53 protein-coding genes, 1 tRNA gene and 1 pseudogene (2 of these 55 only partly in view) are annotated in these 57671 nt (G+C 38.2%); 27 read left to right on the forward strand and 28 right to left on the reverse strand.

What is annotated here, in order from left to right; genetic code table 11:
- Together lysC and AC979_RS00935 are read right to left on the reverse strand one after the other, a co-directional pair.
- Positions 1-412 carry the 5' end (the start) of a lysine-sensitive aspartokinase 3 gene (gene lysC / locus AC979_RS00930; RefSeq protein ID WP_049372490.1) on the reverse strand. Its footprint begins 941 nt before the window's first position, so 412 of the gene's 1353 nt are visible here — the first part of the coding sequence; it begins with the start codon at positions 410-412; its stop codon lies off the left edge, out of view.
- Positions 413-577: 165 nt separating this feature from the next.
- Positions 578-1276 (reverse strand): SanA/YdcF family protein, encoded by a 699-nt coding sequence (locus AC979_RS00935; protein ID WP_049372491.1) that lies wholly within the window; start codon positions 1274-1276, stop codon positions 578-580.
- A gap of 156 nt (positions 1277-1432) precedes the next feature.
- On the opposite strand from AC979_RS00935, the gene metX reads away from it, so the two are divergent.
- Positions 1433-2518: a homoserine O-acetyltransferase MetX gene (gene metX / locus AC979_RS00940; protein WP_049372492.1), complete on the forward strand. Its 1086-nt coding sequence runs from the start codon at positions 1433-1435 to the stop codon at positions 2516-2518.
- Between the two features lie 45 nt (positions 2519-2563).
- Here the strand turns inward: metX and AC979_RS00945 are convergent, their stop codons facing one another.
- Complete coding sequence (locus AC979_RS00945; protein WP_049372493.1) at positions 2564-3118, reverse strand: nitroreductase family protein; 555 nt, start codon at positions 3116-3118, stop codon at positions 2564-2566.
- Between the two features lie 111 nt (positions 3119-3229).
- Here AC979_RS00945 and sppA point away from each other — a divergent pair, with 111 nt between their 5' ends.
- Entirely contained in the window at positions 3230-5092 is a 1863-nt protein-coding gene (gene sppA / locus AC979_RS00950; RefSeq protein ID WP_049372494.1) for a signal peptide peptidase SppA, read from the forward strand.
- 61 nt (positions 5093-5153) lie between these two features.
- On the opposite strand, the gene AC979_RS00955 is transcribed toward sppA, so the two are convergent.
- From AC979_RS00955 to AC979_RS00980, 6 genes are all read right to left on the reverse strand, one after another.
- Positions 5154-6086, reverse strand: a complete 933-nt coding sequence (locus AC979_RS00955) for a bile acid:sodium symporter family protein (protein ID WP_049365906.1) — start codon at positions 6084-6086, stop codon at positions 5154-5156.
- A 96-nt stretch (positions 6087-6182) separates the two neighbouring features.
- Entirely contained in the window at positions 6183-6986 is an 804-nt protein-coding gene (locus AC979_RS00960) for an ATP-binding cassette domain-containing protein (RefSeq protein ID WP_049372495.1), read from the reverse strand.
- Entirely contained in the window at positions 6986-8041 is a 1056-nt protein-coding gene (locus tag AC979_RS00965) for an oligopeptide/dipeptide ABC transporter ATP-binding protein (protein WP_049372496.1), read from the reverse strand. Before AC979_RS00965 ends, AC979_RS00960 begins: the two co-directional genes overlap by 1 nt.
- 3 nt (positions 8042-8044) lie before the next feature.
- On the reverse strand, positions 8045-8932 hold the full coding sequence (locus AC979_RS00970; protein ID WP_049372497.1) for an ABC transporter permease subunit: 888 nt from the start codon (positions 8930-8932) through the stop codon (positions 8045-8047).
- Positions 8922-9887 (reverse strand): ABC transporter permease, encoded by a 966-nt coding sequence (locus AC979_RS00975; RefSeq protein WP_049372498.1) that lies wholly within the window; start codon positions 9885-9887, stop codon positions 8922-8924. Before AC979_RS00975 ends, AC979_RS00970 begins: the two co-directional genes overlap by 11 nt.
- On the reverse strand, positions 9887-11587 hold the full coding sequence (locus tag AC979_RS00980; protein ID WP_049372499.1) for an ABC transporter substrate-binding protein: 1701 nt from the start codon (positions 11585-11587) through the stop codon (positions 9887-9889). Before AC979_RS00980 ends, AC979_RS00975 begins: the two co-directional genes overlap by 1 nt.
- An 88-nt stretch (positions 11588-11675) precedes the next feature.
- Here AC979_RS00980 and AC979_RS00985 point away from each other — a divergent pair, with 88 nt between their 5' ends.
- From AC979_RS00985 to AC979_RS00995, 3 genes are all read left to right on the forward strand, one after another.
- On the forward strand, positions 11676-13085 hold the full coding sequence (locus tag AC979_RS00985) for a YcjX family protein (RefSeq protein WP_049372500.1): 1410 nt from the start codon (positions 11676-11678) through the stop codon (positions 13083-13085).
- Between the two features lie 109 nt (positions 13086-13194).
- Positions 13195-13755, forward strand: a complete 561-nt coding sequence (sodC, locus tag AC979_RS00990; RefSeq protein WP_005695896.1) for a superoxide dismutase family protein — start codon at positions 13195-13197, stop codon at positions 13753-13755.
- 93 nt (positions 13756-13848) lie between these two features.
- A complete protein-coding gene (locus tag AC979_RS00995; protein ID WP_049372501.1) occupies positions 13849-14661 on the forward strand; it encodes a DUF5677 domain-containing protein in 813 nt (270 codons plus the stop codon).
- A gap of 51 nt (positions 14662-14712) precedes the next feature.
- Here AC979_RS00995 and AC979_RS01000 read toward each other — a convergent pair whose 3' ends face one another.
- The 3 genes from AC979_RS01000 to AC979_RS01010 are packed head-to-tail and all read right to left on the reverse strand — an operon-like array spanning position 14713 to position 16444.
- Positions 14713-14991, reverse strand: a complete 279-nt coding sequence (locus AC979_RS01000) for a heavy-metal-associated domain-containing protein (protein ID WP_049372502.1) — start codon at positions 14989-14991, stop codon at positions 14713-14715.
- Between the two features lie 9 nt (positions 14992-15000).
- The gene (locus tag AC979_RS01005; protein ID WP_049372503.1) at positions 15001-15363 is read right to left on the reverse strand and encodes a mercuric transporter MerT family protein; all 363 of its coding nucleotides are present in this window, start codon (positions 15361-15363) and stop codon (positions 15001-15003) included.
- Positions 15338-16444, reverse strand: a complete 1107-nt coding sequence (locus AC979_RS01010; protein WP_049372504.1) for a transglutaminase-like domain-containing protein — start codon at positions 16442-16444, stop codon at positions 15338-15340. Before AC979_RS01010 ends, AC979_RS01005 begins: the two co-directional genes overlap by 26 nt.
- Positions 16445-16624: 180 nt before the next feature.
- Here AC979_RS01010 and AC979_RS01015 point away from each other — a divergent pair, with 180 nt between their 5' ends.
- Positions 16625-17692 (forward strand): TIGR01620 family protein, encoded by a 1068-nt coding sequence (locus AC979_RS01015; protein ID WP_049372505.1) that lies wholly within the window; start codon positions 16625-16627, stop codon positions 17690-17692.
- Positions 17693-17742: 50 nt separating this feature from the next.
- On the opposite strand, the gene prfB is transcribed toward AC979_RS01015, so the two are convergent.
- Positions 17743-18841, reverse strand: a protein-coding gene (gene prfB / locus AC979_RS10205; protein WP_111406587.1) for a peptide chain release factor 2 whose coding sequence is annotated in 2 segments (ribosomal slippage) — positions 17743-18765 and positions 18767-18841 — 1098 coding nt in all. Because the reading frame shifts where the segments join, the coding sequence is not laid out codon by codon here.
- 126 nt (positions 18842-18967) lie between these two features.
- Here prfB and dsbC point away from each other — a divergent pair.
- The 14 genes from dsbC to yciH all read left to right on the forward strand — a co-directional run bounded on the left by dsbC (position 18968) and on the right by yciH (position 32662).
- Positions 18968-19654: a bifunctional protein-disulfide isomerase/oxidoreductase DsbC gene (dsbC, locus tag AC979_RS01025; protein WP_049369018.1), complete on the forward strand. Its 687-nt coding sequence runs from the start codon at positions 18968-18970 to the stop codon at positions 19652-19654.
- Positions 19655-19756: 102 nt separating this feature from the next.
- The gene (recJ, locus tag AC979_RS01030; RefSeq protein WP_049372507.1) at positions 19757-21481 is read left to right on the forward strand and encodes a single-stranded-DNA-specific exonuclease RecJ; all 1725 of its coding nucleotides are present in this window, start codon (positions 19757-19759) and stop codon (positions 21479-21481) included.
- A 48-nt stretch (positions 21482-21529) separates the two neighbouring features.
- Positions 21530-22201, forward strand: coding sequence for a thiol:disulfide interchange protein DsbA/DsbL (locus tag AC979_RS01035; RefSeq protein WP_049372573.1), 672 nt, complete (start codon positions 21530-21532; stop codon positions 22199-22201).
- Entirely contained in the window at positions 22201-22890 is a 690-nt protein-coding gene (locus AC979_RS01040) for a 5'-methylthioadenosine/adenosylhomocysteine nucleosidase (RefSeq protein ID WP_049372508.1), read from the forward strand. Before AC979_RS01035 ends, AC979_RS01040 begins: the two co-directional genes overlap by 1 nt.
- A 125-nt stretch (positions 22891-23015) precedes the next feature.
- Positions 23016-25391 (forward strand): ABC transporter permease subunit, encoded by a 2376-nt coding sequence (locus AC979_RS10210; RefSeq protein WP_080971278.1) that lies wholly within the window; start codon positions 23016-23018, stop codon positions 25389-25391.
- A 10-nt stretch (positions 25392-25401) separates the two neighbouring features.
- The gene (locus AC979_RS01050) at positions 25402-25908 is read left to right on the forward strand and encodes an L-2-amino-thiazoline-4-carboxylic acid hydrolase (protein ID WP_049369021.1); all 507 of its coding nucleotides are present in this window, start codon (positions 25402-25404) and stop codon (positions 25906-25908) included.
- 1 nt (position 25909) lies between these two features.
- Complete coding sequence (locus AC979_RS01055; RefSeq protein ID WP_049372509.1) at positions 25910-27139, forward strand: M20 family metallo-hydrolase; 1230 nt, start codon at positions 25910-25912, stop codon at positions 27137-27139.
- A gap of 62 nt (positions 27140-27201) precedes the next feature.
- A complete protein-coding gene (cmk, locus tag AC979_RS01060) occupies positions 27202-27879 on the forward strand; it encodes a (d)CMP kinase (protein WP_049372510.1) in 678 nt (225 codons plus the stop codon).
- A 96-nt stretch (positions 27880-27975) separates the two neighbouring features.
- Positions 27976-29625 carry a 30S ribosomal protein S1 gene (gene rpsA, locus AC979_RS01065; protein ID WP_049372511.1) on the forward strand — a complete coding sequence of 550 codons (1650 nt, stop codon included), beginning with the start codon at positions 27976-27978 and terminating at the stop codon, positions 29623-29625.
- Positions 29626-29776: 151 nt separating this feature from the next.
- On the forward strand, positions 29777-30061 hold the full coding sequence (locus tag AC979_RS01070; protein WP_005695916.1) for an integration host factor subunit beta: 285 nt from the start codon (positions 29777-29779) through the stop codon (positions 30059-30061).
- Between the two features lie 93 nt (positions 30062-30154).
- A complete protein-coding gene (locus AC979_RS01075; RefSeq protein WP_005699471.1) occupies positions 30155-30448 on the forward strand; it encodes a LapA family protein in 294 nt (97 codons plus the stop codon).
- Positions 30448-31626, forward strand: a complete 1179-nt coding sequence (lapB, locus tag AC979_RS01080) for a lipopolysaccharide assembly protein LapB (RefSeq protein WP_049372512.1) — start codon at positions 30448-30450, stop codon at positions 31624-31626. The genes AC979_RS01075 and lapB overlap by 1 nt, the downstream gene beginning before the upstream one ends.
- A gap of 21 nt (positions 31627-31647) precedes the next feature.
- On the forward strand, positions 31648-32340 hold the full coding sequence (pyrF, locus tag AC979_RS01085) for an orotidine-5'-phosphate decarboxylase (protein WP_049372513.1): 693 nt from the start codon (positions 31648-31650) through the stop codon (positions 32338-32340).
- 1 nt (position 32341) lies between these two features.
- Positions 32342-32662, forward strand: a complete 321-nt coding sequence (gene yciH / locus AC979_RS01090; protein ID WP_049372514.1) for a stress response translation initiation inhibitor YciH — start codon at positions 32342-32344, stop codon at positions 32660-32662.
- A gap of 47 nt (positions 32663-32709) precedes the next feature.
- On the opposite strand, the gene AC979_RS01095 is transcribed toward yciH, so the two are convergent.
- On the reverse strand, positions 32710-33066 hold the full coding sequence (locus AC979_RS01095; RefSeq protein ID WP_049372515.1) for a SirB2 family protein: 357 nt from the start codon (positions 33064-33066) through the stop codon (positions 32710-32712).
- Between the two features lie 55 nt (positions 33067-33121).
- Positions 33122-34792: an energy-dependent translational throttle protein EttA gene (ettA, locus tag AC979_RS01100; protein WP_049372516.1), complete on the reverse strand. Its 1671-nt coding sequence runs from the start codon at positions 34790-34792 to the stop codon at positions 33122-33124.
- Between the two features lie 348 nt (positions 34793-35140).
- Here ettA and zevA point away from each other — a divergent pair, with 348 nt between their 5' ends.
- Both zevA and zevB read left to right on the forward strand, forming a co-directional pair.
- On the forward strand, positions 35141-35773 hold the full coding sequence (gene zevA, locus AC979_RS01105; RefSeq protein ID WP_049372517.1) for a zinc transporter binding subunit ZevA: 633 nt from the start codon (positions 35141-35143) through the stop codon (positions 35771-35773).
- Position 35774: 1 nt separating this feature from the next.
- Positions 35775-36752 (forward strand): zinc transporter permease subunit ZevB, encoded by a 978-nt coding sequence (gene zevB / locus AC979_RS01110; RefSeq protein WP_049372518.1) that lies wholly within the window; start codon positions 35775-35777, stop codon positions 36750-36752.
- 41 nt (positions 36753-36793) lie between these two features.
- On the opposite strand, the gene AC979_RS01115 is transcribed toward zevB, so the two are convergent.
- The 7 genes from AC979_RS01115 to AC979_RS01145 all read right to left on the reverse strand — a co-directional run bounded on the left by AC979_RS01115 (position 36794) and on the right by AC979_RS01145 (position 45180).
- The gene (locus AC979_RS01115) at positions 36794-37456 is read right to left on the reverse strand and encodes an NAD(P)H-dependent oxidoreductase (RefSeq protein ID WP_049372519.1); all 663 of its coding nucleotides are present in this window, start codon (positions 37454-37456) and stop codon (positions 36794-36796) included.
- Positions 37457-37504: 48 nt separating this feature from the next.
- Entirely contained in the window at positions 37505-38248 is a 744-nt protein-coding gene (locus tag AC979_RS01120; protein ID WP_005698519.1) for a YdcF family protein, read from the reverse strand.
- On the reverse strand, positions 38248-39204 hold the full coding sequence (locus tag AC979_RS01125) for a polysaccharide pyruvyl transferase family protein (protein WP_049372520.1): 957 nt from the start codon (positions 39202-39204) through the stop codon (positions 38248-38250). Before AC979_RS01125 ends, AC979_RS01120 begins: the two co-directional genes overlap by 1 nt.
- Entirely contained in the window at positions 39201-40724 is a 1524-nt protein-coding gene (locus tag AC979_RS01130) for a lipopolysaccharide biosynthesis protein (RefSeq protein WP_049372521.1), read from the reverse strand. Before AC979_RS01130 ends, AC979_RS01125 begins: the two co-directional genes overlap by 4 nt.
- A gap of 139 nt (positions 40725-40863) precedes the next feature.
- Complete coding sequence (locus AC979_RS01135) at positions 40864-42624, reverse strand: ABC transporter ATP-binding protein/permease (protein WP_049372522.1); 1761 nt, start codon at positions 42622-42624, stop codon at positions 40864-40866.
- A 64-nt stretch (positions 42625-42688) separates the two neighbouring features.
- Complete coding sequence (locus tag AC979_RS01140) at positions 42689-44932, reverse strand: TonB-dependent siderophore receptor (protein ID WP_049372523.1); 2244 nt, start codon at positions 44930-44932, stop codon at positions 42689-42691.
- A gap of 171 nt (positions 44933-45103) precedes the next feature.
- Positions 45104-45180 (reverse strand) — tRNA-Val (locus AC979_RS01145).
- A gap of 227 nt (positions 45181-45407) precedes the next feature.
- On the opposite strand from AC979_RS01145, the gene pyk reads away from it, so the two are divergent.
- From pyk to pgi, 4 genes are all read left to right on the forward strand, one after another.
- On the forward strand, positions 45408-46844 hold the full coding sequence (gene pyk, locus AC979_RS01150; RefSeq protein ID WP_049362958.1) for a pyruvate kinase: 1437 nt from the start codon (positions 45408-45410) through the stop codon (positions 46842-46844).
- Between the two features lie 149 nt (positions 46845-46993).
- Positions 46994-48400, forward strand: a complete 1407-nt coding sequence (locus AC979_RS01155; RefSeq protein WP_049372524.1) for a replicative DNA helicase — start codon at positions 46994-46996, stop codon at positions 48398-48400.
- Positions 48401-48423: 23 nt separating this feature from the next.
- Positions 48424-49506: an alanine racemase gene (alr, locus tag AC979_RS01160; RefSeq protein ID WP_049372525.1), complete on the forward strand. Its 1083-nt coding sequence runs from the start codon at positions 48424-48426 to the stop codon at positions 49504-49506.
- 56 nt (positions 49507-49562) lie between these two features.
- The gene (pgi, locus tag AC979_RS01165) at positions 49563-51212 is read left to right on the forward strand and encodes a glucose-6-phosphate isomerase (protein WP_049372526.1); all 1650 of its coding nucleotides are present in this window, start codon (positions 49563-49565) and stop codon (positions 51210-51212) included.
- Positions 51213-51264: 52 nt separating this feature from the next.
- On the opposite strand, the gene AC979_RS01170 is transcribed toward pgi, so the two are convergent.
- The 6 genes and pseudogenes from AC979_RS01170 to AC979_RS01195 form a co-directional block, all read right to left on the reverse strand.
- Positions 51265-52443, reverse strand: a complete 1179-nt coding sequence (locus AC979_RS01170) for an MFS transporter (RefSeq protein WP_342633099.1) — start codon at positions 52441-52443, stop codon at positions 51265-51267.
- A 63-nt stretch (positions 52444-52506) separates the two neighbouring features.
- Positions 52507-53964, reverse strand: coding sequence for a glycoside hydrolase family 32 protein (locus AC979_RS01175; protein WP_049372528.1), 1458 nt, complete (start codon positions 53962-53964; stop codon positions 52507-52509).
- Between the two features lie 63 nt (positions 53965-54027).
- Entirely contained in the window at positions 54028-54954 is a 927-nt protein-coding gene (locus tag AC979_RS01180) for an aminoimidazole riboside kinase (protein ID WP_049372529.1), read from the reverse strand.
- Between the two features lie 75 nt (positions 54955-55029).
- Complete coding sequence (gene tyrS, locus AC979_RS01185; protein ID WP_049372530.1) at positions 55030-56217, reverse strand: tyrosine--tRNA ligase; 1188 nt, start codon at positions 56215-56217, stop codon at positions 55030-55032.
- 208 nt (positions 56218-56425) lie between these two features.
- Complete coding sequence (gene sfsA, locus AC979_RS01190) at positions 56426-57142, reverse strand: DNA/RNA nuclease SfsA (RefSeq protein ID WP_049372531.1); 717 nt, start codon at positions 57140-57142, stop codon at positions 56426-56428.
- Positions 57143-57232: 90 nt separating this feature from the next.
- Positions 57233-57451 (reverse strand): annotated as a pseudogene (locus tag AC979_RS01195) (IS3 family transposase); the annotation flags it as partial.
- A gap of 217 nt (positions 57452-57668) precedes the next feature.
- Between AC979_RS01195 and msrAB the strand changes: the two are divergent.
- Positions 57669-57671, forward strand: partial view of a bifunctional peptide-methionine (S)-S-oxide reductase MsrA/peptide-methionine (R)-S-oxide reductase MsrB gene (msrAB, locus tag AC979_RS01200; RefSeq protein ID WP_049372532.1) — the 5' end (the start) only. 1056 nt of this gene lie beyond the right edge of the window; the window shows 3 of its 1059 coding nt (coding positions 1-3); its start codon is at positions 57669-57671; its stop codon lies off the right edge, out of view.

Raw genomic sequence — 57671 nt, forward strand, 5'->3', positions numbered from 1 at the left:
TTGCAGAAGTTTGTAATTCTCTTAATACTTCAATGAAAATTTGAGTTGACATCATTTCACCATGACTAATGAGTTCATCAGTTAAAGCAAGTGATGTCGCAAGGCTAGCCGCTTCAGAAAGTGCGGTAATATTTTCTAAGTATTTTTCAATGATAGGACGAATGCGACTGTCATCTTTTAATTCATTTAAAATGTTTTCTTGAATTTGACGGACTTCACCAATTAATTTTGTACGTTCTTCAGCTTCTACGCCATTGGCTAAGGCAACTAATAAGTTTGTTATACCAGCTGATGCAGAAAGTACCACTACGCGAGTATTAGGATCTGCAATGACGATTTTGGCACAAGCTTGCATAGCGGAATAGTTTGCGACAGATGTGCCACCAAATTTTGCTACCGATAAATGAGACATAAGATAATCCTCTAAAATGAAAAGTAAGATGTTGTGTTTTATGATGGCTATTAGAAATAGCGATTTAAGTAAAAATTGTCAAATAAATATGATAAAAAATCGTATAAAAATCTTTTTATTTAGATTTTTTTTGATTAAACAAGGTAAAAATTAAAAAATCATTAACTATTCGGCAGGTATTGGCAGAGGTTCTGGTGCACCGAGAAAATAAGGTTTTACACCGATAATTAAGTCTAATACGGCTTTTACGCGAGCAAACATTTCGCGGACACGTGTTCCAAAATAAACTTCTGGCTGTTTTGCGGTGAAACAAATTGCGTCAATATCGTAATGTTTAGCAATAAGCAGAGCACGTTCACAATGGAATTTTTGACTGATAATAGTAAAAGAGGGCACTTGGAAAACTTTATTTGCTCGCACAACAGAGTCTAAGGTGCGGAAGCCTGCAAAATCTTTAAACATGACGCTTTCAGACACGCCCATTTTACGTAGATCCAAAAACATGGTACGCGGCTCGTTGTATTGAAGCGTGCGGTTATCGCCACTTAGTAGTAGATAATCAACTTTATTTTGATCGATTAAGTATTTTGATGCTTCTAAGCGATAGTCATAATATTTATTGGTTTTTCCCTTAGCGACATATTTGGATGTACCTAGTACTAGTGCGTAGTGACGATGCGGGAGCGTTTCAATGTCTTCATACACGCGATCTTGTACATAGAAACTAATAGCACGATCAATGGTGAAGCAGCCAATCAAGACGAGTAAACCTAACCCCAAGGCGTAGCCGAGGAGTTTTTTCAGCGGAAGGCGAGAGAGCCATGAAAGTGCGGTCATTTTTAACCGCATTTTGGATAGTTGCATATGGCTAACATACTGAAAAATCAAAATAATTTCAAGTGCAATTTGTTTACCAAATTGATAGGGAAATATTTAGACGTCTAAACGTCTAAAATTTCTTGACAAAAAACATGAGCTGTTGATAATTGTTAAATCATCAACGTAAAAGGTTATCATTTAATGGCTGTGCAAAATGTCGTGCTTTTTCAAGACAATCCCCTCCAATTAACATTGGGTGGTCAGCTTTCGCCTATCAATGTCGCATATCAAACTTACGGGACTTTAAATGCAGATAAAAGCAATGCTGTATTAATTTGTCATGCCTTAACGGGAGATGCAGAACCTTATTTTGATGAACCGAATAAAGATGGTTGGTGGCAAAATTTTATGGGCGAAGGTCTAGCTTTTGATACATCTAAATACTTTTTTATTTGTTCAAATGTATTAGGTGGTTGTAAAGGGACGACGGGACCAAGCTCAATGAATCCCACTACGGGAAAACCTTACGGTAGCCAGTTCCCCAATATTATTGTTCAAGATATTATTAAAGTGCAAAAGGCTTTACTTGATTATCTTGGCATAGCGCATTTAAAAGCAATAGTGGGCGGATCCTTTGGCGGTATGCAAGCTACACAATGGGCAATTGATTATCCGGATTTTATGGATAACATTGTGAATCTTTGTTCTTCCATCTTCTTTAGTGCGGAAGCCATTGGATTTAATCATGTGATGCGTCAGGCTGTCATTAATGATCCAAATTTTAATAATGGCGATTATTATGAGGGGACACCGCCTAATCAAGGGCTTTCCATTGCTCGCATGTTGGGAATGTTGACCTATCGGACAGATGTACAGTTAGCCAAGGCATTTGGGCGAGCAACTAAATCTGAAGGACAATTTTGGGGTGATCACTTTCAAGTGGAATCCTATTTGAGCTATCAAGGTAAAAAATTCTTAGAGCGTTTTGATGCTAACACCTATTTGCATTTATTGCGAGCTCTCGATCTGTATGATCCTAGTGTAGGGTATGCAGATGTGAAAGAAGCCCTATCTCGAATTAAAGCTTGCTATACATTAGTTTCGGTGACGACAGATCAACTATTTAAATCCATTGATTTACATAAAAGTAAACAGCTTTTAGAACAAGCAGGCGTGGATTTAAAATTTTATGAATTCCCATCGGATTATGGTCATGATGCTTTTTTAGTGGATTATACGGCGTTTGAAAATAAAATTAGAAGTGGGTTAGAAGGCGAGTCTGAATAAGAACAATAAAAAAGGCGGAAATTTCCGCCTTTTTTGATTTTTTCTTTATAGATGACTCACGAAACGTGACAAATCTTTGGGTTTACAGTCTCTTTCTAATTTTTCAGCTGCTGTACCAATTTGTAATAAGGCAACAATCTTATCATTTTTACCACAACCAAATGCTTCACGTAATTCACGCCCCTCAACGAGAGGACCTGTTGCCCAAAAACTTTCAAAACCCAGTGCATTGCCTGCAAGTTGAATCGCATAAGTTGCCGCACCCGCAGTAAGCATTTGTTCCCAACCCGGTACTTTTTTCACTTCATGATTAATTTTAGCAATCACCGCAATGATCATTGGCGCACGGCGTGCAAAATTCTCTGCTTTTTTTAATCTTTCTTCACCTAAATCAAATTCAGTCACCGCTGCTTTGAGCAAGCTTTCCAATTTACTTAAACCTGTACCTTGGATAACTACGAAATGATAAGGTTCAAGTTTACCATGATCAGGGGCATGTAAAGCCGCTTGAAACATTTGTTCTAGTTGCACTTGGCTGGGGGCTGGTGCTGTTAATTTTTTATTCGATTTACGTTGTGTTAAAAGGGTTAATGCATCCATAGTATTTTCCTTCTTCTAGTTAAGTGCAGTTGATTATAGCATAGTTTTTCACAGGACTTTATGATAGGCTACGCACAATTTTTATTTCTGTTTTTAAAGGTTTAATTTCACATGAATGCCATATTAAACGTATTGAAATTTTGTTGTAAAGCACTCAATTTTATCCGAAATCTTGTGATGAATTTTGTGTTCTTACTATTTGTTTTAGCGTTAATTGTCCTTATTAGCCTTTTTAGTGATGGCAAGAAAAGCCAAGTCTTATCAGGCGATCAAGGTGCATTATATTTAAATTTAACAGGTTATCTTGCTGATAACACGGAAGATATGCTGAGTTGGCAAGAGGAATTCCAACGTTTAAATAATGAAAAAGTTTCTTACAAATATTCAACCTTTGATGTGGTGCAAAGTATTTTATCTGCAAAAGATGATGAACGCATTCGTGGTTTAGTATTGAATCTAAATGACTTTGAAGGGGGAGATCTTCCATCATTAGAGTATGTAGGAAAAGCGATTCAAAGTTTTAAAGAGTCAGAAAAGCCAGTTATTGCTTATGCTGACAATTACACACAATCACAATATTTCCTTGCGAGTTTTGCGGATGAAATTTATCTCAATCCAATTGGGCAAGTTGGTATTCAAGGTTTACGTCAGGAAAATCTTTACTTTAAATCCATGCTCGAAAAACTTGAAATTACACCACATATTTTCCGTGTGGGGACATATAAGTCCGCGGTAGAACCTTTCTTGCGTGATGATATGTCGCCAGAAGCAAAAGTGAATATGCAAAAATGGCTTGGAGGCATGTGGCAAAACTATATGCAAACACTAATGGTTAATCGCCATATTACCGCCAATGATGTATTACCGAATGCACAAAAATATATTAGTGATTTAAAAGCGTTAAAAGGTGATGAAACGGCTTATGTGAAAAAACGTCAGTTAGTGACACAGTTTGCGACAAGATTGGATTTAGATAAAAAATTGACCGCACTTTTCGGTCAAGGTGAAGAAGGCAAAGCCAAATTAGTGGAGTTTGAAGATTATTTATCTGATTTAGGCGATCGTTTCTCAGTGGATCCAAATGAAAAAAATATTGTTGCGGTAGTGAATGTAGAAGGGACGATTATTGATGGTGAAAGCGATGAAGAATCAGCTGGCGGCGATACCATCGCGAAGTTATTAAGACAGGCCTACGATAATGAGAAAGTGAAGGCGGTTGTTCTCCGAGTTAACTCGCCGGGTGGCAGTGCATTTGCATCAGAAATTATTCGCCAGGAAACTGAAAATCTTCAAAAAGCAGGCAAGCCTGTTGTGGTATCCATGGGGGGCATGGCAGCATCTGGTGGTTATTGGATTTCTTCAACTGCCGACTATATCGTGGCAGATAAAAATACGATTACAGGTTCAATCGGGATTTTTGCATTATTCCCAACCTTTGAAAATACAATCAAAAAAATGGGAATGAGTACCGATGGCGTAGCGACAACAGATCTCGCGGAAACCTCAGCGTTAAGCCCATTAGGTAAGAATACACAGGATATTTATCAACTTAGTATTGAAAATGGTTATGATCGTTTCTTAGATGTGGTAAGCCGTGGGCGTCAATTATCAAAAGACAAAGTGGATAAAATTGCTCAGGGCCAAGTTTGGTTAGGACAAGATGCACAGAAAAACGGCTTAGTTGACGAATTAGGTGATATTGATATAGCCATTGATAAAGTGGTCGCGCTAGTCAATCAACATCCGGATAAATATATGGATAATTTTAGTGTGCAATGGTTGGTTAATGAAGATAATAACTTCTTAGCTAAATTAGATCGTAAGCTTAAACAAAAAGGCCAAGCGCTACTGACAAATTGGTTAGGATTACCACAGGAAGTGCATCAAGTGAAAAAACAACTGAATGTGTTAACCAAATTTAATGATCCAAAAGGGCAGTATTTATATTGTTTAAATTGTGGTTCAGTTAAGTAAAACAGTAAAATGTAAAAAGGGCGGAATGTAATTTCCGCCCTTATTTTTTTACCCAAATCGCTTATTTTTCATTTTTGATATTAGAGAAAATATTCGCCAAAATTGGACCCGATACATTGTGCCAGAAACTAAATAAGGCACTTGGTACCGCTGCAATTGGGTTGAAATGAGCAGCAGCTAATGCAGCACCTAAACCTGAGTTTTGCATACCTACTTCAATTGCTACAGCTTTACTATCCGCCGTATTAAGTTTAAATAATTTTGCTGCAAAGTAGCCAATTAAATAGCCTAAGCAGTTATGTAAAACCACTACGCTAAAAATTAATAGACCAGATTCGACGATTTTATCTTTACTTACTGCTACTACCGCTGCCAAGATTAAGACGATAGAGATAACAGAGACTAATGGCATAGTTTGGCTTGCTTGTTCCACCTGTTTTTTGAAGAGCGCACGAACGACTAACCCTAAGAAAATTGGGAACAACACCATTTTTAATACAGACATAAACATTGCGCCTGCATCAATATCTAACCATTGACTTGCTAATACATAGAAAATAGCAGGGGTTAATACTGGTGAAAGTAAGGTTGAGATAGTGGTACAAGCAACAGAAAGCGCGGTGTTACCTTTCGCTAAATAAGTCATTACGTTTGATGACGTACCACCTGGGCAAGAACCCACAAGAATCACACCAACTGCTAAATCAGCCGGTAAATCAAAGGCTTTTGCTAATCCAAATGCAATAGCAGGCATGATAATGAATTGACCCGCTACACCAATGAATACAGATTTAGGGTGTTTAGCCACTTCACTGAAATCAGCGAAAGTTAAGGTAATCCCCATGCCAAACATCACCAAACCTAAAAGGTAAGGAATGTAGGGGGCAAAAATTTTGAATTGCTCAGGGAAGAGAAAGGCGAGAAGAGCAAAAACAATCGCCCATAGTGCGAAAGTTTTGCTCACAAAGTTAGTGAGTTTTAATAATGCTTGCATAGTTGCTTTCCTATTTTGTTAAAAAGAATGAAAAGAGCGGTCAATTTTAAAGACGTTTTTTTGAGATGTCTATGACTAACTTGTATTTGAAGATGCTTAGGAAGTGGTTGTTTGCCAAGCATTTTCATCAAGCAATTGACCAAAATGGCTTTCTACAAGAAGACGAGTAATATTGTTTTGAGGATTGGTGAAGATCTCTCTTGGTGTACCTGATTCGATAATTTCACCTTCATCCATAACTAGCACTTGATCCGCAATATGTTTGATAATCCCTAAATTTTGTCCAACATAAATATAGGAAATGCCTAAGTGTTCTTGTAAATCTAAAATTAGATTAAGCAATTGAACACGAACGGAAGCATCTAATGTACCAAGTGCGTCATCGATAATAATCACTTCAGGCTGAAGAATGAGTGCGCGAGCCAAAGCGATCCGCTGTTTTTGACTGACAGAGAGGTGTTTAATTTTAAGATTAGTATAATCTGGATAAAGCCCTACTAATGAAAGGGTTTCAAAGATCTTTTGATTGCGAGTTTCTTCATCCCAATCGGTAATTAATCGCAGCGGGGCATCTAAGGCTTGGCCAATATTTAAGCGAGGGTTAAACGCTGAATTTGCATCTTGGAAAACCATTCGGATATGTTGTGCACGATAGTGAAAATCTTCAAATTGGAGCGGTAAATCATTAAATAAGATTTTTCCAGATGTAGGAGGGGTAATTCCTGCAATCATTTTCACTAAGGTGGATTTTCCTGAGCCATTTTTACCAATAATCGCAAGTGTTTCTTTCCGACTAAGCGAAAAACTGACATCCTTTACCGCATAAAATTGCTCAGAGCCAAAAAGTTTGGCTGGACCATCAAAGGTTTTACTAAGATTTTCCACTTTTAATAATGGCATTATTCGTTTCCTTTTGATTCTGTGTTGAGCGTAAGCGGTGAAGCGGTCACTTTATCTTTAAACTGCCGTTCTCGAAGATTTATCGGATGATGGCAGGAGAACTCATGCTGTTTAATGCGATAGCGGCTTGGTTTTTGAATGCATTCACGTTGAGCGAAAGGACAACGTGGTCCTAAACGACAACCAATCGGCATTTGTTCCAAAATTGGTACTGTGCCTTCTAGTGTCCCTAATTTGCTTTTAAAACTTAAAGGACGACTAAAATCTGGAACAGAGTAAAGCAATGCCTGCGTATAAGGATGGTGAGGCATTTCTAATATTTGGTCGGTTGGCCCAGACTCTGTATTTTGCCCACAATAAAGGACGGAAATACTATCACACCATTCGCTGATACTTTTAAGATCGTTACTAGCTAATAAAATTGTCGTACCTTGGTTTTGGTTCATACTTGAAAGCAAGCGGAAAATTTGCAATGCCGTAATGGATTCCAAAGAATTAGTGGGTTCATCCGCAATTAGTAATCGAGGTTGATTCGCCACTGCTATAGCTATCATCACCTTTTGACCTTCACCTTCAGTGAGCTCATCAGGATAACTCGCCATAATGTCCTTGTGGTTTTTAATCCCTACACGGTGCAGTAATTCAATCACACGACGTTTTTTCCAACCAAACCACTGCCACCAGCGGCCTTTAAAGGTCCAGTTTGGAATACTTTGGATAAGCTGTTTACCAATTTTTCGGCTTGGATCAAGGCAACTTAATGGGTTTTGGAAGATCATTGAAATTTCTTTTCCAACGATTTTTCGACGTTGATTCGGTGTCAGTTTAAGCAATTCAATATCATTAAAACGAAAACGGTCAGCGGTGACAATCCAGTTATCTTTAATAGAATTACTGATTACTTTAGCGATTAAACTTTTACCTGAACCTGACTCACCGACAAGTCCTAGAATTTCACCTTCATTAAGCGAAAGATTGACGCCGTCCACAATTTTTATGCGGCCGTTTGGTGTTTGAATTTCAATATTAAGATTGCGAATATCTAACAGCGCCATGGGTTACTCGTAATATTTATTGATTGCTTGACACAATCCGTTAGTAAAAATAATGCTTAATAAAATGGTAAAAATAATAGCAAAACCTGGTAATAAAACCGTCCAAGGCGCAAGATAAATTAACTCCAGTGAGTCTTTTATCATCGCACCCCATTCTGGCATTGGTCGTTGAGCACCAAGAGAAATGAAGCTGAGCGCTGTAATATCTAAAATAGCGACCACAAATGCACGAGAAATTTCTTGCGTATAGACGATACTAATATTCGGCAAAATTGTGCTTTTTAATAGCTCCCAGTTTGAAATCCCATCTAATTTGAGTAAGAGAACATAGTCTTTTTTCAGCTCTTGCTGAATCGCTTGATAAATGGCATGCACAAAATACGGCAAAATAGCCAATAGGGTAGCAAACATCGCATTCATTAAGCTTGGTTCCATTAACGTGGAAATGATAATGGCAATCAGCAAAATAGGAATCGATAAAAAAGCATCAAAAAAATGACCTAAAAAACGCGCTTTAATCCCGTCAGACATACCCGCAAGAATACCTAGTGCGCCCCCAATAATTGCCACAGCGATAACCACCAAAAGGGATGAACCAAGCGTATATTGTGTCCCCATTATTAATCGACTGAGTACATCTCGGCCAAGATCGTCCGTGCCAAAGAAAAAGGCGATACGACCTTTTTCTACCCAAGATGGCGGCATCAATTCTTCTCCCACAAACTCCATGCTTTCGCTATAAGGCATGATGAGTTTCGGGAAAATAGCGACCAAAATCAGGATAACAAATAAATAGAAACTAAATAATGCCACACGATTTTGGCGGAAAAGCAACCAAATTTGAAAGAAGGAGGTGCTTTCGCGAAATTCATCAGGTTCTCTATCTTGCATACCAACCCTTCTTATTAAATGGATCTAACATAAACATCAGCGACTTGGCTAAGGTATCAATAATGATGATGCAAACACCGATCACTACGACACCAGCCGAAATACTGTTGTAATCTTGTTGGGTTACGGCATCAATGAGCCAACGCCCGATTCCCGGCCAACCTAAAACGTTTTCTACCAACATACACTGTGTTAATACTAAGGTAAATACACGAGTAAGCTGTGGAATCAATAATGGAAATGTATTACGAAAAACGTAACGTTTTAAAATCGTCCATTTCGACCATCCACGTGTTACTGCTGCTTTTGCATATTCTTGTTGAAGTAAATAATCAGCTCGTTGCTGAATGATTCGGATAAATTCCATTGTCGGCAGAATACAAAGCACTAATGTTGGTAAGGCTAAATGCTGTAAAACGTTTTGTACAATTTTGGTTCGGTAAGGGACATCAACAAACCACATGTCAATAGTAGGGAAGCCTGTGATAGGTTTGATTTCATACAGCAAATTATACTGCCCGATGGCTGCAATCTCCCAGCTTTGAATCGCTGCTACATAGAGTAAAATCGGGGCAAACCAGAAAATAGGAATAGATAAACCAACATTAGAGATACTTTGCAATGCGCGTGCACAAGGACGCTGATTATAGACCGCACTTAATACGCCGAGAGGAATACCTAAGATGCAAGCCAATAAAAGTGCGGTAAAACAAAGTTCTAATGTGGGTGGTAATACCGTAAAAATTAAATCTTTTAACGATTCTCCGCCGTTATAGGTAATTCCTAAATCGCCCTGTAACAATGATGTAAGGTAATGATAATAAGCACTATAAATGTTGTTTGTGACAAGATCAGCATTGAGCGGATCTCGCATTAAAATCACAAAACTTAATACAGATAAAACCAATAATAAAATGCTTACCCAAATGACATAACGAATTGCTGAAAAGAGCATTATTTTTTCTCCTTATTTTTCATGAAATACAAGGTAGAAAAATTGATGCTACCAAATGGGGTCATTTCAATTCCTTTTACATTACCACGTGCGACTAAAAGTCGTTTTACGTTTGCAATTGGCACAATAGGTAATTCGTTTAAAATGAGCTCTTGCGCATTGTTATACGCTTTAGAGCGTTCATACAAATGATTGGTGGATAGTGCACGATCCATCATCTTATCGAATTCAGGGTTACACCAATTGGATAGATTAGTGATTTCCTTTTGTGTATCACAACTTAAAATCGGGCGCATAAAACCGTCAGGATCAAGGTTTCCAGCAAGCCAACCCGTTAAGATTAAATCGTAATCTTCCGTGCCTTTGCGTAATTGTTCGATTAAATATGTACGTGTGACTGACCGCACTTTAACATCCACTCCCGCTTTGGCTAAATCCCATTTAATGAGCTCCGCCATTTTTATTGGGGCTGGGTTATACACTTGCTCTTCATTCATCACCCACATCTTTAACGTGAGTTTTTTATCGCGTAATGCTTTCTCTGCTTCAGCTGGCTGGTAATCATAAGGAAAATCAGGCGTATTAATTGCAGAAGCCCAAGAAATCTCAGGAATAATGTTATTCGCCACCGTTGCTGTGTTGTGGTAAATATTTCGCACAATTCTAAAACGGTTTAAGCTTTGTGAAATGGCTTGGCGAATGGTTTTATCCTGCATTAATGGCTTTTGGAAATTGAAAGCCAAATAGGCTAAGTTCATTCCATCCGTAGATTGCAGATAATAACGATCATCTTTTTCGCTTAATAAACCGAGTTGGCTAACTTCAGGGTAAGAAGCAATTTGGCATTCATTATTAAAGAATTTTATTAAACGTCCCGTACGATCCGTAGAAAGATCCACGATGATATTTTTAATTTTAGCTTCTTTTTTCCAATAGTCCTCATTGCGTACCAGGCGAACATATTGGTTATAAACGTAATCTTTCACTTGATAAGGGCCCGTGCCAACAGGATGTGTATCCAATTGGGTGAGATTATCATCCGCACTTAATTGATACGCATATTCTTGCGAGAAAATAATAGAGTATTGGCTAGCAAGATGGGACAGAATTGACGCATCGGGTTCAAACAGGTCAATTTTGACCTGATAAGGATTCGTTGCCGTGATACTTTTAATTTTTTGATTCAGCTTAATACTTTCAAAATACGGAAAGTGTACCTTCTTGGCCTGTTCGTGAAAGATTTTATATTGCGGATTTTTGTAGGTGACTACATCATCTGAGAGTGTTGGCAAGTAAGTATCGTGACCTAAAACGCGATTAATCGAAAAGACCACATCTTCTGCATTAAAGTCACGCGTAGGCGTAAACCAAGGAGTACGATGGAATTTCACCCCTTTACGAAGATTAATGAGAATTTGTTTACCATCAGATGAAAGAGAATAGGATTGTGCTAACACAGGAACGAGTGCGGCACTGTGATCTTTAATATCAAACAATTTGTTATAAATTTGCTCCGTCACCACATTCATACTAGTGCCGGCGTCTGCAGTTTGCGGATTAAAGGAAAAACCCGATGCATTCGTGCAGTATGTTAAGCCGTTTTCTGTCAGCATTTTGGGTATGCTTGGCGCGGCTTGTGCCAGATTAATTTGGCTCAACCCACACAATAAAAAACAAAAAGTAACATTTCGACGTAACATAGCTTTATTATTAAAGACCGTTTTGTGGTAAATTGAGTGAATTGTAAAATATCTTGGCAAAAATGGCTAGTTATTGGATTTTTAGGATATGTTTAAATCAATTAATCGGGAAATTAATCAAATAATCAATCGTGGATTTGACCGCACTTTACGTTTAGCTGTGACAGGGCTAAGTCGAAGCGGTAAAACAGCCTTTATTACGAGTTTGATTAATCAATTGTTACATATTAATCAAGAGGGAAATGCACATCTTCCTTTATTTGAGGCTGCCCGAAATCAATCTATTTTAGCGGTAAAACGTGTTCCTCAGCAGGATTTAACTATTCCACGTTTTGATTATGAAGCGAATCTCAATGATTTAATGAATAATCCACCACAGTGGTGCCAATCTACTCGAGGCGTAAGTGAAACACGCCTTGCTATTCGTTTTGAACGCCAATCAGGCTTACTTCGCCATTTTAAAGAACGTGGCACATTATATTTGGATATTTTTGATTACCCTGGTGAATGGCTATTGGATTTACCTTTGCTGAATTTAGATTTTCAACAATGGTCACTTGAACAAGCCAAAATTACATCAGGTATTCGCCAGCAGTTTGCACAAAATTGGTTGGATAAACTGAAAAAACTCGACCTAAGTGAGGTCGTCAATGAAGATGTTTTAGCGCAGATTGCAAAATCTTATACCGATTATTTGCTTGCCTGCAAAGCAGAAGGAATGCAATTTATTCAACCAGGCCGATTCGTCTTGCCTGGAGAATTAGAAGGTGCACCTGTATTACAATTTTTCCCATTATTGCACTTGTCGGAAGAACAATGGTTAAAACTGAAAAAAGAGGCGAAATCCAATAGCTATTTTGCCGTGTTAAATAAGCGGTATGATTATTATCGTAATAAGGTGGTGAAAGGCTTTTATGAAAATCATTTTTCTACTTTTGATCGCCAAGTGATTTTAGCGGATTGCTTAACGCCACTGAATCATAGCCAACAGGCTTTTATTGATATGCAAACAGGGCTTAATCAGCTTTTCAAAAATTTCCATTATGGGAAACGCAATTTACTTAATCGTTTATTTTCCCCGAATATTGATAAGTTAATGTTTGTGGCAACAAAAGCCGATCATATCACAACAGATCAAATTCAAAACTTAATTAGTCTGATGCGCCAATTGGTACAAGAGGGCGGTCGTCATGTTGAATTTGAAGGGATTGATACAGAATACACGGCAATTGCTGCGATTCGTGCGACAAAACAAGTTTTAGTTAATCAAAACGGTAAACAAATCAAAGCTATTCAAGGAGTACGTTCTGTAGATAAGCAACTGATTACGCTTTATCCGGGTTCTGTACCAAGTAAATTACCTAATGCAGAGTTCTGGTCAAAACAATCTTTTGATTTTGATTCCTTTGAACCTCAAGTTTTACAACAAGGTGAAAGCATTCCGCATTTAAGAATGGATGCAGTTTTACAGTTTTTATTGGCGGATAGGTTTGATTGATAGAAAAGTCAAATCAATTTAATTGTCAAATATTTAATATAAACCACTATTTTTTTATTGGTATTTAGGTAGAATTAATTTGAGTCTTTCTAAAGTAAAGGAGCTTATGATGAAAATGAAAACTCTCTTAGCATTAGCAATCAGCGGAATTTGTGCTGCTGGCGTGGCAAATGCACATGACCATATGGCAAAACCAGCAGGTCCTTCAATCGAAGTAAAAGTACAACAATTAGATCCTGCAAATGGTAACAAAGATGTAGGGACTGTAACGATTACCGAATCAAATTATGGTTTAGTGTTTACACCAAATCTACAAGGTTTAGCTGAAGGTTTACATGGTTTCCACATTCATGAAAATCCAAGCTGTGATCCAAAAGAAAAAGACGGTAAATTAACAGCGGGTTTAGCGGCTGGCGGTCACTGGGATCCTAAAGGTGCAAAACAACATGGTTATCCATGGCAAGATGATGCTCACTTAGGTGACTTACCTGCTTTAACTGTATTACATGATGGTACAGCAACTAATCCTGTTTTAGCGCCACGTCTTAAAAAATTAGATGAAGTTCGTGGTCATTCTATTATGATTCACGCTGGTGGTGATAACCACTCTGATCACCCAGCTCCACTTGGCGGTGGCGGCCCACGTATGGCATGTGGCGTGATTAAATAAGTCGATTCTTAAAGACAAAAAAGTGCGGTCAATTTTGACCGCACTTTTGTTATTGTTTAAAACAGAGTTAGCTAGGTTCTATGGGAAAATATTATGAATGATATAGATTTTGAACAATCTTACAAAAGATTTTCAAAAACATTAAAAATAGCAAGAAAAGTTTCTGTATTGGGTGCTTATAGAAAATCTACAGGATTTCAAATGACATTTGCTTGTATTTTATTTGCAAGAATGTGTGTTATTGCTCAAAGCATACAAAGACTCACTCAGCAAGATGTTCCAACAAAATATGTCCTAGAAAACTGGGACTATGCTTCAACATTTGGTTTAACACGGAATTTAATGGAGTGTTATCATTCTTTGTTTTATTTATGCTTTGATAACGTATCTAATGAAGAAAGACAAACGAGAAAAAATATTTTTGATTTACATGATTACTATTCAAGAAAACAGCTCTTCGGGCATTTAAATGAAGTGCCTTTAGCAACCCAGTTCCAACATGATAAAGAAAATTGCTTAGAATTCATCTTAGATAAAATACAACAAGATTCTTTTTTTAATTCATTACCCGAAAAGGAGCGAAATAGATACTTGCAAGGGAAAAGTGCTTTTATGTTGAGTAGGGAAGATATTGAAGAACGAAGCGGATTTAATAAAAGAGAATTTAGGCTATGGTATAAGCTGTTATCAGCAAATGCTCACTCTTTCCCCATGGGGTTCTACCATGTGGCACCAGGAGAAAGAGGATTAGGGGTGAAAACAGAACTTGAAGTCAAATATATATGTAAGGCATTAAGTTTATCTGAATCTTATTTAAGAAAAGGAATTGAAGGTATGATTACTGTTATTTACCCAGATATAAGAGAAAGACTTGATAATAAAGAATTAAGATTTTTAAAAATATAGTCTAAATCTGCAAGGTGAGGGTACCTTATCATAAAAACATTCAATCTTAAATTACTTCACCACTTCCGCCGTATATTCCAATTTATGAATTGCATTAATTAACTGCTCATCAGCAACTTTTGGATCTTCTACAACAGTCACAGTTCTATCTTTAATGGAGGCTTTAGTGGAAATCACGCCATCAATATTGCGTAACTCTTTGTTCACTAAATAAGCACAAAGCTGGCAGTTCATTTCATTCACTTTTAGCACAACTTGCTTTGTTTCTTCCGCTTGCGCAACAGAGATGGTGAATAATGAAAGCAAAAGTGCGGTCGTTAATTTCTTCATTTTTTGTTCCTAATTAGAAAGCTCTAAAATCCACGGTAAAATAGTTGGATAAGTTAAGAAAAAGAGCATGATGATAAATACAATCCAATACAAAACAATGAGCTTTTTACGGGAAATGTATTTGCTGCAAATGATTTTTTTGGAAAACATTAGCAACCAAAAGCCGTAGGCAAAGGCGCATAATGAAACGATAAGCATAGGAATGCGTAAATAATCATATTCACCCAAGCCAATCAACCATGTGGATGACACGCCAAAAACTAAATAGATTAAAGGCGCAATGCAGCACAAGGTTGATGCCACCGCAGCGCTTAGTGCGGTGGCAATCGCAACCCAAAAAGATTTATTAGAGCTTTTTAGAGACGTAGTCATACTTAAATTCTTTCGGGTCAAAGGAATTTAACGGGTCACCACCTACTTCGGCATACGGATAGCCAAAGTTATTGAGTGGAGCAAGTTCTGGTTGCGGATATAAATCGAAGTCGCGAGCATGGTTAAAGCCTACCCAGTTTGCTTCCCAATTACCGAATAAGTATTTGGCAACGGCTTGTGTATCTTTATCATCAACAGATTTTTTCTCTGCTAAACGCATTTTTGCTACGTCTGCAGAATCAACAGGCACCCAACCAAATCCCGCAAGATAGAATTCAGCACGACAATGCTGACCACCGCTTACATTTGCTACGCCATGTTCGTCCGCACTACCGAATGCACCTTTAGAGTATTTGCCCATTTTATCCGCTGCACCTAAACGAATACCGAAAATTTCACGAGCAGGAATACCGCTGGCACGAGCAAGTGCAACGAAAACAGAGTTAATATCAGTACATTTACCTTTTAACACACCAGTAGTCAGAATTTTTTCTACATCACCATCGCCACAGCCTAAAACAGAATTATCACGTTCCATATTGTTGACGATCCATTGGTGAATCAACTCAGCTTTTTTCAATGGATTAGTTTCAGTGCCCACAATTTTATCGGCGAACTGTTTCACAATGCCATCAGTTTTAATATGTTGAGTCGGTTTTAAATATTCTTGTACATCAACAGAATAGTGAATATCTTTTGGTGGTTTGTAATTTTCTAATGCACCTTTAACCATTGGTTCACGATCTTTGGTTTCAATCACCATTGTGATTTTTAAATCGCGTTTTTGTGCATCTTTATCCCAAGTTGCAAAGAGCGTTTTCGCACCATATTTGTTGTTTTCTGTTACATAGGCATCCAAATAGTTACCTTCAAAATGGATAGATTTTACCTGTTGATATTCGCCATTAAACGGTAAAGGTACCCACAGATTCGCTTGTCCTTGCGAACCTTTTGGCACAACTAAATCATAAGTTTGAGTGAATTCATACAGATGAGAATCGGTATTGTAGTTTGGAATGTCGGTATTGGCGTAAGTCATGGAACATGCGGAGAGTACCGCAGTGGCGATAAGTTTCTTCATGAAAAGATCCTTCTAGTTAGTTAACAGTTAAAACTTAACACATTAGATAAACTAATTGTGGACATGACTATAGTAGCTCATTTTATTTTCTAGTCAATATTGCTTTTTTATTTCAGCCATTTAAGATTTGCTAAAGAAATTCGAAGTAAAATACCATTTCTATTTTTATTGGAAAGAATAATGACAAAACAAATTTTCACACAATCTCAACAACCAGAAGAGGAAGAAATTCTGCCTAAGCAGGAATTTTATAATGTTGAAACAACCATTGATAATGAACCTTTAGAAGGGGAGTTGTTGGATGAGCAATTTGAGCAAATTGTGAAGCCTAAATCGAGTGGTTGGAAAACGGCTTTAAAATTGACCGCACTTTTATTTTTAGGGGCTACGGTTGCGCAATCTGTTCAATGGATTTGGGACAGTTATCAAAATCAACAATGGATTTACCTTGCTTTTGCCTTGGTGAGTTTCGTTGTGGTGATGTTTGGTTTATCTGAAATCATCGCAGAATGGCGACGTTTGGTAAAACTCAAAAAGCGTTTGAATTTACAAGAACAAAGTCAGCGATTAATAGGTGAAAGTGCGGTTAAAAATCATCAAGTTTTTTCAGTGCAGGATAGTGAGCAAGGAAGAGCCTTGTGTTTATCGATTGCCGATACCTTAAAATTGGATTCACAACATCCCTCAATTGTCCAATGGGAAAAACAGCTGAATGAAAGTTATTCTGCTCGCGAAGTCACCCATTTATTTAGTAAGACGGTGTTACAGTCTTTTGATCAAAAAGCGAAAAAACTGATTACGAAAATGTCGGCAGAATCCGCAGTGATTGTGGCAATTAGTCCTTTGGCCGTTATTGATATGTTTTTTATTGCTTGGCGAAATATTCGTTTAATCAATAAAATTGCAACGATTTATGGGATTGAGCTTGGGTATTTTACCCGTCTTCGTTTGCTCAGAATGGTGTTAGTGAATCTTGCTTTTGCTGGTGCGACTGAAATCGTGCAAGATTTAGGAATGGATTGGCTTTCGCAAGATATTACCGCGAAACTTTCTGCACGAGCAGCGCAGGGGATTGGCGTGGGATTATTGACGGCTCGATTGGGCATTAAGGCTATGGAGTTTTGTCGCCCACTGGCATTTGAAAAGTCGGAAAAACCAAAACTTTCTCATGTGCAAAAAGAATTGCTGACGGTGATGAAAGATGCCGTGTTAGGCAAGAATAAACTGAAAGAAAAAGAAGAGGTGTAATAAAAAAGTGCGGTTAAAATTGACCGCACTTTTTTGTATAAAAGAGATGATTAAAGTCCCGCTTTCAAGCTTGCCTCAATAAAGCGATCAAGATCGCCATCCAGTACGGCTTGTGTATTACGATTTTCCACGCCTGTGCGGAGATCCTTAATGCGCGCATCATCTAGTACATAAGAACGAATTTGGCTACCCCAACCGATATCCGATTTATTATCTTCCATCGCTTGTTTATCCGCATTTTTCTTTTGTAACTCAAGCTCATACAATTTTGCTTTCAACTGCTTCATGGCTTGATCTTTATTTTTGTGCTGAGAACGATCGTTTTGACATTGCACAACAATCCCACTTGGCATGTGAGTAATACGCACCGCACTTTCAGTTTTATTGACGTGCTGACCACCCGCACCGGATGCACGGTAAACGTCAATACGTAAATCAGCCGGATTGATTTCAATATCAATATCGTCATCAATTTCAGGATAAACGAAAGCTGCTGCAAATGATGTATGACGACGGTTATTGGAGTCGAATGGACTTTTGCGCACTAAACGATGAATACCGGTTTCAGTACGTAACCAACCGAAAGCATATTCGCCGCTGACACGAATCGTCGCGGATTTTAAACCTGCGACATCACCATCAGAGACTTCCATTAATTCTGTTTTAAAGCCTTTGCTTTCAGCCCATCGAAGGTACATGCGAAGTAACATTTCTGTCCAGTCCTGCGCTTCTGTACCACCGGAACCCGCTTGTAAATCGACATAACAATCGCATGCATCATGTTCACCGCTAAACATACGGCGGAATTCTAATTTTGCAAGTTGTTGTTCAAGTTCGTCTAATTCAGCAACGGCTTCATTAAAGGTCTCTTCATCTTCAGCTTCAACGGCTAATTCAAGAAGCCCTTCAACATCCTCTAAACCTTGTTCTAAATTCTTGATAGTATCAACCACTTGTTCAAGTGAAACACGTTCTTTCCCTAGCGCTTGGGCTTTTTCAGGATCATTCCACACATCGGGTTGTTCTAATTCGGCATTAACTTCTTCTAAACGCTCAACTTTTGCATCGAAGTCAAAGATACCCCCGAAGCACAGAAGTGCGCTCGGAAAGATCGGCGATTTTGTTTTTGATTGGATTAATTTCAAACATAATAAATAAACCTCTATAAGCGGCAGAAGTATAAGTCATTTTCAGTTTTTTGGGTAGTTTAGCTTGCACAAATCATCGATCCATTTATAATTCTAATCTTTGTTGTTTAGATATTTAGGAATAAAAATGAAAAAATTACTGACCGCACTTTTAATCACTGCTTCTGCCACTGCGATGGCGACTGATGCTGAGATTAAATCGAAATTACAAGCATTGGGTGCGAAAAATATTGAAGTGAAAGATTCACCGGTAAAAGGCCTTAAAACAGCGGTGACTGATCAAGGCATTTTATATGTAAGTGAAAATGGTCAATATGTTTTGCAAGGCAAAATGTATGAATTAACAAATAAAGGCCCAGTTGATGTGGCTGGTAAACTTTTAGCGGATAAAGTGAATGCGTTAAAAAACGAAATGATCATTTATCCGGCAAAAAATGAAAAATATGTTGTGACCGTATTCATGGATATTACTTGTCATTATTGTCATATTCTTCATCAACAAGTGAAAGAATATAATGATTTAGGTATTACCGTTCGTTATCTTGCATTCCCACGTGCTGGAATGAATGAAACTGCTCGCCAAATGGAAGCCATTTGGACAGCGAAAGATCCTGTATTTGCATTGAACGAAGCAGAAAAAGGTAACTTACCAAAAGAATTGAAAACACCTAACATTGTGAAAAAACAGTATGATTTAGGTGTACAACTTGGTGTGAAAGGTACGCCAAGTATTGTGACTTCAACAGGTGAAATGCTTGGGGGATATTTAAAACCTCAAGATTTATTAGCTGTGTTACAAGAATCAGCACAATAATTGTTAGTAGTGAGGGCGTATGATATACGCCCTTAAAATATTCATATCATCAAAGTGCATATTGTAGTTTCTTTGGATGATAATTTTAAATAACAAAACACCGTGAAAAAACTCATCAAACGTCGTGAAATTCCTGCCGGAAATCCTGTTTCAGATAATGCTTTACTCGATCGTCTCTATCGTTCTCGCCATATTAAAAATAGCCAAGAATTAGACCGCACTTTGCAATCAATGCTGAACCCTAATCAATTACATGGTATTCAACAAGCCGTAGATTTATTGGTTGAAGCTTATCAACAGCAACAAAAGATTGTTATCGTCGGTGATTTTGATGCCGATGGAGCAACCAGTACGGCACTTTCAGTATTAGCTTTACGTATGCTTGGCTTTACTGATGTAGAATATCTTGTGCCAAATCGTTTTGAGCAAGGCTATGGTTTGAGTGTGCCTGTTGCTGAAATGGCAATGGAAAAAGGCGTGCAGTTATTAATGACGGTAGATAACGGAGTATCGTCTTTTGAGGGCGTGGCGTATTTAAAAGAGCAGGGTGTGAAGGTATTGATTACCGATCATCACTTGCCACCAGAAATCCTGCCGAATGCTGATGCCATTGTTAATCCAAATTTGCAACAATGTGATTTCCCTTCAAAATGTTTAGCCGGCGTAGGTGTGGCGTTTTATTTAATGCTCGCTTTGCGTGCTAAATTTCGCGAATTGGGTACTTTTACGGCTGAAACACAACCTAATTTTACTGAGTTATTGGATTTAGTTGCGCTCGGCACAATTGCAGACGTTGTTCCTCTTGATCAAAATAACCGTATTTTAGCTTATCAAGGGTTGATGCGAATTCGTGCGAAGCGTTGTCGTCCAGGAATCATTGCTCTCGCCGAAGTGGCTAATCGGGAAGTTGAAAAACTTTGTTCAGCTGATTTAGGCTTTGCGATTGCACCCCGTTTAAATGCTGCGGGTCGATTAGATAATATGTCTGTTGGTGTGGAGTTATTACTTGCAGAAAGTATGCAAGAGGCAAGAGCACAAGCCTTGGATTTGGACAGTTTAAATCAGGCTCGAAAAGAAATTGAGCAGGGCATGAAGTTAGAGGCCTTAGAAATTTGCCGAAATCTCACCGCACTTTCTGATGAATTACCGATGGGAATAGCCTTATTCCAGCCAGATTGGCATCAAGGTGTATTAGGCATAGTGGCCTCTCGTATTAAAGATCAATACCATCGACCAGTTATTGCCTTTGCGCAAGATCAAGAAGGTATTTTAAAAGGTTCTGCGCGTTCAATTGAAGGCTTGCATATGCGCGATGTATTAGAGCGCATCCATTCCCAACATCCTGATATGATTTTAAAATTTGGCGGTCATGCCATGGCAGCAGGATTAAGCATTAAAGAAAGCTTTTTCCCTGATTTTCAAAAGATTTTTAATCAAACGGTGCAAGATTGGTTAAATGAAGATCAATTACAAGGTGTGATTTGGACGGATGGCGAACTTCAAGCAAATGAATTTAGTATTGAAACGGCAGAAGTGATAAAATCTGGCGGTCCTTGGGGACAAGCCTTTCCTGAGCCTGTTTTTGATGGTGAATTTAAAATTTTTGACCAACGTGCAATCGGACAAAATCAAAATCATTTAAAAATGCTTGTTGAGCCTAAAAATGGTGGTCCATTATTAGATGCCATTGCGTTTAATATCGATACTCGGTATTATCCCGACTTGTCGATTAAGCAGGCAAAATTTGCTTATAAGTTAGAAATTAATGAGTTTCGTGGAAATCGAAACCTCCAATTATTAGTCGATTATATTGAACCAATTGGTTAATTTATGAAAAAAGTTTGGCAGAATAAATTATTAAAAGGATCCTTTGCAATGATATTGCTGAGTGTGACGAATGTCGCATTCGGCGAAGTCAGTGCAAAGGATTTTTCTGCTAAAAATCCACCACACTTGCCGCCAGCGAATGTCGTACAGTTTGAAGATGGTCGAGATTATTTTTCATATCAAGAACCCATTGAACAAGCCAAAAGAAGCGATCGTAAAATTCCGATCCAGTTTTTCTTTGATTATGACTGTCGAGTTTGTTCTTCAGCCCAAGACATCTTGCAGCTTTATAGCCAAATTCGCCCAAATAAAGTGGCATTAGATGAATACCCAGTTGCTACGAATGAAGCAAAATTTTCAGCGACAATATTTTATACCTTACAACGTTTAAAAGTAGGCGAGTTGTCAGATACGCTGTTATTTGAAACCTCTGAAAAGGCACGCTATACCGAATTATCCACATTAGATAAGATGCGTGAATGGGTCGTCTCACAAGGGATTAGTAAAGCTGAATTTAATAAGGTCGTCCATTCCAAAGAAGTGAAAGAGGATGTGAGTAACGCCATTTATTTGACAGAAGAATATGGTGTCTTTACTTTCCCTTATGTGGTTGTGGGCGGAAAATATGTGCTCACCGCGAGTACGCTGTATAACGATGATTATGGCGTAGCAGTATTAGATTTTTTAGTGAATAAACTCGAACAAGAAAGGAAAAAATAATGAAAATCGGGATTGTTGGTGCAATGGCACAAGAAGTGGAAATTTTATCCCAATTAATGACAGATAAAAAAGAAACAAAAGTTGCAAGTGCGGTCATTTTTGAAGGCAAAATTAATGGTAAAGAAGTCGCATTATTACAATCTGGGATTGGTAAAGTCTCGGCAGCTATTGGCACTACCGCTTTATTACAATTGGCTAAACCGGATGTGGTTTTAAATACGGGCTCAGCAGGTGGTGTTGCAAAAGGCTTAAAGGTAGGGGATATTGTTATTTCCGATGAAACCCGCTATCACGATGCCGATGTGACGGCATTTGGTTATGAAAAAGGTCAGTTACCCGCAAATCCAGCGGCTTTTCTTTCAGATAAACAATTAGCGGATTTAGCCGATGAAATTGCACAATCACAAGGGCAAAATGTAAAACGTGGTTTAATTTGCTCGGGCGATAGTTTTATTAATAGTGAAGAAAAAATTGCTCAAATTAAAGCTGACTTTCCCAATGTGACAGCCGTAGAAATGGAAGCAACCGCGATTGCACAAGTTTGTCATGCCTTTAACGTACCTTTTGTGGTCGTTCGAGCCATTTCAGATGCAGGCGATGGCGAAGCGAGTATGTCATTTGAAGAATTTCTCCCACTTGCAGCAAAGCAATCCTCGGCATTGGTGTTGGGCATGATAGATAGATTGTAAGCTTATATATAAAATCATTATATAATAGGGAAATCAGTTATTAGATAGCCTCTTATAAAACACATAAAATCAAAAGCCTCCGTTAATGGAGGCTTATTTTTTATAATAATAAAAGGATTATCAAAATGCTAAACATCATACATAAAACTCTTGTGGGAGGATTGCTGTTATTGTTTTCTTTCTTTTCACAAGCTAATGACGCAAGCCCTTTACGAGTAGGAATTGATTTAACTTATGCTCCTTATGCTTACTTAGATAATAAAGAGGCTAGCGGATTTGATCCTGATTTAATGCGATTACTTGGAAAAAATCTGAATCGTCCAGTCGAGTTTAAAGACACTCGAATTGAAAATATTATTATTGGATTAAATGCTGGACATTATGATCTTGTCGCTTCAGCTTTATATGTTAATCCTCAACGTGCGAAGCAAGTTGATTTTCTCCCTTATTTACAAACTGGAGGCGTTCTTGTTGTCCGAGGTAACGATAGCTTTTCTCCACAAAAACTAGAGGATCTTTGTGGTAAAAGCATTTCTTCAATGAAAGGTGCAGCTTGGATTCCAACGATGAATGAGGTTTCAGAGAAGTATTGTGCGCCTAAAAATCTAAAACCGCTTATTGTGAAAGAGTATCCGAGTGCGCCAGAGGCGGCCCAAGCACTTTTATCTGGTGGTGTTGATGTCCAGTATGAAGATGCAGCTGTTGCACAGATGGTGATTAATCAATTAGGTGATCGTTTAAAAATTACAAATAAAGAACAGTTATATCCGGTATTGATTGGGCTTGCTTTTAATAAGAATGACTTATCAGGTAAGGCTGTTATTGCACATGCGATAAAAGATACTTTAGCAGATGGTTCATATGAAAAATTACTAAGAAAATATAACCTTGAGTTTCCAAATGAAGCATTATTAAAACAAAATGGACTAGAAAATGCCTTAGATAATGCGATTCTAGCTAGTGAAAATGGAAATGATAAAACGATATCAAAAGGTTTTAATTGGTCATATTTAGCAAGCTTATTCGTAAATACTGATTTCTGGAAAGCTGTTTTAACCGTATTTGAGTTAAGTACATTAACTTGGATCTTTGCTGTTATTTGGGGATTTTTTCTTGCGCTTGGAACTCAATCGAATAAAAAACTAGTTAATAAATTTTCGAATACTTATATCTGGTTGTTTCGTAGTTTACCTTTATTAGTGTTATTAATTTTTATCTATAATGTACCTCAATTCTGGAGTGCTAGTTCTGTTTTATTATCAAATCCATTTATTGCAGGTTTAATTGCTATGGTGCTCAGTGAATCTGCTTATATAGCAGAAATTCATCGTGGAGCCTTATCCTCTATACCTAAAGGTCAATATGAAGCAGGTAAAGTATTAGGAATTCGATTCTGGGGGCTTCAACGTTTAATTATTATTCCGCAGGCATTAAAAGTAGCTTTACCCCCACTGACCAACCAATATATTACAATTGTCAAATTAACCTCTCTTGTTTCGGTTATTTCTTTAACTGAGATTTTACTGGTAGGACAACAGCTTTATACACGTAATTTTTTAGTATTAGAAACTTTGCTCGCAGTTGCATTTTATTACATTGTTATCGTGAGTTTCTTATCCTGGGTGCTAAAAAAAGTTGAAAATAAACTGGATGTATCTTCAATAAAAAATGAAAACAATAGTGAGGTTACTATCGATAAGTCAGCGTTAGCACCTTATAGCATTTTAAAAACTGAACATGCTAATAGCGATGAAGCATTGAGTGTGTATGGGGTAAAAAAATCCTTTAACGGCGTACAAGTTCTAAAAGGTATTGATCTTTCTTTAAAATGGGGTGAGGTACTTTCTATTATTGGTTACTCAGGATCTGGTAAAACAACGTTAATTCGAAGTATTAATGGTTTAGAGTCGTTAGATGAAGGAAGTATCAAATTAGAAGGGGAGGACTTTATCAATGGTAGCCATTTTGTTTCAAATTCAGTGGGTAAAATTGTGAATTTAGGAATGGTATTCCAAAATTATAATTTATTTCCGCATAAGACAGTGTTAGAAAATCTTCTCCTTGCTCCTGAGTATCATAATAAGCCTAAAGATGAGACTCGATTATTGGCTTTAGCTATGCTTGATAAAGTGGGAATGTTGCAACATGCCAATAAATATCCACATCAATTATCGGGTGGACAACAACAGCGAGTAGCTATTGCAAGAGCTTTGGTGATGAAACCTAAAATTATGCTTTTTGATGAGCCAACTTCGGCATTGGATCCTACACTAGTTGGAGAAGTATTACTTGTTATGGAAGAACTTGCAAAAGAAGGAATGACAATGATTATTGTGAGCCATGAGATGCAATTTGCAATGCGGGTATCAGATAAAATTGCGTTTATGGATTCTGGTGAAATAGCATTTTTACAAACTCCAAGTGAGTTAAGAAATAATGATGATCCTCGAATTCGTCGATTTATTAATAATGAAATTTTACGTAACGATTTTGTAATTTAAAGGAGTGAAAATGAATAAAGATTTTCCTGAGTTTGTCGAGATTGGTATTTTACAGCAACGTAAAATTGAAGCAGAGATAATTAAACCTATTTATGAAATAATGAAACGTGAATTTGGTTTAGATAAAGCTAAATCAATCATAGAGGAAGCTGTAGCTAATGCTGCAATTGATGCAGGAAAGGAATATGCCAAACGAGAACCTAATGGTACGAGTGTAGAGAGCTTTGTGGCCTTACAATATTTATGGGAAAAGGATGATGCATTACGTATAGAGGTTATTAATAATGATCATTATAAATATGATTATAATGTACATCGTTGCCGTTATGCTGAAATGTATAAAGAAATGGGATTAGAAGAAATTGGTTTCCTGCTTTCTTGTAATCGAGATAGCAAATTTATTGAGGGATATGCACCAAATGTGAGTTTAAGTCGACCTCATACAGTCATGAATGGTGATGGCTTTTGTGATTTTAGATATCGATTACAAGAAGAGTCGGCTAAAAATGAGGAATAACATGGATGTTAATAATTCAAGATTACTTCATTTGTTAGATGTTTTTTCTCAATTTGGGAAAACCCCCTTAAATGGTGTAACAAGACTTGCATTAAGTAATGAGGATAAACTTGCAAGAGATTATTTGATTAAACTTTCCAAAGATGCTGGCTTTTTGATAAGAATAGATGCAATTGGTAATATTTTTATTCGCCGTAGTGGAAAGGATAACCAATTAGCGCCAATATTAATTGGTTCTCATGGTGATTCTCAACCATTAGGTGGCCGTTACGATGGTATTTATGGGGTGTTAGCTGGATTAGAAGTGTTATTGTCATTAAATGATTATAACATTGAAACTGAGCGACCAATTGATCTTGTTATGTGGACAAATGAAGAAGGGGCTAGATTTTCTCCTGCTATGATGGGAGCTTCAGTTTTTATAGGTAATTTATCTCTTACAGCTGCATTATCTGAAAAAGATAAGGACGGTATTTCAGTAGAGGAAGCTTTAAATAATATTAACTATTTAGGCACAGATGATTTTTCATCATATCATCCTTATGCTTTATTAGAGCTTCATATCGAGCAAGGTCCTGTTCTAGAAAATAATCAGACTGAAATAGGTGTAGTAACTGGTGCATTAGGACAGAACTGGTATCAAATCACATTGACGGGGTTATCTTCTCACGCTGGAACTACGCCAATGAATATGCGTCAAGATGCATCAGTAGGCATGGCAAATGCAATAGTTAAATTTAATAAATTAGGTTTGAGAGAAGTGGTGAATCAGGGGCGTATGACTGTTGGCCAGATTAAATTAACGCCAAATTCACCCAATGTAATCCCAGGTGAAGCTTATTTTACGCTAGAGGTTCGTCATCCTAATGAACAAAGTTTAATAAATATAGAGAGGGAAATTTATCAGATTTTGAATGATATTGCTCGAGAAAATAATTTAGTGTTGGATATTAAGAAAGTTGTTTCTTTATCTCCAGTTAAATTTAATTCGGAGTTGATTAAAACGGTCCAAGAAAGTTGTGATTCATTAGGTTATTCTTGGGAGTATATTGTTTCTGGAGCTGGTCATGATGCTTGTCAATTAAATCATAAATTTCCAACATCAATGATATTTATTCCTTGTGTTAATGGATTAAGCCATAACGAGGCAGAAAATATTACCGATGAATGGTGTCAAAATGGGACAAGAGTGCTACTTAATTCCACAGTGGCTCTAGCTAATAAAATTTAAAAAGCAATAATACGGAGAATAAGGTAAAATTCTCCACATTATTATTTTGGCTGGAGATTTTTATGGGTATGATTATTACTGTTGATGGCCCAAGCGGAGCAGGGAAAGGAACGCTTTGTTACGCATTGGCAGAGAAGTTAGGTTTTACCTTATTAGATAGTGGTGCAATTTATCGCGTGACGGCATTGGCTGCACTGAAACGCCATGCAGACTTAACCGATGAAGAAGGATTAGCGGAGTTAGCACGTCATTTAGATATTCAGTTCATTCCAAAGAATGGAGAAGTCAATGTGCTTTTAGGTGGAATGGATGTGAGCCATTTGATCCGTACGCAAGAAGTGGCGGAAGCCGCCTCAAAAGTGGCAGTTTTCCCAAAAGTGCGGTCAGCTTTACTGCAACTTCAGCAGGATTTTGGCAAAAATGATGGCCTGATTGCGGACGGGCGAGATATGGGAACCGTGGTTTTCCCAAATGCACAAGTTAAACTGTTTTTAGATGCAAGTGCGGAAGAACGTGCAAAAAGACGCTATAAACAGTTGCAAAATAAGGGAATTAATGGTAACTTTGCACAGATTTTAGCCGAGATACAAGAACGTGATTTTCGCGATAGAAATCGTGAGGTTGCGCCATTGAAACCGGCTGACGATGCTTTGTTGTTAGATAGTACAACATTGAGTATTGATGAAGTCATTGCTCAAGCGTTGGATTATATTCAACAAAAAGCGTCAATTTCGATTTAACTGTTTATTCAAGGAAGAATAGACATTTATCCTCAACCCCGCATTTTATGGATCTTAATGTGGATGTTATTAACTTAAATTAAGAAGATTATTTATATGTCAGAATCTTTTGCTCAACTCTTTGAAGAATCATTAAAAGGCCTTGAAACCCGTCAAGGTTCAATCGTTAGCGGTACTGTTGTTGCTATTCAAAAAGGCTTTGTACTTGTTGATGCAGGCTTAAAATCTGAATCTGCAATTCCTGTTGCTGAATTCCAAAACGCTCAAGGTGAACTTGAAGTTAAAGTTGGCGACACAGTAAACGTAGCTTTAGATGCAGTTGAAGATGGTTACGGCGAAACTAAACTTTCTCGTGAGAAAGCTGTTCGTCATGAATCTTGGATTGAATTAGAAAAAGCTTACGAAGATAAAGCGACCGTTATCGGTTTAATCAACGGTAAAGTGAAAGGCGGTTTCACAGTTGAGTTAAACGGTGTTCGTGCATTCTTACCAGGTTCATTAGTTGATACACGTCCTGCACGTGAAGCTGATCATCTACTTGGTAAAGAATTAGAATTCAAAGTAATCAAATTAGATCAAAAACGTAACAACGTTGTTGTTTCTCGTCGTGCAGTGATCGAATCTGAAAACAGCCAAGAACGTGAACAAATCCTTGAGAACCTAGCTGAAGGTTCAGAAGTTAAAGGTATCGTTAAAAACTTAACTGACTACGGTGCATTCGTAGATTTAGGTGGCGTTGACGGTTTATTACACATCACTGATATGGCTTGGAAACGTGTTAAACACCCAAGCGAAATCGTGAATGTAGGCGACGAAGTAACTGTTAAAGTATTAAAATTTGACAAAGATCGTACTCGTGTATCTTTAGGCTTAAAACAATTAGGTCAAGATCCTTGGGTTGCTATCTCTGAAAACCACCCAGTAAACAGCAAATTAACTGGTAAAGTAACTAACTTAACTGACTACGGCTGTTTCGTTGAAATCTTAGATGGTGTTGAAGGTTTAGTTCACGTTTCTGAAATGGATTGGACTAACAAAAACATCCACCCATCTAAAGTTGTAAGCCTTGGCGATACAGTTGAAGTAATGGTGTTAGAAGTTGACGAAGAACGTCGTCGTATTTCTTTAGGTTTAAAACAATGCAAACCTAACCCATGGACTCAATTCGCTGAAACTCACAACAAGGGCGACAAAGTTACTGGTAAAATCAAATCAATCACTGATTTCGGTATCTTCATCGGTCTTGAAGGTGGTATCGACGGTTTAGTTCACTTATCTGACATTTCTTGGAATGTTGCAGGTGAAGAAGCAGTTCGTAACTACAAAAAAGGTGACGAAGTTTCTGCAGTAGTATTAGCAGTAGACGCAGTGAAAGAACGTATTTCTTTAGGTATCAAACAACTTGAAGATGATCCATTCAACAACTTCGTAGCAATCAACAAAAAAGGCGCAGTAATTTCTGCAACTGTTGTTGAAGCTGACGCTAAAGGTGCTAAAGTTGAATTAGCAGGTGGCGTTGAAGGTTATATCCGTGCAGCAGACTTAACAAACGAAGTTGCAGCAGGTGATGTAGTTGAAGCGAAATACACTGGTGTTGATCGTAAAGCACGTATCGTTCACTTGTCTGTAAAAGCGAAAGATCAAGCTGAAGAAGCAGCTGCAGTTGCAAACGTGAATAACAAACAAGAAGATGTTGCTATTCCAAACGCAATGGCTGAAGCTTTCAAAGCAGCTAAAGGTGAATAATTAATTCACATGAATAAGGCTGGGTCATGGACTCAGCCTTATTACTACCAGCTATAATTAACAAGGATTTAGCGGTAATTTATTATGAACTAATGCATTACCTGTAAGTCTTAATAACAAGTTTAAATATAAATTTAAAGGAGAGTTGACGATGACTAAATCTGAACTAATTGAAAATCTATCAACAAAGCACCCAACTTTATCCGCAAAAGAAGTAGAAGGTATTGTAAAGGATATTCTTGAACTCATTGCACAATCTTTAGAAGAAGGTAATCGTATTGAAGTTCGTGGTTTTGGTAGCTTCTCTTTACACCATCGTCAACCACGAGTTGGCCGTAATCCTAAAACCGGTGATTCTGTAAAATTAGATGCGAAATCTGTACCGCACTTTAAAGCAGGTAAAGAATTAAAAGATCGCGTAAATGTTTTTGCTTAAACATTCAATCGATATCAATAAAACGACACTTAGGTGTCGTTTTTTATTACAAATTTTGGCATAATGAACCTATTCTTAACAAAGGAGATTGTGATGATTAAATATATTCTTGGGCTCATTATTGTATTGGCTATCGTACTTGTTGCGGTAACTATAGGAGCAAATAATGATCAAGTAATCACCTTTAACTACATTGTTGCTGAAAGCCAATTCCAACTTTCAACATTAGTTGCCATTTTATTTGGCTTTGGATTAATTTTAGGTTGGTTAATTACCGGATTCTTTTACTTAAAATTAAAATTCAAAAATATGTCGTTAGCGCGTCAAGTTAAACGTCAAACATTACAGATTAACGAATTAACGACTACTCGCGATAAGGCAGTATAATGCTCGAATTACTCTTTCTGCTTCTGCCAATAGCCGCCGCTTATGGTTGGTATATGGGGCATCGGAGTGCCAAGAAAGATCAGGAAGATATGAGTAATAAACTCTCCCGTGATTATGTCACGGGGGTCAATTTTTTGCTTTCTAATCAAACGGATAAAGCCGTTGATTTGTTTCTTGATATGTTGCAAAAACAAGAAACAGAAAATGAAATTGAAAGCAACTCTCAATTTGAAGCTGAGCTAACACTCGGTAATCTTTTCCGTTCTCGAGGCGAAGTGGATCGTGCTTTAAGAATCCATCAAGCCCTCGATCGTAGTCCCAATTATTCTTTCGAACAAAAGTTATTAGCTAAACAGCAACTTGCTAAGGATTTCATGGCGGTGGGTTTTTATGACCGTGCTGAAGCTCTTTACATCATTATGGTGGACGAACCAGAGTTCGCTGAAAATGCACTGCAACAGCTTTTAGTGATTTACCAAAAAACAAAAGAATGGAAAAAAGCCGTTAATATTGCAGAGAAACTAGCTAAAATTTCCCCTAAAGAAAATAATGTGGAATTAGCACAATGTTATTGTGAATATGCCTTAAGCGGTGAACTTGAAAGTGCGGTTGAAAAACGCAGTATTTTACAAAAAGCGTTGAATGTATCTCCAACGAGTGTGAGAGCATCAATGCTTCTTGCTGACTTAGAAATGGCAGATAAAAACTACCGTCAAGCCATTCATTTTTTGGAGAATATTCTTAATCAAAATCCAATTTACATTGGAGAAGTGTTGAAAACACTCAAATATTGTTATGATGAATTAGGAGAAAGAGATAACTTTGAGTTATTCTTGATTCGAGCCAGCCAGCAGATTAACAATACGAAAGTCGATTTAATGTTAGCAAGCGTGATTGAAGAGAAAGATGGCAAGAGTGCAGCGCAATCAAAGCTTTATCAACAACTCACAAAACATCCAAGTACATCTATTTTCCATCGTTTTATTCAATTCCAAATTGATGATGCAGAGGAAGGGCGAGGTAAAGAAAGCTTAATTTTGCTACATAAAATGGTCGGAGAGAGAATTAAGCAAGGCTTTGGTTATCGTTGCTCAAATTGCGGTTATCAAACCCATAAATTAATGTGGAATTGTCCTTCTTGCAAACAGTGGGAAACCATCAAACCAGAACATAATTAATTGACACAGTGAGGTAAAATTATGAATAGCAAAGTAATCGTTGCATTGGATTACGAAACGGAAGCAGAAGCGTTATCCCTCGTGGATCAAATTGATCCAAGCTTATGCCGTTTAAAAGTGGGTAAAGAAATGTTTACCACACTGGGAACCAGTTTCGTTAAGCAATTACATGAGCGTCAATTTGATGTTTTCCTCGACCTAAAATTTCATGATATTCCGAATACTGTGGCAAGAGCTGTGCGTTCTGCGGCTGATTTAGGCGTATGGATGGTTGATGTCCATGCTAGTGGTGGTTTAAAAATGATGGAAGAGGCGAAGAAAATTCTCGAGCCTTATGGAAAAGATGCGCCTCTATTAATTGCTGTAACGGTATTGACCAGTATGGAAGATTTGGATTTATTACAAATCGGTATTAACTCTTCACCACTTGAGCATGTATTACGTCTTGCGCATTTAACACAGCGTGCGGGATTAGATGGCGTCGTTTGTTCACCACAAGAAGTGGAGATTTTACGCAATACTTGTGGCCCTGATTTTAAATTAGTCACGCCAGGGATTCGTCCAATTGGAAGTGATTTTGGCGATCAACGTCGCGTTATGACTCCTGCTGCGGCTATCCGTTCTGGTTCTGATTATTTGGTGATTGGTCGCCCAATTACTCAAGCTGACAATCCAGCAGAAGTGCTTCGTTCAATTAATGCATCACTTTTGTAATATGGCAGAGAGTACTTTAGTTTATTCTACCGAAGTCGGTAGAATTAAAGAGCAAAAGCAGCCAGTACAACGCCCTAAAGGTGATGGTGTGGTTCGTATCCAAAAACAAACCAGTGGTCGAAAAGGCGCAGGCGTTTCAGTGATTACTGGGCTAGATTTATCAGATGATGAATTGAAAAAGTTAGCTGCTGAGCTGAAAAAACGTTGTGGTTGTGGTGGTTCAGTTAAAGACGGCAATATTGAGATTCAAGGTGAAAAACGCGATTTACTTAAACAACTTTTAGAACAAAAAGGGTTTAAAGTAAAATTAGCCGGTGGTTAAGATAAGACAAAAAATCCATCTTCAATTGAAGATGGATTTTTTCATAATTAGCCTTCCATAAAGTTTGGTTGGTAAGCAAAGAACATTGCACCTAAGAAACTTAACAAGGCAAATGCTAAAAATGCACTGTTTGGATTGACTGCTTTACGACTAAAATATTTAGCCGAGAAGAAGATATAAAGCACAAGCATGATGATTTTCATGACAAGCCAGCTTTGTAACTGATAGCCGAACAAGAAAAACATCGATAAACCGCTTGCAATTAACAGTGTATCAACTAAGTGCGGTAAAATTTTTAGCAGTTTAATTGCTCGCCAATTTTTCCCACTTAATTGCATTCCCCCACGGATAATTAATAATCCTAAACTTAAAAATGCACAAACAATGTGCAAATAAATTAACATAATCACTCCAGATGTAAAAGGAAAGTGCGGTCAAAAGCGACCGCACTTTAATTTCTTATTTTGCAATACGCTTATATTTAATACGATGTGGTTGTGTTGAGGCTTCACCTAAGGTTTTCTTTTTCCACTCTTCGTAGTCAGAGAAGTTACCTTCATAGAAAGTGACTTTACCTTCATCACCGTAATCTAAAATATGAGTCGCAATACGGTCTAAGAACCAACGGTCATGGGAAATCACCATTGCACAACCAGGGAATTCTAAGATCGCATTTTCTAATGCACGTAAGGTTTCAACGTCTAAGTCATTGGTCGGTTCGTCCAATAACAGTACGTTACCACCACGTTGTAGAAGTTTAGCTAAGTGTAAACGACCACGCTCACCACCCGATAATTCGCCCACACGTTTTTGTTGATCTACGCCTTTGAAGTTGAAGCGCCCAACATAGGCACGGCTTGGAATTTCAAAGTTACCAATAGTGAGAATATCTTGTCCATTAGACACTTCTTCCCACACTGTTTTCTTATCATCCATTGAGTCACGGAACTGATCGACAGAGGCTAGTACCACAGTTTCGCCCATCGTAATTGTTCCGCTATCTGGTTGTTCTTGACCTGAAAGCATACGGAATAGGGTTGATTTACCTGCACCGTTTGCTCCGATAATACCCACGATAGCACCTTTTGGAATGCTGAATGATAAATCATCAATTAAAGTGCGATCGCCGTAAGATTTAGTGAGATGTTCTACCTCAATCACTTTATCACCTAAACGTGGACCAGGTGGAATAAAGAGTTCGTTAGTCTCGTTACGTTTTTGGTATTCGCCAGAGTTCAATTCATCGAAGCGCGCCATACGTGCTTTGCTTTTCGCTTGACGGCCTTTAGGATTTTGGCGTACCCATTCTAACTCTTTCGCAATCGATTTTTGGCGTGCATTTTCAGCCGCTTGTTCTTGCTCTAAGCGTTTCTCTTTTTGCTCTAACCAAGAAGAGTAGTTACCTTCCCAAGGAATACCTTCACCACGGTCGAGCTCTAAGATCCAACCTGCTACGTTATCTAAGAAGTAACGGTCGTGGGTAATTGCCACAACAGTACCTTCGTAGTCATGTAAGAAGCGTTCTAACCATGCTACAGATTCCGCATCTAAGTGGTTGGTTGGCTCGTCTAATAAGAGCATGTCTGGTTTTTCGAGCAATAAACGACAAAGCGCCACACGACGACGCTCACCACCAGATAAATGCTCAATTTTGGCATCCCAATCCGGTAAACGTAATGCATCAGCCGCACGCTCTAATTGGTTATCTAAATTATGTCCATCATGTGCTTGAATAATCGCTTCAAGGTTTGCTTGTTCTGCGGCTAGTTTATCGAAATCCGCATCAGGATCGGCATAAAGTGCATAAACTTCATCTAAACGAGTCAGTGCATTTTTTACTTCAGAAACGGCTTCTTCGACCGCTTCACGCACAGTTTGTTGCGGATCAAGTTTTGGTTCCTGTGGAAGATAACCGATCTTAATACCCGGTTGTGGACGCGCTTCACCTTCGAACTCTTTATCCACGCCCGCCATAATGCGTAAAAGGGTTGATTTACCCGCACCATTTAAGCCGAGCACCCCGATTTTGGCACCAGGGAAGAAGCTTAAAGAAATATCTTTCAAAATATGACGCTTCGGTGGCACCACTTTGCCGACACGGTGCATCGTATATACAAATTGCGTTGACATAATTCTCTCGATGTTATGAATAAAAGTGCGGTTATTTTACTTGATGTTTAGGGAATAAGCTATTTGAAAGGCAAAAAAAACCACCCATACAGGGTGGTAGGAAAGTAGTTTAGCTATATTTATGATTATTTTATTTAGGAACTTTATGAATATCAAGCAATCACTTGACGAAACAAATAGTACATAAATTTCAGTTATAAGGGAAATGCGAATGAATCATTTTTTGATAAAAATCAATAAAATCATAGGATTTTTTACTTTTAGACTGGTTTTTATTCGATTCTGATTGGGAACTGCTTGTGATAAAATCTGTCTATTCAATCATTTAGCCACTCTTTTTTCTTATTTATGTTTAAAAAATTACCTCTTGGATTATTGCTGATTTCGCCTTTTTCTGTTTTAGCGCATCCCCACGCATTCATTGATATGCAAACGAAACCCTTAGTGAAAGATAATCAATTAATTGGTTTCTCAACGCAGTGGTTACTGGATGAAGCCAGTTCTTCAGCTGTCTTGTATGATGTGAAGCAGGCAAAAGGGGATAAGGTCGCCCAACAGAAATTAGTTGATGAAGTCATGGCGAACGTTGTGAATGAACATTACTTTAGTTATGTCTTTGACAAAGAAAATCATAAAATTAAATACACAAAACACCCTGAAAATTACGGTATGCGTGTGAAAGGGAACGAGGTGGAATATTATTTTGATTTTCTTTTAGCTCAGCCACAGGCCTTGCAAAATAATGAATTTACGCTGATGACTTATGACCGCACTTATTATGTGGCAATGCGGTATGCAGAAACTGGCAAAAGAGCGGTTGATTTTTCATCACTTCCTGCAAACTGCAAAGGAGAGGTGCTGGAACCTAATGTCGATGAAAAAATTCAATCTTATGCATCGTCATTGGATAAATCGCAAAAAAATGAAGATGATTCTCTTGGCGTATTGTTTGCGCAGAAAGTAAAAATTAAGTGTGAATAAAATGAAGTTAAAACTGACCGCACTTTTTATTGGTTTATTAGCGATTATCTTCGCATTATTACCTTGGCTGTTTGTGCAAGTGGCCGATTGGCAAAAAGCCTTTAATCAGCTGATTTCTGAAAATCTCCATCAGATTCAAGCACATTCATCAACGGCAGGATTGTGGTTGATTTTTGCCGCCTTTTCTTATGGTGTATTACATGCATTAGGGCCTGGGCATGGCAAATTTATTATCGCTAGTTATCTTTCTACGCACGAAAGTCAACTTAAGACCAGCGTACGCTTAAGCTTGCTTTCCTCTCTTATGCAAGGTTTTGTCGCAGTTGCTGCAACCTCCATTGTGGTGGTGATACTTAATCTTTCCTCTAAATATTTTAAACTTAGCCAGTTATGGCTGGAGCGTAGCGCGCTAATTTTATTAGTGTTATTAGGGATTTATTGGATTGCTCAAGGTCTGAAAGGATTAAAGAAAAAGCAATCTTTTCGCATTACATCGATCCAATCATTACCAAAACAGATTGGAACAGCTTCGCCATTTCGATATGAGCAAGGAAAAGTAAGTCAAACACAATGTAGTTGTGGGCATCAACATCTACCGAATAATCAACAGCTTAAGCAATCAGGTGATTTAAAATCTCAGCTCTTAGTGATTTTGACTATTGGTATGCGACCGTGTAGTGGCGCTATTTTTGTGCTCTTTCTCGCTTATATGCTGGATCTTTATTGGTGGGGAATTGTAGCTACGTTTGCCATGTCTCTGGGCACAGGATTAATGCTTTCACTTTTTGCTGCGTTAGTACGCTATGCGAGAAATGTTGCAACGCGATTAGGCCATTGGTACGGTTTAACTGGTTCTAATCAAAAAGGTGAGGCCATGATCAAATGTATTGCGGGCGCAATTATGATCTTTTTTGCACTAAGCTTGTTATATGGCACGATGGGGGCTGTAACAGGTGGGGCAGCCTTGTTTGGTGGGTAAAGAAAAGGGCAGCGTTTGCTGCCCATTTATTTGAAAATAGATTATTCAACCCAAGTAACGATTTCTTCAATTGGTCTACGAGATTTTTTGGTAATGTCTCTCGCACGATAACCAAATGTTGCTGCCACAGATACGCCCCATTCATTTGGATCAAAGAGACCTTCAGCGGCTAAAGTTTCATTCATTTTATCGTAGTTAAAGCCTTCAATCGGGCAAGAATCAACACCGATAGCGGCAGCACCAGTTAGCATATTGGCTAATGCAATGTAGGTTTGTTTACTTGTCCAGTCAAATAATGCACGCTCGCTTTCTGCGGTTTTCATTTCAACTTCTTGTAAGCCTTTGTATTTTGCCAAGGCTTTTTCTAACTGCTCACCTTGTAAACCTCTACGCACCGCTACATCACGGAAGAAAGGCGTGTCATAGCGTGCATTTTTCTTCGCAAGAATGATCACTAAATGGCTACAATCATCTAATTGATATTGCATACCCCAGCTAAAAGGTTTGAGTTTATCGCGTAATGCTTTATTTTGAATCACTAAGAACTTCCATGGCTCAGAGCCGACAGAGCTTGGTGATAAACGAGCAAATTCTAAAATTGCCGCGAAATCTTCTTGGCTAATTTTTTTATTCGGATCGTAATAACGCGTGGAACAGCGATTTTCGAATACCTGAAGCATTTGTTCGCGTGTAATTTGACTCATGTTTTCTTCCTCTTAACATTATCTAATTTGTGATCTTTTGACCGCACTTTAGCGCTCTTTCCAATATCCAATCCACTCTTTGAGTAATTGCATATTTTTCGTAATCGCGCCACCTTGTGGAATAAAATGCATCATATTAAGTCCATAACTGTCTGGCGTAATACCTTCACCTACACTCGCAGGTAACACATCAAAACCTTGTTGTTGGAACAATAATTTTGCACGTTGCATATGCCATTCATTGGTGACTAAAATAATTTTGTGAATACCTTCTTTTTCCAACATTTGTTTGGTGAAAAGCGCATTTTCTTTTGTAGTAAGTGCTTTAGGTTCAATCCATTTAGTTGGCACATTAAAGAAGTTTTGGAGTTCTTCCGCAGCGATTTTTGCTTCAATGGCGCCAGTTGGACTCGCCCCTGTAATTAATAATGGCAAGTGCGTTTCTTTTTGCAAGAATGCGGCATAGCGTAAGCGTTCAAGTTGAATACCTGTTGAAGCTAATGGTGCATAAAGCTCTTTACTATCACGTAAACCACCGCCAAGTAAAACGATCGCTTGAGCTTGTTGATAATCTTGCAGTGTTAAGTGATCTTCAGTAATGAGACTATCTTTAAGTACTTGTGCCGTGTAAGGAATGCTTAAAAGATAGAGTAGAGAGAAACCAAGTGCGGTCGAAATTCGGCTTAATTTTTTGAAATTGAATTTAGCTAGAATAAGTGAAAGTCCCCATAAAATTAAAATATTAAATGGGGGAAGAATCATGGCTGTAATCAGTTTTTTCAATTCAAACATTATTTATCCAATTCAACAAAATCTAGCTCTTTGGTCCATAATTTGGCATAGCTACTATTTTTGCCATAAGAGTTATCGCAAACACGATTTGGAATTTCTAACAAGCAAGAGAAAATATGACCATGTAAGCGAGTTGTGGTCACTTTGTCATTCGCTAAGAACACCTGAGCAACGCGTTTTACAATGCGTTGAGTATAGGCATACCAGAATTGATGGCAAAGATCTTTCAGCCAACCCAGACCAAATTTATTGGCCATTTTACTCATTCGCCAGCTTACTGCTAAAACAACATCGTCTTCTGTTGAAAGAATATCTTCCCAGTCTTTTACGTTGCTGTTAGCAGGCAGTTGAGCAAGGATATTTTTCTCGATATCACTCGCTTCAATATCTTTACGTAGGAAGTAAAGTTGCTCACCAGTTTTGCCTTGTTTCGTTTCCATGGTGCCATAAAGCTGATGAGCCATGTCCGGTGATAAATAAACATGATCAGAAAATTGAGCAAATAGATTCGCGGTTCTTTCGTCACGAGCCAGTAAATGACAATCACTGTGGCTACGGAAAAGTGCGGCTGATTTTTGCAGATTTTCTTCGTGTTTAAAATAAGCAGTTTGTGGCAACACAATAATGCGATTATTCGGGAAATTCGTCACCATTTCTTCACGGATCTTTTGGTGCTGCGGATAAAGATCGCCAAAATTACCGCCACCATGTAAAAGGATGGTGGTGTTTGGTGTAATTTTCGCTTTAACTTCTTCAAGATCTAAATCATATTCGCAACGTTTTAAGGTCACATTAATGTGGTGATCTTTAAAAAATTGCTCGGTTCCGTGATAAATCAGTAAATCGCCCACGTTCAAATGAAGCGGGTAGTCGAAATAAAATACGTCGTTTTTATCTTTGATCAGTTCGACAATAGGATTCAGTTTGTTTTTTAAATCAATAAGGAGTTGATTCATTTTTTTACTCTTTTCTTTAAATAGCTAAACAAGAAATTTTTTTCTGCTGTGTTTAATCCGAAGATTAAAATGACACAGATTAATACCATTTCTAAAATGATGGATTGTCCAATAAATTCCAATAAAGAATAGCTGCGGGTAGTATCGGATATATAGATGGTACCTAATAGCAGGCCAAACACCACGCCGACATTCACTAAATATGAGACAAATTCTTTTTGGTTAAATTTAATTTTTTTATTAATAAAATATAATCGATAGAGTTGTGAGATGACCATCGTACTAAATTTACCCACAAAGGCAAATACTGGATTATAACCTAGTGTGAACAAATAATAAGCTAATGGCACCGTACAAAGGTCGATTAACGCCACAATGATATTGTATTGTTTTACGGTGGATGTGCCAATGGCTAATGCACTCATCCAAAATGCGCCTGCCATCGCACTGATCAATAAGCAAGCAATAATAGCTTGTACAAGTTGTTCAGTATATTGCGGAAGATGATCGCCTAGCCAGAATGTCAGTAAGGTATGGGTGAAATATAATACAGGCGCAGAGAGAATTGCCATTAAATAAAGTGAATATTTTGAAATACCAAGAATTAATTGGCGATTGCGATCATAATCTTTTGCTGCATAAGACTGAACCAACTGCGGATTAGCCGCCATTTGGAAATTATTCACAAAGCTATAAACAGCACCTTCTACTTGTGTTGCAATGGCAACAGCTGCGTTGACCGCTACACCAAAGAATAAGTTAGACACCATATTTAAGCCTTGGGTCGAACCTACATAGGCAACTTGCCCCATAAGCATCCAACCTGAAAAACTCACCATTTCTTTGGTTTTGCTTAAATCTTTATATAAACGGAAACGTGCGGCCTCTTTGAAGTAATATTTAGTGAATAGCACATAAAGAGAGAGCACGATTAAACTGACTGAAAGCAATAAGCAGCCATAAGTAATCAACTTATCGTAATGCGTGATATGACTTAAGATAAAGACAGAAGTCAGTTTTAAAATGGTTTCACCTAATCCCAACCAAGCATAGAATCCCATTTTCTCATGGGCAACAATCATGGCATTGAATGGCACTTTGATGATTTCAACAAGAGCGATAATTAATGCTAATTGGTAAACGATATTTGCGGCTTGCAAGCGTTCAGCGGGGATCACCAATTTGTGATTTAAAAACCATAAACCGACGGTTTCGGCTAACACGAATACGATAAAAATAATGAGTAGGTGATTTAAGATGCTAATATTAAAGACTTTATTGACACGTTGAATGTCATTCGAGGCTTTTTCTACGTTAATAAAACGCTGAGTGGTGGCCGTCATTGTGCCATTAAAAAAGGAAAATAAGACCACCACACCCATCACAATGTTGTAGATACCAAAATCTTCCACACCCAATACCTGCAATACCACACGAGAGATATACAGCATCGCCCCCATGTTGAAGAGCATTCGGATGTAAAGAAATAGCGTATTTTTGGCAATGGTTTTATTTGACATTGTGAGAATGAAATTAGAAAAATTGGGGGAATTATAGGGGGGATTGGGATGTGTAGCAAGCCTTGAGAGACTTCTTATAAGTTCAATCGTATTTAGTAAAAAAAAGAAAAGGCTAAATATAAATTTAGCCTTTTATTATTTAGACGATGCAGACTGCCAAATCTAGTTGCTTATTATGGAACTGATGCAATGTGCCACGATGACCCACGCTCAGAATGATCATATTGGGTAACCGCTCTTTAATTGTTTTATAAAGGAGGTACTCGGTTGGCTCATCAAGTGCTGATGTGGTTTCATCTAAAAAGACCACTTCAGGTTTCGTCAGTAAAATCCGAATAAATGCCACGCGCTGTAATTCACCTGGCGACAAAATTGCCTGCCAATCGTTATCTACATCTAAGCTATGAAGATATTTATCCAAACAACAGTCAGCCAGTGTTTTTTCCAATTCAGGATGATAAGGATCAATATCTGGATAGCAAATCGCTTCACGTAACGTACCTTGTGGCATATAAGGGCGTTGCGGTAGGAACAAACTGGTCACACAAGGATGTTCCACCAGACCAACTGTTTCAAAAGGATAAATTCCTGCCATCGCTTTTAATAGCGATGTTTTTCCCGTACCAGAAGGCCCTTGAATTAATAAAGCATCACCATTTTTTAATTCAATATTCAAGTTATTAAGCAACAATCTGCCTTGGTCATCTTTAATACCAAAATTTGATAACGCAACACGGTTTGAGCATTTCATGGGTTGATGAACCTCTAAATGATCTAATTCATCCAACTTCGTCATAAAACCATAAAGACGATTTAAACGCGCTTGGTAGAGCGTAAATTCTTCATAGAACAAACGGAAGAAGGAAAGTGCGGTCATTAATCGGTTAAATGCTTGCACAGTTTGGTGCATATCACCCAGTTTGATTTGTCCGGTAAAAAAACGAGGTGCTTGCAGCATTAACGGCAAGAGTTTAGCAACACGCGTGACACTTCCATTAAAGCCGTCTAATCCCAACATTCTTAATACAATTGCCCAACGGTTATGAATGATTTGAGCAAATTTGTTTTTCAATAAATGTTGTTCTTGTTGTTCACCTTGATAGAACGCGATACTTTCCGCATTATCTCGCACTCGAATCAAAGAATAACGATAGTCACCATTAAGTTTTTCTTTGTTAAAGTTTAACTTGATCAAAGGGTGACCAATCCAAACAGACATTAACGTTGCGAAGATAATAAAGGCGTAAATAAAGAAGACAACGCCTTTTTCGATATTTAATCCGAAAAGACTTAATACGCCAGAGAGAGACCAAAGGATGATAGTAAATTCAATGGTGGTCAGAACAGAATTAATCATGCCACGTACAATAGTGACAGTGCTGCTGATGAATTCGCGAGCATCTTGTTCAATACGTTGGTCAATATTATCGGGTAGCTCTTTTTCGTATTTAAGACGATAGTATTTTTTATTTTCTAACCAGCGTTTAACAAGGACTTTATTTAAGCTTTCCAACCAACGAATTTCAAATACTTGCTGCAAGAAATAATCAGCGATGGAGTGGATAACTTGTACCAATACTAATAGGGCATTCAGTTTTGCAAAGAACCAAAACTTATCCACATCTAATTCCTGCATGGAGCTATAAAGCCCATTGTAAAAAAAAGAGTTGAGCACGCTGAAGCGCACTTCTAGCAAAATCATCGTAAACAATACCAGTAGCATAAGGATGATTTTGATGCTGTTACGACGATTAATCGACGGGGATGCAATATGCCAAAACTTTTGACCAAATGAGGTTTGCTTTAGCGCTATCATTACCACGCTAAAGCATAAAACTACCCAGAAAAGTGCGGTCAAAATCCAGCTTAAACTTGAGTTAAGTTCAGTTTGCCAATTCATTGATTATCCATAAAGTAAAAAACGAAAAAAGGGCGAAATATTCGCCCTAATATTGTGTGCTCAATTAAAACTCAACTTTCGTGTTGAAGATAAATTCACGTCCATAACCTAATGCAACAGGGATTAACGTGTTTGTTGCGTTACCAGAGGTAGATGGATAGTAAGTTTTATCTGTTAAGTTTTTACCGTTAAGTTGGAAGGATACTTTCTTGCCAGAGATTTTGGTATCGTAAGCAATAAAGGCATCATATACCACGGCATGAGGTAATTTGTATGCTTTGGTGTAATCACTGTTATAAGCATGCCAAGAACCTAAATAACGAGCACCGCCGCCAACACGGATGTTACCAAAATCAAATTCACCTACGTTATAAGCGAGGAATAGAGAAGCTTGATGTTTCGGTACACCTGAAAGTTGTTGATTTATCGCATCAGGATAAAGCTCATTTTCAAGTGATTTTACTTTGGTGTATGTATAGTTAGCCGCTACGCTTAGGTTATCAGTAATTTGACCGTTAAGATCGAATTCCACACCACGAGAACGTTGTTTGCCCACAATATTTAGTTGCGCACTTGAACCCGAACCAAAGGCTTCAGCCACATTACGTTTGGTGATATTGAATAATGCAAGTGTCGCATTGAAGCCAGAGTTTTCGTATTTTGCACCAATTTCAAAAGATTTACCTTGTTCTGGTTTTAAATCGCCGCTAACAGGTGTTGCAACACTCATTTGTGGACGGAAAGACTCAGCGTAGTTAGCAAATGTCGCAATATGTGGCGTAAATTTATATACGGCACCTAATTGATACAATAATTTACCATCGTGCTGATCAGTATTTCCTGTTCTTGTTAGATTTTGGCCTTTTTTACAGTTTGCAGCATTTAAACAATGACGTCCCGCAAATTGATCAAAGTACTCATAACGTAAACCGCCCGTCATGATAAAGTTATCTGTAAAGTAAGCGGTATCTTGAATATAAACACCAACGGTTTTGAGATGGTTATATTGGTAAGCGTTGCCGTTACCGTTTTTATGTTCAGCAACCGGATTGGTATAATTTGGATGATCGATATTGATATCAGAACTCATGATACCTTGGTTATAAATAGGTCCAATATCACGAATATTACGCATAACATCCACACCGGCTACAAAACGGTTGGCAATATCACCAATACCAAATTCACCGACGATATTTAATGTGCCACTATGAACACGTTGATCGCCTTGTTGTTGCTCAATAGCTCGGCGTACATGACGAGCGCTTAATTCTGGAGAGGTAATCTCGCCCTTTTTATTTTTAATAGCAGGGATCGCAACATCTTTAACATTGATATTTGTAATACGTGCTTGGTTATAGAAATATTTATAACGAGCATAGCTGTAACCCGCATTTAATTTCCAACCGTCACTTAATTTGTGTTCAATTTTGAAATCGATATTATCGGTTTTTGCGGTTGTTTCATTATTCGGCTCATCTAAACGACGTGATACAGGGATATCCGGTAATGCATTCGTTGCCGTTAAAAGATTTGTACCACGATCAAATGGCTCAAGAATATCTTTATGTTCATAAGAAAGAAGCACTTTAGTTTTATCATTTTCCCAAGAAAGTGATGGCGCATAAGTCGTATTTTTTAATTTGCCAAAATTACGCCAGTAGTTTTTTTCTTGTTTGTCATAGATAAAGCGGTAAGCAAAACCATTTCCTAAACCGCCAGTGAAATCTAATTGTGTTCCCCACAGGCTATGATTACCTAAAGTTCCTCCGATAACATAGCGTGGTGTTTGTTGTGGTTTTTTAGTAATGATATTAACCACACCACCTGGATCTTGAATACCATAAAGTACAGATGCAGGCCCTTTTAACACTTCAACGGTTTCAGTTGTCGCACTAAAGTTTTTTGCTGGGCCAGCTTGTAAACCGTTACGCATAATTGAGTTGTCACGGTTTCCACCAAAACCACGTTTTTGGATGGCATCAAACATGCCACCTAGCGTATTTGCTTGGCTTACACCACTGACGTTATAAAGCGCATCAATGAGTGATTCAGGTTTACGATCTTCTAATAATTTAGTCGAAAGGATATTGACAGTATTTGGCGTATCGAATACAGGCACTTCAGCTTTTGATACGACGGATGTCCCTGTCGTTTGATAACCATTTTGTTTAATACCTGTATCTTGAACATTAATTTGTTCAAGCGTTTCAGTGTTTGCTTTTACTGGTTGTTCAGTTTCCGCAAATGCTGAAACTGAAAAACTGGTTAAAAGTGCGGTTGAAATGAGGCTTAATTTAAAATTCATAATCGTTATCCCGATAGATAATAAAAGAGGCGCAAGTATAGCGAAAACGTTTTCGTTGATAAATGCAAATTATTTTCATTTGCTTATGTGAATTGTTCAGAAAATATTCATTCAAATTCAGTAGGGGGATAAAAAGAAAAATCCCAAGCTAAAAAGCTTGGGATTGCAAGATGGTGCGACTAGCTGGACTCGAACCAGTGACCCCCACCATGTCAAGGTGGTGCTCTAACCAACTGAGCTATAGTCGCGTAAAAGATGTGGCAGATGATAAACAGTTTTGAGGATGAAAACAAGAGAATTTGTTTTAAGTTAAATTTAGCTGCTAAAAAAATAACCAAAAATTGATTTAAAAAGTCTCAGTAGTTATTTTGATTTTATGCAGGTTTAAGCGTATAATGCCCAGCGTTTTTTATCTCGGATGAGCCGAAATTTAAAAAAGCTTTAGTGAATTGTAACTATTTGTGGAGTTTAGATAATGTCTAGAAAATTAAGAAGAACGAAGATTGTATGTACAATGGGTCCAGCAACAGACCGCGATAACAATCTTGAAAAAATTATCGCAGCAGGCGCTAATGTTGTACGTATGAACTTTTCTCACGGTACACCAGATGATCATATTGAGCGTGCTGAGCGTGTTCGTGCGATCGCGAAAAAATTAGGTAAAACCGTGGCAATTTTAGGTGACTTACAAGGCCCTAAAATTCGTGTTTCTACTTTTAAAGACGGCAAAATTTTCTTAAATGTTGGTGATAAATTTATTCTTGATGCGGAATTACCAAAAGGTGAAGGTAATCAAGAAGCCGTTGGTTTAGACTATAAAACACTTCCACAAGATGTTGTGCCAGGCGATATTCTTTTATTAGATGACGGCCGTGTTCAATTAAAAGTCCTTTCTACTGAAGGTGCAAAAGTATTTACTGAAGTGACTGTTGGTGGTCCATTATCAAACAATAAAGGGATCAATAAATTAGGTGGTGGCTTATCTGCAGATGCATTAACTGAAAAAGATAAAGCAGATATCATCACTGCAGCTCGTATCGGTGTAGATTACTTAGCGGTATCTTTCCCACGTTCAAGTGCAGACTTAAACTATGCACGTGAGTTAGCAAAACAAGCTGGCTTAGAAGCGAAAATCGTTGCTAAAGTTGAACGAGCTGAAACCGTAGTTGATGATGCATCAATGGACGATATCATCCTTGCTTCTGATGTAATCATGGTTGCTCGTGGTGACTTAGGTGTTGAAATCGGTGACCCTGAATTAGTTGGCGTACAGAAAAAATTAATTCGTCGTTCACGTCAATTAAACCGTGCGGTAATCACTGCAACTCAAATGATGGAGTCAATGATCAGCAACCCAATGCCAACTCGTGCAGAAGTAATGGACGTGGCAAATGCGGTATTAGATGGTACCGATGCGGTAATGCTTTCAGCAGAAACTGCAGCAGGTCAATATCCAGCTGAAACTGTAGCGACAATGGCTCGCGTATGTTTAGGTGCAGAAAAAATGCCTAGCATCAATGTTTCTCATCACCGTTTAGATCGTGAGTTCAGAGATATTGAAGAATCTGTAGCAATGTCTGCGATGTATGCAGCGAACCACTTAAGCGGTATTGCAGCAATCATTACATTAAGCCACTCTGGTCGTACACCATTATTAATGTCACGTATTAGCTCAGGTTTACCAATCTTTGCACTTTCTCGTGTTCAAGAAACATTAAACCGTTGCGCATTGTACCGCGGTGTCACACCAGTTCATTTTGATGGTGAATCTCGTAGTTCTGCAGGTGCAAAAGCAGCGATTAACCTATTAAAAGAAAAAGGTTATTTAGTTTCAGGTGATCTTGTTTTATTAACACAAGGTGATGAATCAGAAGGTACAACTAACGTTTGTCGTACTTTAACTGTTGAATAATCAACATTCCTGAATGAAAAAGAGCGGTGGATTTTTCCACCGTTTTTTTATGTCTAAAATATTGAAAATATTGACCGCACTTTTTTCTTAAAACCACCTCGTATTTGCGGTATCATAAGCACAGTTTTTTAGTTTTAATTGAAATCCTTATGGCATCACAACGACAAATCCAATCTTCCGATCAGAAAACTGAACAAGTTAGTATCCCGCCTCATTCCACTGAAGCTGAACAAGCCGTTCTTGGCGGTATTATGTTGAGTAATCAGCATTGGGATGGTATTGCTGAAAGGGTCATTGCTGAGGATTTTTACACTTTTGCACATAAAGCAATCTTCCAAACTATGGAAGAATTAATGCGTAACCAAACGCCGATTGATTTAATCACCCTTGATCAAGCCCTTAAAGCCAAAGGTATCAGTGATTCTGTAGGCGGTTTTGCTTATCTCGCAGATCTTTCTAATAATACTCCAAATGCCATTAATATTTTAGCTTATGCCGAAATCGTACGTGAAAAAGCGATTTTGCGTGAGCTTATTGCCGTGGGGAATCGTATTGCAGAAAACAGTTATTCGCCTAAAGGCAAAGACATCAAAATGGTGTTGGATGAAGCTGAAAGGGAAGTATTTGCGATCGCTGAAAAACGGAGCTCTTCAACAGAAGGACCACAAAACGTGCTCAGCGTATTGGAAAGCACCATCGCTCGAATTGAAACTTTAGGTAAGCTTGAAAATCATAACGGTGTGACAGGGGTCACAACAGGTTTTGTTGATTTAGACAAGAAAACAGCCGGTTTACAGCCTTCAGACCTCATCATTGTGGCGGCGCGTCCTTCCATGGGTAAAACCACGTTTGCAATGAACCTTTGTGAAAATGCTGCTATGGCAAGTGATAAGCCAGTATTAGTCTTCAGTTTAGAGATGCCTGCTGAACAAATTATGATGCGTATGATTGCCTCTCTAGCTCGCGTGGACCAAACCAAAATTCGTACAGGCCAAAACTTGGAAGAAGCGGAATGGAGCAAAATTGCCAGCGTGTTTGGGATGTTTAAGCAAAAAAACAACCTTTATATTGACGATTCATCAGGTTTAACCCCAACAGAATTGCGTTCTCGTGCACGTCGTGTGTATCGCGAAAATGGGGGCTTGAGTATGATTATGGTGGATTATCTTCAATTAATGCGCGCGCCTGCGTTTTCAGATAACCGTACCTTAGAGATCGCCGAGATTTCTCGTTCTTTAAAAGCATTAGCGAAAGAATTAGAAGTCCCGGTTATTGCACTTTCCCAGCTTAACCGTACTTTGGAACAACGTGCAGATAAACGTCCGGTAAACTCAGACTTGCGTGAATCAGGCTCTATTGAGCAGGATGCTGACTTGATTATGTTTATTTATCGTGACGAAGTGTATAACGAGAATTCTGAAGATAAAGGGGTGGCTGAAATCATTATTGGTAAACAACGTAACGGTCCGATTGGTCGTGTACGTTTAGCATTTAACGGTCAATTCTCACGCTTTGATAACCTTGCCGAACAGCGTGAATACAGAGATGATTATTAGGCAAGATAGAACGGATTAGAAAAATGAACGTAAAACCGGCAACAGCGAAAATCAGTTCGCTTGCCTTAAAACATAATTTACAAGTTATTAAAGAAAAAGCGCCACATAGCAAAATTATTGCGGTGGTAAAAGCAAACGCATATGGTCACGGTGTGGTATTTGTTTCATCTGCTTTAGAAAGCATGGTAGATTGCTTTGCCGTAGCGCGTTTAGAAGAGGCGTTATCGTTACGCTCTAACGGTATTATTAAACCGATCTTATTGCTAGAAGGCTTTTTTGATGAAAAAGATTTACCCATTATTGCGGTAAATAACATCGAAACGGTGGTACATAACCGTGAACAGCTTGAAGCATTAAAACGAGCTGTGGTACCAAGCCCAATCAAAGTCTGGTTGAAGATTGATACCGGTATGCACCGTTTAGGTGTGTCACTTGATGAAGTGGATTATTTTTATCAAGAGCTGAAAAAACTCCCTCAAATTCAACCGCACTTAGGTTTTGTCAGCCATTTTAGCCGTGCTGATGAACTAGATTCTGATTATACGCAAATTCAGCTTGATCGTTTCCTTCAAGCGACACAAGATAAAGTAGGAGAACGAACCATTGCCGCATCAGGCGGGATTCTATTCTGGCCAGAGGCACATTTAGATTGCATTCGACCAGGGATTATTATGTACGGCATTTCACCAACAGATACTGTCGGTGCTGAATTTGGTTTAACTCCCGTGATGAATTTAACGTCATCTTTGCTTGCAGTACGTGAACATAAAAAAGGTGAACCTGTTGGCTATGGTGGCATTTGGACCAGTCCGAAAGATACCAAAATTGGTGTTGTTGCGATTGGTTACGGTGATGGCTATCCGCGTGATGTGCCAGAAGGTACACCAGTTTATTTAAATGGCCGTATTGTGCCGATTGTTGGTCGCATCTCAATGGATATGCTGACGGTCGATTTAGGCGCAGATAGCCAAGATAAAGTCGGTGATGAAGTGATTTTATGGGGTAAGGAATTACCAATTGAAACGGTAGCTAAATACAGTGGTATTTTAAGCTATGAATTGATTACAAAATTAACCCCGCGTGTTATAACAGAATATGTCGATTAATTGGTTTTGCAAGAAAGCAAAAATGTAAAGAATTCAATTTTTAAAAGGAAATATTCATGAAAAACATCAATCCAACCAATACGCAAGCTTGGAAAGCGCTTGAAGCTCACCAATCTCAACTGGCTCATACCACGATTGCTGATTTGTTTAAGCAAGAGGAAAATCGTTTTAACGATTATTCTTTAACTTTTGAAAATCAAATCTTAGTGGATTTTTCAAAAAATAAAATTAACCAAGAAACCCTCAAATTGCTTCGTCAATTAGCCAAAGAATCGGCATTAGATGAAGCGATTAATGCTATGTTTACAGGCGAGAAAATTAATCGTACAGAAGATCGTGCTGTATTACATACCGCACTTCGTAACCGTTCAAATACACCTGTCTATGTAGATGGCAAAGATGTGATGCCAGAAGTGAATGCCGTATTAGCAAAAATGAGCGCATTTTGCGATCGTGTGATTTCAGGTGAATGGAAAGGTTATACGGGAAAAGCGATTACTGATGTGGTGAATATCGGTATCGGTGGTTCAGACTTAGGACCTTACATGGTGACTGAAGCGCTTCGTCCTTATAAAAATCACTTGAATATGCACTTCGTTTCAAACGTAGATGGTACACATATCGCTGAAACATTGAAAAAAGTAAATCCTGAAACCACACTTTTCTTAGTGGCTTCTAAAACCTTTACCACCCAAGAAACCATGACCAATGCTAATTCAGCACGCGATTGGTTATTAGCGGCAGCGAAAGATAACAGCGCGGTAGCAAAACACTTCGCTGCACTTTCGACCAATGGTAAAGCGGTAGCAGAATTCGGTATTGATACCAATAATATGTTTGAGTTCTGGGATTGGGTTGGTGGCCGTTATTCTTTATGGTCTGCAATCGGTCTTTCTATCGCACTTTCAATCGGCTTTGATAATTTTGAAGCACTCTTAAGTGGTGCGCATGAAATGGATAAACATTTCCGTACTGCACCATTAGAAAAAAATATCCCTGCCACATTAGCATTAGTCGGTTTATGGAATACCAATTTCCTTGGTGCACAAACTGAGGCAATTTTACCGTATGACCAATATTTACATCGTTTTGCGGCTTATTTCCAACAAGGTAATATGGAATCAAACGGTAAATATGTCGATCGTAATGGCGATGTTATTCGTGATTATCAAACTGGCCCAATTATTTGGGGCGAACCTGGAACAAATGGTCAGCATGCATTCTATCAATTGATTCACCAAGGTACCATGTTAATCCCTTGTGACTTTATTGCACCGGCGCAAAGCCATAATCCATTAGGTGATCACCACAGCAAATTGTTATCAAACTTCTTTGCGCAAACTGAAGCACTGGCTTTCGGTAAAACCAAAGAAGAAGTCGAAGCAGAGTTTGTGAAAGCGGGTAAATCTTTAGATGAGGTAAAAGACATTGTGCCATTTAAAGTCTTTACAGGTAATAAACCGACTAACTCTATTTTAGTGCAAAAAATTACACCATTTGTTCTTGGCGCATTAATTGCGATGTATGAACACAAAATTTTTACACAAGGTGTGATTTTCAATATCTTCAGCTTTGACCAATGGGGCGTGGAATTAGGTAAACAATTAGCGAACCGAATTCTTCCTGAATTGGCAGACAAAGAGAAAGTGGCAAGCCATGATAGCTCAACCAATGGATTGATTAACCAATTCAAAGCATGGCGCTAAAATAATGTAAAGTAAAAGAGCGGTCAATTTTGACCGCTCTTTTTTATTTTCACTAAACTGATTTAACTTTCCACATACAGCCTACGCTGATAAAAATTAAAGCCACTGCAACATAAAAAATAGAATTGTAATGCCAGATTTCTGCAATAATACCCGCAATAGGTCCACCAATAATCCAACTACTTTTTGCGGCATTACTGAATAGCGTAGTGGCTGTGCCCATTTTTGTTGGCATTAAATCTTGGAAATACACCATCCCAATGGTAGCGGTAATACCAATAAAAATCGCATTAAGCATTTGTAATCCGATAAGCTGCCAAGTTTGCTCTGCGAATAATAAGCTTGAATAGAAGGCGAGGCCTGAAATTAAAGCAATCATCATCAAACGTTTTTTACTGAAGTATTTGGTGAGATAGCCCGCCAATATCATCACGGGGATTTCCAACCCAGCTGCCGTTCCCATCAATGTTCCCGCCAGTTCTTTGCCTAAATGTAGCTCATTAATCACAAATAATGGCATATTAATGAGATACATGCTGTTACAGGTCCAAAGTAATAGGTTAGTGATGAACAAGTAAATCACACTTTTTCTTGGTGGCGTATTGTCTAAAATCTCTTGATTTTTGACTGCACTTTGACGAGGAATTTTAGGTAATAATTTGCTGACGCCTGCACAAAGTAAAAAGGCAGAACCCGCCACCAAATACATGTAATCAAAGCCCCAGTTTAATGCGATAAAAAAAGAAAGTGGTGGTCCAACAATCCAAGCCAATGAGATTTGAGTTCGCATAATTGTGGTGAACATCACCGCTTCACGATGGCTACTTTCAGCATATTCTCGTGCTAGAGCAAAAGATTGTGGATTGGCAGATGAACCCAAGCCTAATAACGTTGTACCGATAATAATCAACACATAATAATTTCGGCTATAAGCAAAAATGAGACAGCCAAGCACAGCAATCAAACAGCATACAATCATTACTTTACGACGATCATCTTGCTTATCAGAATATTTCGCCAGAATTTGGCTCAAGATAATGCCAATAATGGCATTGACGGAATAGAACAAGCCCACAAAAAAAGGTGAAACTTGAATCTCTTGAGAGAGATACAAACTCAAGGTCGGCGTTTGAAACGCAGAGGCAATTCCCGTTAAAAAGGCGATCAATAGAAAATTGAATGCTACAAGATTAGATGGTGTTGAGTTTTGTTGTTGAACAAACATAGTCATTACTTAATAAAAGAACATGATTGAAAATAAAAGTGCGGTTAATTTTAACCGCACTTGAGTTGATTATTTGTCATATTGAATAGCTGGTAAATAACCGATCATTAAATCTAACGGATGATTGCTGGCTACTGTATTTTCTCTGTTCTCAATGAAAAATCTTGATGTCATCGCTTTTTCACCCTGATTAAAGAAAATTTCAATAATTGAACGATCGAAGAAAATTTCGACAGTTTGTAGATTTTCAACTTCGCAGAAGCGTTTGGTATCGAATTTCTTCATTAATTCCGTTTGTTCGCTTTGACTGCGATCTAAGCAAACCAAGCCATTTTCATAAGAAAGTCGTAATGATTGTCCTTTTTCATTTTGGAAAAAGGTTAAGTCAAAGGCTTGGTTATTTACCTCAAATTTGACATAGGCACGATCTAAATTGACAATATCCGCTTTCTCATCAAGTTGAAGTGATGAAAGTGCGGTCAGATTTTGATATATTTTAGCAATCGGGCGTTGATAAATCTTCGAGCCTTCTAAACGCAATTCTCTTGGCAAGGTTAAAGCCGAATGCCATTTAAATTTGTCTGTTGGGTAAGTTAAATCAGGCAAACCAATCCAACCGAAAAGTACCGCATGAGTTTTAGTAGATAAGCCACCAAACGTTTGTGGTGCATAGAAATCAAAGCCTTGATCCAACTCACTAATATATTCTGCTTCAAAGGTTAAATCCGTTAATTTACCCACAGCATAAGTCGCATGATAATTATTTTGGAATTGATGTGCTTCTCGATCTTTACCTTGTGGCGACCAAATAAAAACATCTTTATCGCCGAGCTTTAATAGGTCAGGGCATTCCCACATAAATACGTTTTTATTGTCAAAATCAGGCAAAGAAAGCTCGCCTAATAAACGAGGTGTATCTTCAAGATTGTCCATTTCAAAAATAATGGCAGTTCCCGTGAGATTTTCTCGCTGTGCGCCGCAGATAAAACGGATTTTACCTTCTTCAGTAAAATACGGTTTAGGATCGCGAACATGCTCTGTATAGCCTTCAGGCGCATTTTCAATTAACGGACGTTTGCTGAGTAATTTCCCATTAAGATCGAAAATCGCTAAATTTTGATAAGGCACGCGTTGATTATCGCTTGGACGACGGGTATTGCCAGTATAGAACATGGCTAATTTATCACCAACTTTTAAAGCACCACCAGAATAGCATCCGTGGGATTCAAAAAGCTCGCAAGGAATCAGATCATCTGCTGATTGATAATGTTGGAAATCTTTTGTGATTAAATGCTTCCAATGTTTCATTCCGTGGATCGCATCGAATGGAAACCATTGATAGAACAGATGGTATTTCTCTCCATCAAAGATTAAACCATTAGGATCGTTCATTAAGCCAGTTGGTGGGGCAATATGAAAGTGCGGTCGAAAATCTTTGTCTTTTTGCACGGTTTCAGCAATTTCTGCGAGCTCGCCTTTTTCTGCGGCTAGAATACTTTTATATTTGCCATTATTGAAAATAATCATCGTGATCGTGCCTCGTTAATGTGATTGGTAAGTAAAAGGTGCAATAATTTGCACCTTTGATTCTTAATTGGCTAGGAACGCTGCTAATTGTGTTTGATTTGGTAATGCAGACATCGCCCCTTTTGCCGTTGTTGCAAGAGCGCCGCAGGCATTAGCCTGACGGATGATTTGCACTAATACATCATTTTCTTTCCAGTTTGGATGCTGTGAAAGTCCAGCAAGTAGGCCACCAACGAAAGCATCGCCAGCACCCGTTGTATCAACAGGTTGTAAGGTTTTTCCAGAAATCACATCTTTCTTACCTTCTAAGTGATAGAGTGCACCATCTTTACCTAAAGTAACGATAATCAATTTTTCAGGATAAAGTGCGGTCACTTTTTCAAAGGCTTTTTCAAGGCTGTCAGTATTAGTCAAAAGCGTTAATTCTTCTTCAGAGAATTTCAATACGTCAGCTAATGCAACCGCTTCCATTACCACGGTTTTCATTTCTTCTAAGCTTGACCAAAGTGACTCACGTAGATTTGGATCGAAAGAGAAGAAACCGCCAGCGGCTTTAATACGACGAATGGCTTCGAAAGTTGCTTCGCGAGATGGATTATTAATCAGCGCAATAGAGCAGCAATGTAGCCATTCACCTTGTTGGAAAGGCGGTAAATCGCTGGCTTGTAAGAACTGGTCCGCACTTGGGTTTACCATAAAGGTAAAGCTGCGTTCGCCATTATCTAAACCAACCACAACCGTAGAGGTACGATGTTGCGGATCTAAAATCATATGTTGTGTATTCACATTTTCCGCATTTAAGGTATCTTGCATAAATTGGCCAAGCGGATCATTACCTACACGACCAATAAAAGCACTCGGGCTGCTTAAACGTGCGACGCCAACTGCCACATTTGCAGGGGCTCCACCGGCACAGCGTAAATAATGATTTTCACCGTCAGGAATAAGATCGACAACCGCATCACCGGTTACCCAGATTTTTTGGCTCATTTAATTTTCCTTCTATTGTGGATATGAGTTAAAAAATAACCGCACTTAAAAAGAGCGGTCATTTCCATATGTGTTTTATGCGATGGTTACGCGTGCGAATTTACGCTTACCGACTTGGTAAATATTCGTGCCTTTTGGCGCGTTGGCTTTCATGTCTTCGACTTTTTCACCGTTAATTTTCACACCACCTTGTTTTGCTGAGCGAATTGCTTCAGAAGTAGAAGGAACCAATCCTGCTTCTTTTAATAAGGTTGCTAAACCAATTTCGCCTTCAAAGGTGAATTCAGGCATTTCATCCGGCATTGCACCTTTTTGGAAGCGATTAATAAATTCTTGCTCAGCCGCCTCTGCAGCTGCTTCATCATGGAAACGTGCGATGATTTCTTTGGCTAATAAAATTTTCACATCACGTGGGTTTTTACCATTTGCCACTTCTGCTTTTAATTCAGCAATTTCAGTGAGTGGACGGAAAGAAAGTAAGTTATACCAATCCCACATTAATTCATCCGAGATCGACATGATTTTACCGAACATATCGCTTGGTGCATCTGTCACGCCGATATAGTTGCCTAATGATTTAGACATTTTCTTCTCACCGTCTAAACCAACAAGTAATGGAAGCGTAATCGCTACCTGTGGTTTCTGACCGGCTGATTTTTGTAACTCACGACCAACAAGTAAGTTAAATTTTTGGTCGGTACCACCAAGTTCCACGTCTGCTTCTAATGCAACAGAGTCATAACCTTGTAATAAAGGATAAATAAATTCGTGAATTGCGATAGGTTGGTTGTTACCAAAACGTTTTTTGAAGTCATCACGTTCTAGCATACGTGCTACGGTGTAGTTGCTTGCTAAACGGATCATCCCTTCAGTACCCAATTTACCCAACCATTCAGAGTTGAATACGATTTTTGTTTTTTGTGGGTCTAGAATTTTGTAAATCTGTTCTTTATAGGTTTCCGCATTGCGAAGCACATCTTCGCGGCTAAGCGGTGGGCGAGTGGTGTTTTTACCAGATGGGTCACCGACCATACCCGTGAAATCACCGATTAAGAAATAGACTTCGTGGCCTAATTGTTGGAATTGACGAAGTTTGTTTAATACCACGGTATGCCCCAAGTGAATATCTGGAGCAGTAGGGTCTGCACCAAGTTTAATTTTAAGTGGGCGATTTTCTTTCAGTTTTTCGATTAAATCCGCTTCAGAAAGAATCTCATCAGTACCGCGTTTTAGTTCTGCGAGAACGGTATTAATATCAGTCATTCTATTTCCTAATGTTATTTCAATATTAAAGGCTACATTATAGAGAATATGGCTGAAATGAAAAGATTGAGATGAAAAAAAACGCCTATTTGTGGGGAAATAGGCGTGAAGTTGGAGTGATTATCTGTTTGTTTTTGGAATGGTTAAATGATAACTATTATCAAATGTCTTGTCAATAACAAAATGCAAATAATTCTCAATTATTTTTTTAATCGATGTAAGGTACACTTTCTGTGAGAGAAAGTGCGGTCGGAATGCCATCTGAAATGTCAAATTTTCCCGCATAAGCATAAGCTTCAACGCCCTGAGATTTTGCGTCTTTTAAAAGGCGATCATATTCAGGATCCACAAACTCAGCGATTTTAAAACGATCGAAGCCATCATGTAATCCAGCAAAGAGAACAACGGCGCGATGTCCTTGTTTTTTCATGGCTAAAAGCTCACGAACATGTTTTTGTCCACGAGTAGTCACCGCATCGGGAAACATCCCTAATGTGCCTTTTACAAAGGTGATTGATTTCACTTCAACATAACAATCTGGCAAACCCTCACCTTTAAGTAAGAAGTCGATACGGCTATTTTCTTCACCATATTTCACTTCAGGATAAATTTCATCATACATAGCGAGTTCTTTGATTTGTTTATTTTGCAAGGCTTCAAAGACTAGCTGGTTGGATCTGTGTGTGTTAATGCAAACAAGTTGGCCATTTACTAATTGAGTCAATTCCCAACTGTGTGGATATTTGCGAGTTTGGCTATCAGAATGAGAGTACCAAACGGTATCGCCTTTTTCACCACAGCCAGTCATTGCACCAGTATTTGCACAATGAATCGTGACCACTTCACCATTTGGTAATTCAATATCAGTCAAAAAACGCTTATAGCGGCGAATTAATTTTGCAGATTGTAGGGTAGGGAGTTGCATATCTTATTCCTTTTCAAAAGAAAGTACGGTCGAATTTAATGATGAAATTAACCGCTCTTTGATCTGCCCCCAAAAAGTTGGACAGGTTAGTTAACTTAAATATTGAGCTCGGTATTGCACAGGGCTCAATCCTTTGAAAGCAAGTTTAATGCGTTTTTGGTTGTAATACACTAAATATTCTTCAATTTCAGCCTGTAATTCAGCAATTGAATGATAAGTCCGAGAGTAAAAACACTCTGATTTTAGTATCGCAAAAAAACTTTCAATCACCGCATTATCATAGCAATTTCCTCGGCGGCTCATACTTTGCACCGCTTTGTGATAAAGCGAAGGAGTGGAATATGATTGCATATAGATTTTTTACCTTAGAAAAGAGGGAGAAATAGTGTGTTTTAGCTCTTTATTATTGGTTATAACAATGAATTTCAGTCAATTTCTTTAAAAATTTTACAAAAATCTGTAAGAAATCGGATTATCCGCCGTCTAACCTTATGTAACGTTAATTTTCACATCATAAGGAAAAACAATG

The organism is Parahaemophilus parainfluenzae (assembly GCF_001053575.1).
Classification (GTDB): Bacteria; Pseudomonadota; Gammaproteobacteria; order Enterobacterales; family Pasteurellaceae; genus Haemophilus_D; species Haemophilus_D parainfluenzae_S.

What these genes read in the sequence shown, in the direction of transcription:
- AC979_RS01040 (WP_049372508.1), top strand. Translation starts at nt 22,201, where the DNA reads ATGAAAATCGGGATTGTTGGTGCAATGGCACAAGAAGTGGAAATTTTA.
- dsbC (WP_049369018.1), top strand. Translation starts at nt 18,968, where the DNA reads ATGAAAAAATTACTGACCGCACTTTTAATCACTGCTTCTGCCACTGCG.
- AC979_RS01010 (WP_049372504.1), bottom strand. Translation starts at nt 16,444, where the DNA reads ATGAAGAAACTTATCGCCACTGCGGTACTCTCCGCATGTTCCATGACT.
- alr (WP_049372525.1), top strand. Translation starts at nt 48,424, where the DNA reads ATGAACGTAAAACCGGCAACAGCGAAAATCAGTTCGCTTGCCTTAAAA.
- pyrF (WP_049372513.1), top strand. Translation starts at nt 31,648, where the DNA reads ATGAATAGCAAAGTAATCGTTGCATTGGATTACGAAACGGAAGCAGAA.
- cmk (WP_049372510.1), top strand. Translation starts at nt 27,202, where the DNA reads ATGGGTATGATTATTACTGTTGATGGCCCAAGCGGAGCAGGGAAAGGA.
- AC979_RS01125 (WP_049372520.1), bottom strand. Translation starts at nt 39,204, where the DNA reads ATGAATCAACTCCTTATTGATTTAAAAAACAAACTGAATCCTATTGTC.
- pgi (WP_049372526.1), top strand. Translation starts at nt 49,563, where the DNA reads ATGAAAAACATCAATCCAACCAATACGCAAGCTTGGAAAGCGCTTGAA.
- AC979_RS01135 (WP_049372522.1), bottom strand. Translation starts at nt 42,624, where the DNA reads ATGAATTGGCAAACTGAACTTAACTCAAGTTTAAGCTGGATTTTGACC.
- AC979_RS01015 (WP_049372505.1), top strand. Translation starts at nt 16,625, where the DNA reads ATGACAAAACAAATTTTCACACAATCTCAACAACCAGAAGAGGAAGAA.
- lapB (WP_049372512.1), top strand. Translation starts at nt 30,448, where the DNA reads ATGCTCGAATTACTCTTTCTGCTTCTGCCAATAGCCGCCGCTTATGGT.
- AC979_RS01170 (WP_342633099.1), bottom strand. Translation starts at nt 52,443, where the DNA reads ATGACTATGTTTGTTCAACAACAAAACTCAACACCATCTAATCTTGTA.
- AC979_RS01005 (WP_049372503.1), bottom strand. Translation starts at nt 15,363, where the DNA reads ATGACTACGTCTCTAAAAAGCTCTAATAAATCTTTTTGGGTTGCGATT.
- AC979_RS00975 (WP_049372498.1), bottom strand. Translation starts at nt 9,887, where the DNA reads ATGCTCTTTTCAGCAATTCGTTATGTCATTTGGGTAAGCATTTTATTA.
- zevA (WP_049372517.1), top strand. Translation starts at nt 35,141, where the DNA reads ATGTTTAAAAAATTACCTCTTGGATTATTGCTGATTTCGCCTTTTTCT.
- AC979_RS01075 (WP_005699471.1), top strand. Translation starts at nt 30,155, where the DNA reads ATGATTAAATATATTCTTGGGCTCATTATTGTATTGGCTATCGTACTT.
- AC979_RS01000 (WP_049372502.1), bottom strand. Translation starts at nt 14,991, where the DNA reads ATGAAGAAATTAACGACCGCACTTTTGCTTTCATTATTCACCATCTCT.
- AC979_RS10210 (WP_080971278.1), top strand. Translation starts at nt 23,016, where the DNA reads ATGCTAAACATCATACATAAAACTCTTGTGGGAGGATTGCTGTTATTG.
- AC979_RS01120 (WP_005698519.1), bottom strand. Translation starts at nt 38,248, where the DNA reads ATGTTTGAATTGAAAAAACTGATTACAGCCATGATTCTTCCCCCATTT.
- AC979_RS01035 (WP_049372573.1), top strand. Translation starts at nt 21,530, where the DNA reads ATGATATTGCTGAGTGTGACGAATGTCGCATTCGGCGAAGTCAGTGCA.
- AC979_RS00955 (WP_049365906.1), bottom strand. Translation starts at nt 6,086, where the DNA reads ATGCAAGCATTATTAAAACTCACTAACTTTGTGAGCAAAACTTTCGCA.
- AC979_RS00995 (WP_049372501.1), top strand. Translation starts at nt 13,849, where the DNA reads ATGAATGATATAGATTTTGAACAATCTTACAAAAGATTTTCAAAAACA.
- AC979_RS01130 (WP_049372521.1), bottom strand. Translation starts at nt 40,724, where the DNA reads ATGTCAAATAAAACCATTGCCAAAAATACGCTATTTCTTTACATCCGA.
- yciH (WP_049372514.1), top strand. Translation starts at nt 32,342, where the DNA reads ATGGCAGAGAGTACTTTAGTTTATTCTACCGAAGTCGGTAGAATTAAA.
- AC979_RS00970 (WP_049372497.1), bottom strand. Translation starts at nt 8,932, where the DNA reads ATGCAAGATAGAGAACCTGATGAATTTCGCGAAAGCACCTCCTTCTTT.
- AC979_RS00935 (WP_049372491.1), bottom strand. Translation starts at nt 1,276, where the DNA reads ATGCAACTATCCAAAATGCGGTTAAAAATGACCGCACTTTCATGGCTC.
- zevB (WP_049372518.1), top strand. Translation starts at nt 35,775, where the DNA reads ATGAAGTTAAAACTGACCGCACTTTTTATTGGTTTATTAGCGATTATC.
- tyrS (WP_049372530.1), bottom strand. Translation starts at nt 56,217, where the DNA reads ATGACTGATATTAATACCGTTCTCGCAGAACTAAAACGCGGTACTGAT.
- AC979_RS01140 (WP_049372523.1), bottom strand. Translation starts at nt 44,932, where the DNA reads ATGAATTTTAAATTAAGCCTCATTTCAACCGCACTTTTAACCAGTTTT.
- ettA (WP_049372516.1), bottom strand. Translation starts at nt 34,792, where the DNA reads ATGTCAACGCAATTTGTATATACGATGCACCGTGTCGGCAAAGTGGTG.
- sppA (WP_049372494.1), top strand. Translation starts at nt 3,230, where the DNA reads ATGAATGCCATATTAAACGTATTGAAATTTTGTTGTAAAGCACTCAAT.
- AC979_RS01175 (WP_049372528.1), bottom strand. Translation starts at nt 53,964, where the DNA reads ATGATTATTTTCAATAATGGCAAATATAAAAGTATTCTAGCCGCAGAA.
- AC979_RS00945 (WP_049372493.1), bottom strand. Translation starts at nt 3,118, where the DNA reads ATGGATGCATTAACCCTTTTAACACAACGTAAATCGAATAAAAAATTA.
- AC979_RS01070 (WP_005695916.1), top strand. Translation starts at nt 29,777, where the DNA reads ATGACTAAATCTGAACTAATTGAAAATCTATCAACAAAGCACCCAACT.
- AC979_RS00980 (WP_049372499.1), bottom strand. Translation starts at nt 11,587, where the DNA reads ATGTTACGTCGAAATGTTACTTTTTGTTTTTTATTGTGTGGGTTGAGC.
- rpsA (WP_049372511.1), top strand. Translation starts at nt 27,976, where the DNA reads ATGTCAGAATCTTTTGCTCAACTCTTTGAAGAATCATTAAAAGGCCTT.
- AC979_RS01115 (WP_049372519.1), bottom strand. Translation starts at nt 37,456, where the DNA reads ATGAGTCAAATTACACGCGAACAAATGCTTCAGGTATTCGAAAATCGC.
- AC979_RS01055 (WP_049372509.1), top strand. Translation starts at nt 25,910, where the DNA reads ATGGATGTTAATAATTCAAGATTACTTCATTTGTTAGATGTTTTTTCT.
- sfsA (WP_049372531.1), bottom strand. Translation starts at nt 57,142, where the DNA reads ATGCAACTCCCTACCCTACAATCTGCAAAATTAATTCGCCGCTATAAG.
- AC979_RS00960 (WP_049372495.1), bottom strand. Translation starts at nt 6,986, where the DNA reads ATGCCATTATTAAAAGTGGAAAATCTTAGTAAAACCTTTGATGGTCCA.
- AC979_RS01180 (WP_049372529.1), bottom strand. Translation starts at nt 54,954, where the DNA reads ATGAGCCAAAAAATCTGGGTAACCGGTGATGCGGTTGTCGATCTTATT.
- AC979_RS00965 (WP_049372496.1), bottom strand. Translation starts at nt 8,041, where the DNA reads ATGGCGCTGTTAGATATTCGCAATCTTAATATTGAAATTCAAACACCA.
- sodC (WP_005695896.1), top strand. Translation starts at nt 13,195, where the DNA reads ATGAAAATGAAAACTCTCTTAGCATTAGCAATCAGCGGAATTTGTGCT.
- AC979_RS01095 (WP_049372515.1), bottom strand. Translation starts at nt 33,066, where the DNA reads ATGTTAATTTATTTGCACATTGTTTGTGCATTTTTAAGTTTAGGATTA.
- AC979_RS01155 (WP_049372524.1), top strand. Translation starts at nt 46,994, where the DNA reads ATGGCATCACAACGACAAATCCAATCTTCCGATCAGAAAACTGAACAA.
- AC979_RS00985 (WP_049372500.1), top strand. Translation starts at nt 11,676, where the DNA reads ATGTTTAAATCAATTAATCGGGAAATTAATCAAATAATCAATCGTGGA.
- pyk (WP_049362958.1), top strand. Translation starts at nt 45,408, where the DNA reads ATGTCTAGAAAATTAAGAAGAACGAAGATTGTATGTACAATGGGTCCA.
- AC979_RS01050 (WP_049369021.1), top strand. Translation starts at nt 25,402, where the DNA reads ATGAATAAAGATTTTCCTGAGTTTGTCGAGATTGGTATTTTACAGCAA.
- metX (WP_049372492.1), top strand. Translation starts at nt 1,433, where the DNA reads ATGGCTGTGCAAAATGTCGTGCTTTTTCAAGACAATCCCCTCCAATTA.